At 71.9% G+C, this 57,671-nt stretch carries 41 protein-coding genes and 1 rRNA gene (1 of these 42 running past the window's edge); 25 read left to right on the top strand and 17 right to left on the bottom strand.

Features of this window, described 5'->3' with window-relative positions; translation table 11 throughout:
• The 8 genes from AC07F0_RS29800 to AC07F0_RS29765 form a co-directional block, all read left to right on the top strand.
• Positions 1-760, top strand: partial view of an ABC transporter substrate-binding protein gene (locus AC07F0_RS29800; protein ID WP_478983132.1) — the 3' portion only. Its footprint begins 647 nt before the window's first position; the window shows 760 of its 1,407 coding nt (coding positions 648-1,407); the start codon falls outside the window, past its left edge; its stop codon occupies positions 758-760.
• Between the two features lie 4 nt (positions 761-764).
• Positions 765-2,111 (top strand): carbohydrate ABC transporter permease, encoded by a 1,347-nt coding sequence (locus AC07F0_RS29795; RefSeq protein ID WP_478983131.1) that lies wholly within the window; start codon positions 765-767, stop codon positions 2,109-2,111.
• Positions 2,108-2,968 (top strand): carbohydrate ABC transporter permease, encoded by an 861-nt coding sequence (locus AC07F0_RS29790; RefSeq protein ID WP_436730226.1) that lies wholly within the window; start codon positions 2,108-2,110, stop codon positions 2,966-2,968. Before AC07F0_RS29795 ends, AC07F0_RS29790 begins: the two co-directional genes overlap by 4 nt.
• Before the next feature lie 142 nt (positions 2,969-3,110).
• On the top strand, positions 3,111-5,372 hold the full coding sequence (locus tag AC07F0_RS29785) for a bifunctional glycosyltransferase/CDP-glycerol:glycerophosphate glycerophosphotransferase (RefSeq protein ID WP_478983130.1): 2,262 nt from the start codon (positions 3,111-3,113) through the stop codon (positions 5,370-5,372).
• 162 nt (positions 5,373-5,534) lie between these two features.
• Complete coding sequence (locus AC07F0_RS29780) at positions 5,535-7,733, top strand: bifunctional glycosyltransferase/CDP-glycerol:glycerophosphate glycerophosphotransferase (RefSeq protein WP_478983129.1); 2,199 nt, start codon at positions 5,535-5,537, stop codon at positions 7,731-7,733.
• A gap of 8 nt (positions 7,734-7,741) precedes the next feature.
• Positions 7,742-9,982, top strand: coding sequence for a bifunctional glycosyltransferase/CDP-glycerol:glycerophosphate glycerophosphotransferase (locus tag AC07F0_RS29775; RefSeq protein ID WP_478983128.1), 2,241 nt, complete (start codon positions 7,742-7,744; stop codon positions 9,980-9,982).
• A complete protein-coding gene (locus AC07F0_RS29770; RefSeq protein WP_478983127.1) occupies positions 9,979-11,784 on the top strand; it encodes an arabinofuranosyltransferase AftB family protein in 1,806 nt (601 codons plus the stop codon). Before AC07F0_RS29775 ends, AC07F0_RS29770 begins: the two co-directional genes overlap by 4 nt.
• 125 nt (positions 11,785-11,909) lie before the next feature.
• Entirely contained in the window at positions 11,910-13,469 is a 1,560-nt protein-coding gene (locus AC07F0_RS29765; protein WP_478983126.1) for a hypothetical protein, read from the top strand.
• 11 nt (positions 13,470-13,480) lie between these two features.
• Here the strand turns inward: AC07F0_RS29765 and AC07F0_RS29760 are convergent, their stop codons facing one another.
• Positions 13,481-13,894 carry an organic hydroperoxide resistance protein gene (locus AC07F0_RS29760; RefSeq protein ID WP_436730220.1) on the bottom strand — a complete coding sequence of 138 codons (414 nt, stop codon included), beginning with the start codon at positions 13,892-13,894 and terminating at the stop codon, positions 13,481-13,483.
• A gap of 124 nt (positions 13,895-14,018) precedes the next feature.
• On the opposite strand from AC07F0_RS29760, the gene AC07F0_RS29755 reads away from it, so the two are divergent.
• Entirely contained in the window at positions 14,019-14,507 is a 489-nt protein-coding gene (locus AC07F0_RS29755) for a MarR family winged helix-turn-helix transcriptional regulator (RefSeq protein WP_478983125.1), read from the top strand.
• Here the strand turns inward: AC07F0_RS29755 and AC07F0_RS29750 are convergent.
• Positions 14,437-16,002, bottom strand: a complete 1,566-nt coding sequence (locus AC07F0_RS29750; RefSeq protein ID WP_478983124.1) for a glycosyltransferase family 39 protein — start codon at positions 16,000-16,002, stop codon at positions 14,437-14,439. The genes AC07F0_RS29755 and AC07F0_RS29750 overlap by 71 nt on opposite strands.
• Before the next feature lie 169 nt (positions 16,003-16,171).
• On the opposite strand from AC07F0_RS29750, the gene AC07F0_RS29745 reads away from it, so the two are divergent.
• Both AC07F0_RS29745 and galE read left to right on the top strand, forming a co-directional pair.
• On the top strand, positions 16,172-17,788 hold the full coding sequence (locus AC07F0_RS29745) for a glycosyltransferase family 2 protein (RefSeq protein ID WP_478983123.1): 1,617 nt from the start codon (positions 16,172-16,174) through the stop codon (positions 17,786-17,788).
• Positions 17,789-17,859: 71 nt separating this feature from the next.
• Positions 17,860-18,840 carry a UDP-glucose 4-epimerase GalE gene (gene galE, locus AC07F0_RS29740; RefSeq protein ID WP_478983122.1) on the top strand — a complete coding sequence of 327 codons (981 nt, stop codon included), beginning with the start codon at positions 17,860-17,862 and terminating at the stop codon, positions 18,838-18,840.
• Positions 18,841-18,859: 19 nt separating this feature from the next.
• Here the strand turns inward: galE and AC07F0_RS29735 are convergent, their stop codons facing one another.
• Positions 18,860-19,486, bottom strand: a complete 627-nt coding sequence (locus AC07F0_RS29735; RefSeq protein WP_436730216.1) for a TetR/AcrR family transcriptional regulator — start codon at positions 19,484-19,486, stop codon at positions 18,860-18,862.
• 189 nt (positions 19,487-19,675) lie between these two features.
• Here AC07F0_RS29735 and AC07F0_RS29730 point away from each other — a divergent pair, with 189 nt between their 5' ends.
• From AC07F0_RS29730 to AC07F0_RS29705, 6 genes are all read left to right on the top strand, one after another.
• On the top strand, positions 19,676-20,590 hold the full coding sequence (locus AC07F0_RS29730; protein WP_478983121.1) for an ABC transporter permease: 915 nt from the start codon (positions 19,676-19,678) through the stop codon (positions 20,588-20,590).
• Complete coding sequence (locus AC07F0_RS29725; RefSeq protein WP_436731416.1) at positions 20,583-21,413, top strand: ABC transporter ATP-binding protein; 831 nt, start codon at positions 20,583-20,585, stop codon at positions 21,411-21,413. Before AC07F0_RS29730 ends, AC07F0_RS29725 begins: the two co-directional genes overlap by 8 nt.
• A gap of 165 nt (positions 21,414-21,578) precedes the next feature.
• On the top strand, positions 21,579-23,783 hold the full coding sequence (locus AC07F0_RS29720; protein ID WP_478983120.1) for a CDP-glycerol glycerophosphotransferase family protein: 2,205 nt from the start codon (positions 21,579-21,581) through the stop codon (positions 23,781-23,783).
• Positions 23,780-25,426: a glycosyltransferase family 2 protein gene (locus tag AC07F0_RS29715; RefSeq protein WP_478983119.1), complete on the top strand. Its 1,647-nt coding sequence runs from the start codon at positions 23,780-23,782 to the stop codon at positions 25,424-25,426. Before AC07F0_RS29720 ends, AC07F0_RS29715 begins: the two co-directional genes overlap by 4 nt.
• A gap of 137 nt (positions 25,427-25,563) precedes the next feature.
• Complete coding sequence (locus tag AC07F0_RS29710; protein ID WP_436731413.1) at positions 25,564-25,971, top strand: YciI family protein; 408 nt, start codon at positions 25,564-25,566, stop codon at positions 25,969-25,971.
• A gap of 17 nt (positions 25,972-25,988) precedes the next feature.
• Complete coding sequence (locus AC07F0_RS29705) at positions 25,989-27,134, top strand: RNA polymerase sigma factor (RefSeq protein ID WP_478983195.1); 1,146 nt, start codon at positions 25,989-25,991, stop codon at positions 27,132-27,134.
• 43 nt (positions 27,135-27,177) lie between these two features.
• Here AC07F0_RS29705 and AC07F0_RS29700 read toward each other — a convergent pair whose 3' ends face one another.
• The 5 genes from AC07F0_RS29700 to AC07F0_RS29680 form a co-directional block, all read right to left on the bottom strand.
• Positions 27,178-28,698, bottom strand: a complete 1,521-nt coding sequence (locus tag AC07F0_RS29700) for a hypothetical protein (RefSeq protein WP_478983118.1) — start codon at positions 28,696-28,698, stop codon at positions 27,178-27,180.
• The gene (locus AC07F0_RS29695; RefSeq protein WP_478983117.1) at positions 28,682-29,140 is read right to left on the bottom strand and encodes a GtrA family protein; all 459 of its coding nucleotides are present in this window, start codon (positions 29,138-29,140) and stop codon (positions 28,682-28,684) included. The genes AC07F0_RS29700 and AC07F0_RS29695 overlap by 17 nt, the downstream gene beginning before the upstream one ends.
• A gap of 132 nt (positions 29,141-29,272) precedes the next feature.
• On the bottom strand, positions 29,273-34,231 hold the full coding sequence (locus AC07F0_RS29690) for an NAD-glutamate dehydrogenase (protein WP_478983116.1): 4,959 nt from the start codon (positions 34,229-34,231) through the stop codon (positions 29,273-29,275).
• A 557-nt stretch (positions 34,232-34,788) separates the two neighbouring features.
• Positions 34,789-35,454, bottom strand: coding sequence for an HAD family hydrolase (locus tag AC07F0_RS29685; RefSeq protein ID WP_436731330.1), 666 nt, complete (start codon positions 35,452-35,454; stop codon positions 34,789-34,791).
• 88 nt (positions 35,455-35,542) lie between these two features.
• Positions 35,543-36,058 carry a DUF6912 family protein gene (locus tag AC07F0_RS29680; RefSeq protein WP_436731331.1) on the bottom strand — a complete coding sequence of 172 codons (516 nt, stop codon included), beginning with the start codon at positions 36,056-36,058 and terminating at the stop codon, positions 35,543-35,545.
• A 348-nt stretch (positions 36,059-36,406) separates the two neighbouring features.
• Here AC07F0_RS29680 and AC07F0_RS29675 point away from each other — a divergent pair, with 348 nt between their 5' ends.
• Positions 36,407-37,282 (top strand): Rv3235 family protein, encoded by an 876-nt coding sequence (locus tag AC07F0_RS29675; RefSeq protein WP_478983115.1) that lies wholly within the window; start codon positions 36,407-36,409, stop codon positions 37,280-37,282.
• Positions 37,283-37,355: 73 nt separating this feature from the next.
• Here AC07F0_RS29675 and secA read toward each other — a convergent pair whose 3' ends face one another.
• A complete protein-coding gene (gene secA, locus AC07F0_RS29670) occupies positions 37,356-40,202 on the bottom strand; it encodes a preprotein translocase subunit SecA (protein WP_436727766.1) in 2,847 nt (948 codons plus the stop codon).
• 280 nt (positions 40,203-40,482) lie between these two features.
• Between secA and AC07F0_RS29665 the strand changes: the two genes are divergently transcribed.
• Positions 40,483-41,052: a GNAT family N-acetyltransferase gene (locus AC07F0_RS29665; protein WP_478983114.1), complete on the top strand. Its 570-nt coding sequence runs from the start codon at positions 40,483-40,485 to the stop codon at positions 41,050-41,052.
• A gap of 178 nt (positions 41,053-41,230) precedes the next feature.
• A complete protein-coding gene (locus tag AC07F0_RS29660) occupies positions 41,231-42,403 on the top strand; it encodes a winged helix-turn-helix domain-containing protein (protein WP_478983112.1) in 1,173 nt (390 codons plus the stop codon).
• A 19-nt stretch (positions 42,404-42,422) separates the two neighbouring features.
• Here the strand turns inward: AC07F0_RS29660 and AC07F0_RS29655 are convergent, their stop codons facing one another.
• From AC07F0_RS29655 to mtnA, 7 genes are all read right to left on the bottom strand, one after another.
• Positions 42,423-43,169 (bottom strand): response regulator transcription factor, encoded by a 747-nt coding sequence (locus AC07F0_RS29655; protein WP_356926911.1) that lies wholly within the window; start codon positions 43,167-43,169, stop codon positions 42,423-42,425.
• A gap of 229 nt (positions 43,170-43,398) precedes the next feature.
• Positions 43,399-44,097 carry a ribosome hibernation-promoting factor, HPF/YfiA family gene (gene hpf / locus AC07F0_RS29650; RefSeq protein WP_356926910.1) on the bottom strand — a complete coding sequence of 233 codons (699 nt, stop codon included), beginning with the start codon at positions 44,095-44,097 and terminating at the stop codon, positions 43,399-43,401.
• A gap of 311 nt (positions 44,098-44,408) precedes the next feature.
• Entirely contained in the window at positions 44,409-45,305 is an 897-nt protein-coding gene (locus AC07F0_RS29645; protein ID WP_478983111.1) for a ComF family protein, read from the bottom strand.
• 248 nt (positions 45,306-45,553) lie between these two features.
• The gene (locus tag AC07F0_RS29640; RefSeq protein WP_478983110.1) at positions 45,554-47,386 is read right to left on the bottom strand and encodes an LpqB family beta-propeller domain-containing protein; all 1,833 of its coding nucleotides are present in this window, start codon (positions 47,384-47,386) and stop codon (positions 45,554-45,556) included.
• Entirely contained in the window at positions 47,376-49,655 is a 2,280-nt protein-coding gene (mtrB, locus tag AC07F0_RS29635) for an MtrAB system histidine kinase MtrB (protein ID WP_478983109.1), read from the bottom strand. The genes AC07F0_RS29640 and mtrB overlap by 11 nt, the downstream gene beginning before the upstream one ends.
• 1 nt (position 49,656) lies before the next feature.
• The gene (gene mtrA / locus AC07F0_RS29630) at positions 49,657-50,346 is read right to left on the bottom strand and encodes a two-component system response regulator MtrA (protein ID WP_003990656.1); all 690 of its coding nucleotides are present in this window, start codon (positions 50,344-50,346) and stop codon (positions 49,657-49,659) included.
• Positions 50,347-50,545: 199 nt separating this feature from the next.
• Positions 50,546-51,694: an S-methyl-5-thioribose-1-phosphate isomerase gene (mtnA, locus tag AC07F0_RS29625; RefSeq protein WP_478983108.1), complete on the bottom strand. Its 1,149-nt coding sequence runs from the start codon at positions 51,692-51,694 to the stop codon at positions 50,546-50,548.
• A gap of 140 nt (positions 51,695-51,834) precedes the next feature.
• Between mtnA and AC07F0_RS29620 the strand changes: the two genes are divergently transcribed.
• From AC07F0_RS29620 to AC07F0_RS29600, 5 genes are read left to right on the top strand one after another with little or no spacing between them, the layout of a single operon-like run.
• Entirely contained in the window at positions 51,835-53,238 is a 1,404-nt protein-coding gene (locus AC07F0_RS29620) for a DUF7847 domain-containing protein (protein WP_478983107.1), read from the top strand.
• A gap of 4 nt (positions 53,239-53,242) precedes the next feature.
• The gene (locus AC07F0_RS29615; RefSeq protein WP_478983106.1) at positions 53,243-54,013 is read left to right on the top strand and encodes a DUF4129 domain-containing protein; all 771 of its coding nucleotides are present in this window, start codon (positions 53,243-53,245) and stop codon (positions 54,011-54,013) included.
• Positions 54,010-55,206: a DUF4350 domain-containing protein gene (locus AC07F0_RS29610; RefSeq protein ID WP_478983105.1), complete on the top strand. Its 1,197-nt coding sequence runs from the start codon at positions 54,010-54,012 to the stop codon at positions 55,204-55,206. Before AC07F0_RS29615 ends, AC07F0_RS29610 begins: the two co-directional genes overlap by 4 nt.
• Positions 55,206-56,195 (top strand): AAA family ATPase, encoded by a 990-nt coding sequence (locus AC07F0_RS29605; protein ID WP_274816734.1) that lies wholly within the window; start codon positions 55,206-55,208, stop codon positions 56,193-56,195. The genes AC07F0_RS29610 and AC07F0_RS29605 overlap by 1 nt, the downstream gene beginning before the upstream one ends.
• Entirely contained in the window at positions 56,195-57,505 is a 1,311-nt protein-coding gene (locus AC07F0_RS29600) for a DUF58 domain-containing protein (protein ID WP_478983104.1), read from the top strand. Before AC07F0_RS29605 ends, AC07F0_RS29600 begins: the two co-directional genes overlap by 1 nt.
• Before the next feature lie 79 nt (positions 57,506-57,584).
• Here the strand turns inward: AC07F0_RS29600 and rrf are convergent.
• A 5S ribosomal RNA gene (gene rrf / locus AC07F0_RS29595) occupies positions 57,585-57,671 on the bottom strand; the annotation flags it as partial.

Raw genomic sequence — 57,671 nt, 5'->3', positions numbered from 1 at the left:
GCAGACGGTCTACGACTCCGGCGTCACCCCGTTCTCCGTCGGCGGCGCCGAGGGCTGGACGCTGACCGACTGGTTCGAGAACGTCTACCTCTCCCAGGCCGGCCCGGAGAAGTACGACCAGCTGGCCAAGCACGAGATCAAGTGGACGGACCCGTCCGTGAAGGACGCGCTGACCACGCTCGCGCAGGTCTGGGGCAAGCCCGACTACATCGCGAAGGGGGCGTTGCAGACCGACTTCCCGGCCTCCGTCACGCAGGTCTTCACCGGCGGGGACCAGCCCAAGGCCGCCATGGTCGCGGCGGGCGACTTCGCGCAGGTCAACATCCCGAAGAGCATGAAGATCGGTACGGACGCGAAGGTGTTCCCGTTCCCCGCGGTGGGTGACACGGGGCCGGTGGTCTCGGGCGGTGACGCGGCCGTGATCCTTGAGGACTCGAAGGGGGCGCAGGCTCTGGCCACCTGGCTCGCCTCGCCGGACGCGGCTCAGATCCAGGCCAAGCTGGGCGGCTACCTCTCGCCGAACAAGAACGTGCCGAACTCCGCGTACCCGAACGCGGTGCAGCAGAGGATCGCCAAGGCGCTCATCGACGCCGGTGACGACTTCCGCTTCGACATGTCCGACCAGGCCCCGCAGGCCTTCGGCGGCACGCCCGGCAAGGGCGAGTGGAAGATCCTCCAGGACTTCCTGAAGAACCCGAAGGACGTCGCGGGGGCACAGCAGAAGCTGGAGGCCGAAGCGGCCGCGGCCTACGGAGGCTGACGGCATGACGTCGGCCACGGCGGCAGGGGGCGTCAAGCCCCCTGCCGTGGGCAAGTCGCGCAAGAGTGTGACCGGCACCCGCAGGATGGTCGCGGCGCTGTTCCTGCTGCCCGCGCTCGTCCTGCTCGGCGCGCTCGTGGTGTACCCGATCGGGTACTCGGTGGTCCGCAGCTTCTACGACCAGTCCGGCGAGGGCTTCGCCGGGATCGACAACTACGAGGCCCTCTTCACCGACGAGGGCATCCGCACCGCGCTGAAGAACAACGTCATCTGGGTGGTGTTCGCGCCGACGGTCGCGACGGCGCTCGGCCTGATCTTCGCGGTGCTGACCGAACGGGTGCGCTGGGGCACGGCCTTCAAGCTGGTCGTCTTCATGCCGATGGCGATCTCCATGCTGGCGGCGGGCATCATCTTCCGCCTGGTGTACGACCAGGACCCGGACAAGGGCGTGGCGAACGCGGTGTGGGTGGGCGTGCACGACACGTTCACGCAGGCGTCGGCGTTCCCGAAGGCCCACCCGGGCCGTCAGTCGCCGCTGGAGCCTGCGGGCGGCGGTGCGTTCATCACCAAGTCGCCCGTCCGCGCGGGAGAGACCGTCTCGCTGCCCCTGGTGGGTGTCGCGCCGGACCTGATGCCGGACGGCGCGAAGCCGGCGGTGGCGCCGAAGCCCGAGCCGGACAAGGTCACCGGTACGACCTGGCAGGACTTCACGCGGGGCAAGGGCGTCGGCAAGCTGAACACCGTCGACCCGTCCGAACTGGGCTATGCCGGCATGAGGATCGAAGCCGTCAAGGACGGCAAGGTCGTGGCCTCCACCACGGCCGGCGACGACGGCACCTTCACCCTGCCCGCCTCGGCCGACGGGGCCCAACTCCGGCTCCCGGACAGCAACTTCAAGGAACCGTACAACGGCCTGGACTGGCTCGGCCCGTCCCTGGTCACCCCGTCCATCATCGGCGCGTACATCTGGATGTGGGCGGGCTTCGCGATGGTGCTGATCGCGGCCGGGCTCGCGGGCGTGCCGCGCGAACTGCTGGAGGCCGCCAGGGTCGACGGCGCGAGTGAGTGGCAGGTGTTCCGACGGGTCACGGTGCCCCTGCTGGCGCCGGTCCTCGCGGTCGTCACCGTCACCCTGATGATCAATGTGCTGAAGATCTTCGACCTGGTCTTCATCATCGCCCCCGGCTCCGCCCAGGACGACGCGAACGTCCTCGCCCTGGAGCTGTACCGCAAGGGCTTCTCCGAGGACCAGCCGGGCATCGCCAGCGCCATCTCGGTGTTCCTGCTGCTGCTCGTGATCCCGGTGATGTGGTTCAACGTGCGTCGGCTCAGGCGGGAGGTGCGGCGATGAAGGCGAAGCAGTCGCTGGGGTCCCGGCTGGCCGAGGGGGTCAGCGGTGGGCTGGTGCGGGTGTTCCTCATCGTCGTCGGCCTGTTCTGGCTGGTGCCGACGATCGGTCTGCTGCTGGCGAGTCTGCGTTCACCGGAGGACATCGCGGCGAGCGGCTGGTGGAAGGTGTTCACCGAGCCGTCGCAGATGACCTTCGACAGCTACTCGAAACTGCTGGAGAACGAGGACATCACCAGCAGCCTGGTCAACACGGTGTGGATCACCGTCCCGGCGACGCTGCTCGTCGTGATCATCGGCTCGCTGGCGGGCTACGCCTTCGCCTGGATGGAGTTCCCGGGCCGGGACTGGTGGTTCCTGGGCGTGGTCGGCCTGTTGGTCGTGCCGGTGCAGGTCGCGCTGATCCCGATCGCCGAACTCTTCGGCAACATCGGCATCTTCGGCTCGGTGACCGGAGTGGTGCTCTTCCACGTCGGCTTCGGTCTGCCGTTCGCGGTGTTCCTGCTGCGGAACTTCTTCGCGGAGATCCCGAGGGAGCTGCTGGAGGCGGCACGCCTGGACGGGGCGGGTGAACTGCGCTTGTTCTTCCGTGTCGTGATGCCGCTCGGTGCCCCGGCGATCGCCTCGCTCGGCATCTTCCAGTTCCTGTGGGTGTGGAACGACATGCTGGTCGCGCTGATCTTCTCGGACTCCGGGAGCCAGCCGATCACGGTCGCACTCCAGACGCAGGTACGGCAGTTCGGCAACAACATCGACGTGCTGGCACCCGGCGCGTTCATCTCGATGGTGGTCCCGCTGGCCGTCTTCTTCGCGTTCCAGCGGCAGTTCGTGTCCGGCGTGATGGCAGGTGCCGTCAAGTAGCGTTCAGCGCAAGGCAGTTGGAGGGGCGGACCGGGCGCGGTCCGCCCCTTGTGCGTTCCCCCGGATGCCGTAGCCGCCGTAACCAACTCGTCCCACCGGCCGTTCCCGGGCCGAACGCCCGCGCCGACCGATGGATGGCCTCTTGCCCAGGTTCAGTGTCATTGTCCCCGCGTACCAGGTTCAGGCGTACCTGCACGAGTGCCTCGAATCGGTGCTCTCCCAGTCCTGCCCCGATCTCGAACTGATCGTCGTCGACGACTGCTCGCCGGACGCGTGCGGCGCGATCATCGACGAGTTCGCCGCCCGCGACGCGCGCGTCCACCCCGTCCATCTGCCTCAGAACGTCGGCCTGGGCCGCGCGAGAAACGCCGGCGTGGCCCACGCGAGCGGCGACTACCTGCTGTTCCTCGACAGCGACGACACCCTCACACCCGGCGCGCTGCGGTCGGTCGCGGACCGGCTGAAGGAGACCGGCGAGCCGGACGTCCTGGTCTTCGACTACGCGCGCACCTACTGGACGGGTGAGGCGGTCCGCAACCAGGCGGCCCTCCAGCTCACCGAGCAGGGCCCGGCCCCGTTCCGCCTGGAGGACCGGCCGGGCCTGCTGCGGCTGCTGATGGTCGCCTGGAACAAGGCCTACCGGCGGGAGTTCGTCGAGGAGCAGGGGTTCGCCTTCCCCCCCGGGTACTACGAGGACACGCCGTGGACGTATCCGGTGCTGATGACCGCGGAGTCGATCGCGACCCTCGACCGCGTCTGTGTGCTCTACCGGCAGCGGCGGCAGGGCAGCATCCTGCGCACCACCAGCGAGCGGCACTTCGACGTCTTCGAGCAGTACGACCGGGTGTTCGGGTATCTGGAGGAGCGGCCCGAACTGGCCCGGTGGCGGCCGGTGTTGTTCCGCCGCATGGTCCATCACCTGGCGATCGTGTACTCCCGGCGGGACCGGCTGCCCCCCGGCACGCACGCGGACTTCATGCGCCGGGCCCGCGCCCACTACCGCCGCTACCGCACCGCCGGCATCCCCGTTCCCCTGCGCTGCCGGATCCACCACACCCTGATCCGCTTCGGCCTGCACCGCACCTACCGCACGCTCCAGCTGGCGTCGGCCCTGCACCGCCGCGTCGCGCGGACCACCGGGAAGCTGCTGCGCGGAGCGCGGTCCGCCGCGCTCGGGCTCCACTACCGCGTCCAGCGCTGTCTCCCGCTGCGCGCCGACCGGGCCGTCTTCACCGCCTACGACGGCCGCGGCCACAGCTGCAACCCGGGCGCGCTGGAGTCCGCCTTCCGCGATCTCGCGCCGCACATCCGCACGACGTGGATCGCCCGCCCCGAGCACCACCACACCATCCCGCCCGGCCCGCGCCGCGTCGTCCCCGGCTCGGCCGCCTACTGGACGGCACTGGCCCGCTCCGCCTACCTCGTCAGCAACACCGACTTCGACCACCGCCTGGTCAAGCGCCGGGGCCAGACCCTCATCCAGACCGGGCAGGGCACCCCGCTGGGGCACATCGGCCTCGACCTGCAGGAGCGCCCGGCGGCGGCCCGGGGCAGGGACTTCGCCCGGCTGCTCAAGGGCGTCGACCAGTGGGACTACCTGCTGTCCGCCAACCGCCACACCACCCTCACCCACGAGCGCGTCCACCCCGGCCGCTACACCACGCTGGAGTACGGCTGTCCCCGCAACGACGTGTTCCGCACGGCGACCGAGGCGGACGTGGCCCGGCTGCGCGCCTCCCTCGGCATCCCGGAGGGCACGGTGGCGATCCTCTACGCGCCGGCCCACCGCGACTACCGCCGCTCCCAGCGCCACCCCCTCGACCTCCAGCGGATCGTGCGCCGCCTGGGCCCGCGCTTCATGGTGCTGGCCCGCGCCCATCACGCCTACGACGCCCCGCTGACCGGCACCTGCGGCCGGGTCGTCGACGTCAGCGACCACCCGAGCGTGCAGTCGCTGTGCCTGGCCTCGGACGCCCTGGTCACGGACTACTCGTCGCTGATGTTCGACTACGCCAACCTGGACCGGCCGATCGTGATCCACGCCGACGACTGGGAGGCGTACGACGCGGCCCGCGGCACCTACTTCGACCTGCGCTCCTTCCCGCCGGGCGCGGTCGCGCGCGGCGAGGACGAGCTCATCGACATCTTCGCCACCGGCCACTGGCGCGGCTCCCGGTCGGCCCAGCTGCGCTCGGCGTTCCGGAAGCGGTTCTGCACGTACGACGACGGCCGTGCGGCCGAGCGGGTGGTGCGCCGGGTCGTCCTCGGGGAATCGGACCTGCCTCCGGTCGTGCCGCTCGACGAGCGCCGGCCGGTGCCGTCCGCTGCGGCCTCGCTGGTGCGCGAGCCGCTCGCCACAGTGCCGCAGCCGGCCGGTCCGCCCGTCGTCACCGACCTCCTCTGAGCCCGGTTCTCACGCGCGGGAGTCCCCATGCCCTCCAGCCCGTCACGGCCGACGCCGAGCCGGCCGCCGACCTGGCGCCCGTCCGGCCGGCCTGGACGCCCTCGCGCCACCTGACGCGGTCCCCGCTTCCGAAGACCCCCGACCCTCGACAGAGAGAGCAGAATGCCCCGCTTCAGCATCGTCGTCCCGTCCCATGGGGTCGCGGGCCGGCTGTCCCAGGCGCTGGACTCGATCCTCGACCAGCCGTTCGGCGACTTCGAGCTGATCCCGGTGTGCGACGCCCCCGACTCACCCGCGGCGGACGTCGTCGCCGGGTACGCCGAGCGGGACTCCCGGGTGACGCCGGTCCACTCGCCGCCGTCGGCGGGTCTGGCCGGGGCGCGCAACACCGGGCTGCGGTCGGCCGTCGGCGGCCATGTGCTGTTCCTCGACGGCGACGACGTCCTGGTCCCGGGGGCACTGGCGGCGCTGGACGCCCGGCTGAGCGCCGTGGGTGACGTCGACGTCCTGTACTTCGAGCACGAGCGCACCCCCTGGTGGGAGGGCGAGCCCGCCAACCCGGCCGCGCCCCTGCTGGCCGGAACACCGGACGGGGCCTTCTCCCCCGCCCGGGCGCCACGGCTGACGGGCGTGACGCTGCCGGCGTGGAGCGCGGCCTACCGCCGGGCCTTCCTCACCGAGCAGAACCTCACCTTCCCCGGGGACCACTTCACCGACACCGGGTTCGGCGGTCTGGTAGCCCTGCGGGCGGAGCGGATGGCGGCCCTGCGCGCGGTCGTCGTCCGGCATCTGCTGCGCCGGCAGGGCAACCGCCTCCACCTGCCCGGAGAGCACCACACCGAGCTGCTCGACCAGACCGAACTGGTGCTGACGCGGGCCGCGGAGCAGGGGTTGCCCGCGGACCGGCTGGGGCCGCTGTTCGAGCAGCTCTTCGCCGCCGTGCTGAAGACAGCCGCCCACCCCCGGTGGCTGCCGGCCGGGCGGCGGGCCTTCTTCCGCCGGGCGAGCGCCCTGTACCGACAGCACCGCCCCGCGGGCTACCGGCCGCCCGGCGGCAGCCTCGGCGTCCAGCACCGGCTGCTGGCGGCCGGATCGTACGCCGCGTTCCGCACCCTGCGCGCCGCCAACCGGAGGGCCGCGGGAGCCGCCGCGCTGCTCCCGCGCCCGAGGGGACTGCGCACCCGCCTGCGGTACGCGGCGGCCCTGCGGCTCCCCCTCGACGAGAACCTCGTCGTGTACTGCGCGTACTGGGGCCGCGGCTACGCCTGCAACCCGGCCGCGATCCACGCCAAGGCCCGTGAACTCGCCCCGCACCTGCGTGCGGTGTTCCTGGTGCAGCCGGAGGCGGTGGGCGCCATGCCGCCGGACGTGGAGTACGCGGTGATCGGCAGCCGGACGTACTGGCAGGTGCTGGCCCGCGCCAAGTACCTCGTCAACAACGCCAACTTCGCGGACGCCGTCGTCAAACGCCCCGGCAGCGTGCACCTGCAGACCCAGCACGGCACACCGCTGAAGAAGATGGGCGCCGACCAGGCGACATACCCCGTGGTGGCCGCGGCGACCGGCAGCTTCACCAGGCTGCTGGCCCGGGTCGACCGCTGGGACTACAACCTCACCTCCAACCGGCACTCCACCGAGATGTGGGAGAAGGCGTTCCCGGGCGCGCACGAGACCCTTGAGTACGGCTATCCGCGCAACGACGTCTACTGCACGGCGTCCGCCGAGGACGTCGCCCGCGTCCGCAAGGAGCTGGGCGTCCCGGACGGCAAGAAGGCCCTGCTCTACGCGCCCACGCACCGCGACTACGCCACCGGCTTCGCGTCGGGCCTGGACCTGGCGGAGTTCTGCGAGGCGATCGGCGACGACTACGTGGTGCTGCTGCGCGCCCACTACTTCTACGACCAGGGGGCGAGCCGGGGCGGCGGCCGGATCATCGACGTCACCGGGCACCGCTCCTCGGAGGACGTGTGCCTGGCCGCCGACGCGCTGATCACCGACTACTCGTCGATCATGTTCGACTACGCCAACCTGGACCGGCCGATCGTCGTGTACGCCGACGACTGGGAGGTCTACCGGGAGCTGCGCGGCGTCTACTTCGACCTGATGCGGCTCCCGCCCGGCCGGGTCGCCCGTACGCCCGGGGAACTGGCGGCCCTCTTCCGCGACGGCGGCTGGGCGGACGAGTCCGCCACGGCCCTGCGCGCCGCGTTCCGTGAGCGCTTCTGCCAGTTCGACGACGGGCGGGCCGCCGAGCGCGTCGTACGCCGGGTGCTGCTGGGGGAGCCGCCCGAGTCGATCCCGCCCGTGATCCCGCTCGCGGAGCGTGTCCCGGCCCCCGCCGCCACCCTCGTAAGGAGCTGACCGAAGACGTGCCCCGCTTCAGCATCATCGTCCCCGTCTACAAGGTGCAGGGTTTCCTGCGCGAGTGCCTCGACTCGGTGCTCGGCCAGTCGTACGGCGACTTCGAGGTGATCGCCGTGGACGACCACTCGCCGGACGGCAGCGGTGCGATCCTCGACGAGTACGCGGCCCGCGACGCCCGGGTGCGGGTGCTGCACCTGCCCGAGAACGTCGGCCTCGGCGGAGCCCGCAACGCCGGTCTGGAGCAGGCGGCCGGCGACTACGTCCTGTTCCTCGACAGCGACGACCACTACACGCCGGGCCTGCTGGCGGCCGTCGCCGCGCGCCTCGAAGCGACCGCCGACCCGGACATCCTGGTCTTCGACCACGTGCGCACCTACTGGTGGGGCCGGGGCGGGCGCAGCGAGGCGGCGGACCTGCTGGCCGCGGCGGGCACGGACACCTTCGGCATCCGGGAGAGCCCGCAGTACCTGAATCTCTTCCTGGTCGCCTGGAACAAGGCGTACCGCCGGTCCTTCTTCCAGGAGCACGGCCTGCGGTACGCGTCGGGTCTGTACGAGGACGCGCCGGTCACCTACCGGTCGATGGTGCTGGCGGACCGTATCGCCTGCCTGGACCGGATCGGCGTGGAGTACCGGCAGCGCCGGCAGGGCGCGATCACCAAGACGCCGGGGCGCCGGCACTTCGATATCTTCCCGCAGTACGAGGGCCTGTTCGCGTTCCTTGAGCAGCGCCCCGACCTCGACTGGGCGCGGCCACCGCTGCTGGAGCGGGCCCTGGACCACATGCTGTTCGTGCTGGCCCGGGAGGACCGGGTACGGCCCGCGGACCGGGGCGACTTCTACCGCGAGATCCGCTCCTTCCACCGCCGTCACCTCCCCGAGGGCGGGTTCCCCAAGCCGGAGGGCTGGCGCGGGGTCGAGATGCGGCTTCTGGCGTCGGCGCCCTACGCCTCGTACGCGGCGGTGCGGGGACTGCGGGACATGCGCGCGGCCGTCCTGGACGGGCAGCGGCGGGTGGCGCGGAAGGCGTCGGAGACCGCCGTGCGCACCTGGTACCGGGCGCAGTCGAAGCGGCCCCTCGATCCGCATCTCGCCGTCTACTCGGCGACCCACCATCGGGGCGTGTCCGGCGACCCGGCCGCGATCCACGCCAAGGCCCGCGAACTCGCCCCGCACATCCGGGGCGTGTGGGTGGTCCGGGAGGACGCGGTGGACGCGCTGCCGCCCGGCATCGACCACGTCACCCCGGGCTCGCGGCGTTACCACGAGGTCATGGCGCGGGCCACGTACTGGGTGAACAACGTCAACTGGCCCGGCACCCTGGCCAAGCGGCCCGGCAGCGTCCACATCCACACCCATCAGGGCACCCCGCTCAAGTACATGGGCGCCGACCTGCTGACCAAGCCGGGCGCCCGGCACGGCTTCGACGTGCCGCAGATGCTGCGCCGCGCCGACCGCTGGGACTACAGCCTGGTCGCGGGCCGGCACGCGGAGCGGGCCTGGGAGCGGGCGTACCCGTGCCACTTCACCTCGCTGAGGACCGGCAGCCCGCGCAACGACGTGCTGGTCGGCGCCGGCCCGGAGCGGGGCCCGGCCGTCCGCGAGCGGCTCGGCATCCCCGCCGGCCACACGGTCGTGCTGTACGCGCCGACCCGCCGCGACTACCGGCGGGGCGGTCACGTCGACCGGTTCGACCTGGCCCGGTTCGCCGCGGACCTCGGCCCCGGCCACACGCTCGTCGTCCGCCTGCACCCCTCGCTGGCCGGGGGTGTGGCGCGCGGTCTGGGCCTCGCCGACCTGCACCGGCGGGGCGTGGTGGTGGACGCGACCGACGAGCCGCACGTCGAGGACGTGCTGCTCGCCGCCGACGCGCTGGTCACCGACTACTCCGCCCTGATGTTCGACTACGTCCTCCTGGACCGGCCGGTCGTGGTGCACGCCGACGACTGGGGCGCGTTCACGGCGAGCCGGGGCGCCTACTTCGACATCACGGCGGACGCACCGGGGCACGTGTCGCGCTCGTACCGGGAACTGACCTGGCTGTTCGCGTCCGGCACCTGGCAGGACGCGGAGTCGGCGCGGCTGCGGGCGGGCTTCCGGGACCGGTACTGCGAGTTCGAGGACGGGCGGGCCGCCGAGCGTGTCGTACGCCTGCTGATGCTGGGCGAGCGGGGCGGTGCGCTGCTGCCCGCGGCCCGCCGCACCCCGGGGCTGCCTGCCCGGTCGGGGGCGCTGATCGAGCGATGACAACTCCCGCCACCCCCGAGGCCGTTCCCTCCCTGCCCGGCCAGCGGGCCTCCTCGGCACGGCCGCCGGCCGTCGTCGGGCGGCTGCGGCCGGTGCACTGGTGGCACGCGGCCCTGGTCGCCGTACCGACCGCGGTCCTGTTCGTGCTGGGCTACCGGCGGCGCTGGATCTGCGACGACGGGCTGATCTACCTGCGTCCGGTCCGGCAGATCCTCGCGGGCAACGGGCCCGTGTTCAACGTCGGGGAACGGGCGGAGAGTTCGACCGGCACCCTGTGGCAGTGGCTGCTCGCGCTCGGCACCTGGGCCACCGGCGAGGACCCGGCGTTCCTCGCGGTCGGGCTCGGGCTGCTGCTGAGCACGGTCGGATTCGCGCTCGCCCTGATCGCCACGTGCCGGCTGCACCGGGGCGCGGGTCTGCTGCTCCCGGCCGGTGTGTTCGTGCTGCCGGCCGTGCCGCCGTTCTGGTCGTACATGACCTCCGGCCTGGAGAGCGGCCTTGGCACCTTCTGGACCGGCCTGTCGTGGTGGCTGCTGACGGGCGTCCGGCGCGGTCAGCGGGCCCGGGTGACGTACGCCGCCGCCTTCGTGTTCGGGCTGGGGCCGCTGGTCCGGCCCGATCTGGCGGTGGTCACGGTCTGCTTCCTGGCCGCGCAGTGGTGGGTACTGCGCCCGTCCCGGCGGGGCACCGCGGCGACGGCGGCCTCGGCGGTGGCGCTGCCGCTGGCGTACGAGGTGTTCCGCGCGGGGTACTACGGGATCCTGGTGCCGCTGCCCGCCGTCGCCAAGGAGGCGAGCGCCAGCGACTGGGGCCGGGGCGCCGGCTATGTGCAGGAGACGCTCGGGCCCTACTGGCTGTGGCCCGTCGTGCCCGTGCTCGCCGCCTTGGCCGTCCTCCTCGTGCGGCGCACCCGGCCGGCACGGCGGGACCGCGCCCCGGGGCGGGCCTCGCTCGCGGTGCTGCTTGCACCGCTCGCGGCGGGTGCGCTGCTCGCCGGGTACGTCGTCCGTGTCGGCGGCGACTACATGCACGCCCGCATGATCCTGCCCGCGCTCCTGCTGCTGCTCCTGCCGGTGCTGGTCGTACCCGCGACCCGGTTCACGGGGGTCGCGGCCGCGCTGCTGCTGGTGTGGCTGGGCGCGGCGGTCAGCCCGCTGCGGACGCCGTTCGACGTGCGCAGCACGCCCGGCTCCTTCAACGTGCGCAGCTCCGACGTGGAGGGCCTCGGCGACCACAATCCGGTGCGCACCGCCACCTGGGTGGACAACTGGCCGGCCCTGCCGGAAGGGCGCGCCATGCTGGCGCGGGCCGCTCGGGCGCCCCGGCCGACCCTGCTGTACTTCGACGCCGCGCGCCGGCTGCACGCCACGCCGATGCGCGAGGACTCCCCGTACCAGGTGGTGATCGTGGGACGTCATCTCGGTGTCACGGGAGCCGCGGCACCGCTCGACGCCTATGTCAACGACGCCTGGGGGCTGGCCAGTCCCATCGGCGCGCATCTCGCGCTGGAGCGGTGGAGCTGGCCCGGGCACGAGAAGTTCCTGCGCAATCACTGGGTCTTCGCGGAGTGGGCGGTGGAGCATCCGCCGCAGCGCGACCTGCTGCGGGCCGGGGCCCCGCGGGAGGCGGTCGAGGCGGCCCGGGCCGCGCTGGGCTGCGGTGAGCTGGCCGAGCTGAGGGAGTCGGTGCGCGCGCCGCTGACCCCTGAGCGGTTCTGGCGGAACCTCACGGGGGCCTTCGAACGGACCCGGTTCCGGTTCGCGCGCTGGCCGGTCGCGGCGGAGCGGGCGCTGTGCGACTGACGGCGGCAGGCGTATCGGCAGGTGGGTGTAGCCGTCTCACCCGATGAAGTGACCCGGGGTCAGGGCTCCGGTGGGGGCGGGAACATTCGGCGCATGCCCCAGTCCCTCCCCTTTCCCACAGTCCTGTGAGCGCCCAGGTCCTCGTCCGGCGGACCGTGCGCGGCGCGACGGCCCTGCGCGGCGGCCGCGTGGGGCGGCTGACGCCGTACCAGTTCTTCGGCGCCCTGTTCTGGCTGGTGATGACGCTGGCGTACTGGCGGGTCCCGCTGTGCTGCGACGCCGGTCAGCACGCGGCGGTCGTCGAGCGTCTCAAGGCCGACCTGCTGCATCCGGCCCACGCCATGGCCGATCTGCCGGGCGAGGGCAGCCCGTACTACGGGCCGTACGCCGTCGCTCAGGGCGTCCTGGCGCGGCTGACGGGGCTGACCGGCTGGGCTGTCGTGAAGCTTGCCGGGCCGGTGCACCTGCTGGTGCTGCTGACGGGGATCGGCCGTTTCGTCCGGGCCCTAACGCCCCGCCCGTGGGCGCCGGTCCTGGCGCTGCTGTTCATGACGCTGCTGTGGGGCACCGCGCGGATCCTGTGGAGCGGCTACCTCGGGCTGATGTCGATGACGACGAACCTGGGCTATCCGTCCGCGGTCGCGATCGGGCTGACGTTCTGGGCGTGGGCCTGGACCTGCTTGCGCGCGCGGGAGGACGCCCCGTCCGTGCGGTTCGTCGGCCCGAGCGGGCTCGGCGGCTGGTGGGGATACGCCGGGATCGGCGTCCTGTACGGGCTGATCCTGCTCACCCATCCCGTCACGGCGGCCTCGGCTCTCGTCGGGGCGGCGGCGATCGTGGCGTCCCGGCAGCGGGGGTGGCGCCGGCCGGTCGTGGCGCGCTGGGCGCTCGCCGGTGGGGCCTGCGCGGCGCTCGCCGTGTCGTGGCCGTACTACGACGTCCTGACGCTGGTGGGCGACACCGGCATGGACGCGATGCACCGGCGGCTGTACGAGGGGATGCTCGCCAACTCCTGGCTGGCGCTGCTCGGCCTGCCCGCGCTCTGGCTGCGGGCCCGCCGGTCGGTGCGGGACCCACTGGTGCTCATGTTCCTGCTGGAGGGTCTGGTGGTGGCCTACGGCTGGGTGGGCGGGCACTACACGTACGCCCGGGCCCTGTGGGCCGTTCTGCTGCCGCTGCAGTTCGCGCTGGCGGTGGAGCTGGCGGCGCCCCGGCCGTGGCGGCGGGCCCGGCGGGTGCTGGGCGGGGCGGCGGCGGCCGGGGTGTGCGTCGGGTTCGTCACCGTGCACGCCGGGGCGGTCGTGCCGCGCTCGGTCGACCCGGTGGGATTCACGCAGCCGACGCGCTGGCCGTCGTACGACTGGGCGGCGCGGCACATCGGGCCGGGCGAGGTGGTGATCACCGACGGGCATCTGGCCAGCCGCTCCATCGCCGGGTACGGGCCGAACCTCGCCGCGCCCGTCTGGCCCGACCCCGCCCTCGACGAACGGGAGCGGGAGCGCCGGGCGGCCGACGTCCGTGCCTATCTGGCCCCCGGCTCGACCCGCGCCGAGCGGGCCGCCGTCGTCCGCCGCTATCACGTGCGCTGGCTGCTGCTGACGCGCTGGCACCCGGTGCCCGAGGAGGCCGTGGTGGTGGCGTGGAGCAGACGGACGGGGGAGGTGCTGGCGCGGGTCGGGGGGTGACGTGCCGGTGCCTACTCGATGACGAGCTCGACCTCGATGTTGCCGCGCGTGGCGTTGGAGTACGGGCAGACCTGGTGGGCCTGCTCGACCAGCTTGCGGCCGGTCGCCTCGTCCACGCTGTCGGGGAGCTCCACGCGCAGGATGACGGCGAGCCCGAAGCCCTCGCCCTGCTTGCCTATGGAGACCTCGGCGGTCACGGCGGCGTCGCTGACGTCGACCTTGGCCTGGCGGCCGACGAGGCCGAGGGCGCTGCCGAAGCAGGCGGCGTACCCGGCGGCGAAGAGCTGCTCGGGGTTGGTGCCCTGGCCGTTGCCGCCCATCGCCTGGGGTACGCCCAGAGCGAGGTCCAGCACACCGTCGGAGCTGACGGCGCGGCCCTCGCGGCCGTGGGTGGCGGTGGCGACAGCGGTGTAGAGCGCGTCCATGGAAATCCTTCCCTCTCACACGTCAACGTTCGGCGGCCCGCTTCCGGGCCGCCTGACACCCAGAATTAGAGCACACAATTAAGTTGTGCGCAATTGAATGGTGGGCACGAGCTATCCTGGAAGCATGAACACGCCGGACGACGACTGGCTCCGCCTGGACCAGCAGATCTGCTTCTCCCTGCACGCGGCATCCCGCGCCTTCAACGGCGTCTACCGCGGGATCCTCAAGGACCTCGGGCTCACGTACCCGCAGTACCTGGTGATGCTGGTGCTGTGGGAGCACGGGGAGCTGCCCGTGAAGAAGCTCGGGGAGCATCTGCGCCTGGATTCCGGCACGCTGTCGCCGCTGCTCAAACGGCTGGAGGCGGCGGGGCTCGTACGCCGGGAGCGCAGTGCGCGCGACGAGCGGTCGGTGGAGGTGCGGCTGACCGAGGAGGGCACGGCGATGCGGCGGCGGGCGCTTCAGGTACCGCGCCGGATCGCCGCCTCGACGGGCTTCGGCCCGGACGAGATCCGCGCCCTGCGCGCCCGCGTCGACGAACTCACCACGGCACTGGACGCGGCCGCGCTCGCGGAGCCGCAGGGCGGTTCGCCGGGAGATGAGCGGTCGTAGCGGAGCCGGGTGGGTGGTCCGTGGGCGGTGGGCCGGCCGGGGCTTTCCGGACATGGAGGCGCAGCACCACCCCGCCCCGGGCGTGTTCCTCCCGGACCGTGAACTCCTCCGCCAGGACGGCGCGTTTCGTGCGCTCGACCGGGTCGCGCGGAGACCAGCGCGGGTCCAGCGCGTATGCCTCGGCGACGGTCCAGACGCGGTCCACCGAGGCGAGCCGGTGCCGGAGCTCCGCAGGGGTCGCCTCACGGCCCCACAGGGTCCCGGAGCGCGGGGCCGACTCCCGCAGCGCGATGTCCCGGACCTGCCGGAACCCCTTCGGGTAGGCCAGCGCGGCGAGCCTCCCGACCGACGGCACGAACAGCACCGGGTCGCCGGGGCGCATCTGGCGCAGGGCAAGCGCGGAGACCACGGCGAGGTTGTCGGGGCGGTGCGCGGCGGACCGGTGCTGGCGGAGCACGGGGAGCTGGTGGACGAAGGCGGCGGTGAGGGCGAGGACGCCGGTGACGCCCAGCAGAACCCGCACCTGACGGCCGCCGACCCGTACCCGGCGCCCGTCGAACCGCAGCCTCCCCAGCGCTCCGGCCACCCGCGCGGCCCCGGCGGCCACCAGCAGGGACGCTCCCGCCAGGGAGTAGAGCACGTACCGGTCGTGGAAGAGCGGCCGCGCCTGCGAGACGGTCATGAGGATCACCGGTGGCGCCAGCAGCAGGGGGAGCGCCACCGCCGCCAGTCGCCGGGTCCGGAGCCCGACGGCCATGAGCGGCAGCGACACCCAGAAGACCACCCCGGCCGGGCCGGGAGAGAGATTCCGCAGCAGCCTCTCGGCCCTGTCCCAGCCGGGCGTGACCAGCCACGCCACCTGCCCGGACTGGCCCTGCGACACCCACACCAGCGGCAGCAGCACCAGGACCACCACCCCGGCCGCACGCCCCCACCCCGTCCACACCGCCCTCGGCACCCGCAGCAGCGCCAGCGTCAGCGCGTGCGCGCACAGCACGAGCACCGCCAGCTCGTGCAGCACACAGGTCAGGGCGAGGACGGTCCCGTACGGCCACCAGGCCCGGGCGGCGGTCGCCGCCACCGCCCTGAGCAGCAGCAGCGTCGCCCCCGCCACGCCCGCCGCGACGAGTGCGTACGACCGCCCCTCCTGGGCGTAGTGGCCGGTCATCGGCGTGATCGCGTAGAGGAGACCGGCCCCCAGGCCGACCCGCGGCCCGGCCAGCCGGACGCCGAGGGCCGCGACCAGGCCGGCGGTCGCCGTCGCCGCGCACACCGACGGCAGCCGCAGGACGACCTCGCCCGGGTGGACGGCGAGGACGGCGTGCATGAACAGGTAGTACAGGCCGTGCACCGCGTCCACGTCGTGCAGCAGCCGCCAGATCTGCGGCACCGTGCGCTGCGCGACCTGGAAGGTGACGCTCTCGTCGCCCCACATGCCACCGCGGTCCAGGCCCCACAACCCGATCGCGAGCATCACCGCCATGGGAACCGCCACGGGAACGGCCAGGGGAACCGCCACAGGCATCACACCCGCGCCGAACCGGCCGCTCCCCCTGGACTGTCCGCTCATCACGGGCCGATTCTGGGCCGTTACGCTGGCTTTGGTGACACTTGATGGTGTGTTACCACTTTCATGTCATTCACCCGGCTTACGATCCGCTCTGATGAATGCCGTACAGAACCCCGAGAGGCCGCTCCCCCAGGTCTCCGTCGTGGTCATCGGCTACGACGACGCCGCCCATGTGACGGACGCCGTGCGCTCGGCGCTCGCCCAGGGCCCGGCCGTGCGCGAGGTCGTGGCCGTCGACGACTGCTCGGCGGACGGCAGCGCGGATCTGCTCGGCCGGCTCGCCGCGTCGGAGCCCCGGCTGAAGGTCATCCGCCGCCGGGCCAACAGCGGCGGCTGTGGCACCCCGCGCAACACCGGGCTCGACGCGGTGACGTCGCCGTACGTGATGTTCCTGGACAGCGACGACGTCCTGCCGCCCGGCGCGGTCGACGCGCTGCTCGACGCGGCGACGGGCGCGCACGCGGAGGTCGCGAGCGGGCTGTGCGTACGCCGGGAACTGCCGTCGGGGCGCGAAGTACCCTGGCAGGCGCGCCTGTACACGCTGCACGCCGTGGTACCGCACCCGGCGCAGCGCCCGCTTCTGGTCCATGACACGCTCTGCGTCAACAAGCTCTACCGCACCGGCTTCCTGCGCGAGCACGGCATCCGCTTCCCCGAGGGCCGCTTCCCCTACGAGGACGTCGTCTTCACCGCGCGCGTGCTGGCCGCGGCCCCGCGCATCGTCCTGGTCCCGGACCGGGTGTACGTCTGGCACGTGCGCCGGTCCGCCGAGCGGCTGTCGATCTCGCTGGACCGGGCCGGCGTCGAGAACTGGCGGGCCCGTACGGAGGCGTGCCGGCAGGCGTACGAGGTCCTGCTGGGCGCCGGGCAGAAGGAACTCGCGCGGGTGGCGCGCGCCAAGTTCCTCGACCACGACCTGCGGATGTACCTGCGGGAGCTGGGGTTGCGCGACGCCGCCTACCGGCGCGCGTGGTGGGAGCTCACGCGGGCGCATCTCGCGGAGTACGACGCGGACGACTGGGCCCGCAACCCGGCCGCTCCCGGCCGGCTGGCGGGGCGGGTCGTCCTGGCCTCACCCGAGCCGCGCGACCTGCCCCGGCTGCGGGAGCTGGCGGCCCGCCCGGCCCGGCTGTACCCGCCGTACGCCCGGGCCGCGGACGGCACGCCCGTCTGGTCGGAGGACCTCCCGCAGGTCTCCCTGGAGCCCCTGCTCACCCGGCCCGTGCACGTGCTGCCCCTCGCCGTCGACGCGGAACTGCGGCCCCGCGCGCGTGGCGCCCGGCTCCGGCTGCGCCTGCACGAGCTGTACGGCCGGGTGGCACAGGCGGGCCCGGAAGCGGTGGAGGTGGAGTGGCGGCACCGGGACGACGGGGACGAGGCGGTCCGCTGCACGACCGCGCTGGTGCCGTCGTCCGGCACCTGGTCGGCGGAGGCGGCCGTGGCCCTCCCCGCACTGGCCGCGCCCGGCGTGAGCACCTGGGACCTGCGCCTGCGGGTCCGCTTCCGCGACGGTGTGAGCCGCGACGTCACGGCGCACGCCCTCACGGGCGCCGGTCTGCTGCGCCGCAGCGCCGTCCCGAGCGCCCGGCACGGCGTGGTACTCGTACAGCCGTACGCCACCCACTCGGGCGCGCTGGCGCTGCGCGTGGCGCCCGGCGTACGCGGTGTGCTGTCCGTCGTACGCGGACGGCTGCGCCGCCTGCTTCACTGAGGGCACGACGACGTATCGGCACGATCGGCACGAGCACCACTACGGGCCACCTGACGAGGGGACAGCCGCACATGACCTGGTTGATCACCGGCGGCGCCGGATACATCGGAGCGCACGTCGTACGGGCGATGACCGCGGCGGGCGAACAGGCGGTGGTGTACGACGACCTGTCCACCGGTATCGCCGAGCGCGTGCCCGACGGGGTGCCGCTGGTGGTGGGCTCGACGCTGGACGGCGAGCGGCTCGCGCGTGCCCTCGCGGACCACTCGGTCACCGGCGTCGTCCACCTCGCGGCCAAGAAGCAGGTCGGCGAGTCGGTCGAGCAGCCGCTGCACTACTACCGGGAGAACGTCGAGGGCCTGCGGGTCCTGCTGGACGCGGTGACGGCTGCGCGGGTGCCGTCCTTCGTCTTCTCCTCCTCTGCGGCGGTGTACGGCATGCCGGACGTGGACCTGGTCACCGAGGAGACCCCGCGCGTGCCCATGTCGCCCTACGGCGAGACCAAGCTGGCCGGTGAGTGGCTGGTGCGCGCGACGGGCCGGGCGACCGGGCTGTCGACCGCGTCCCTGCGCTACTTCAACGTGGCCGGCGCCGCGCGCCCGGAGCTCGCGGACGTCGGCGTGTTCAACCTCGTCCCGATGGTCTTCGAGAAGCTCACCCAGGACGCGCCGCCGCGCATCTTCGGCGACGACTACCCGACCCCTGACGGCACCTGTGTACGCGACTACATCCACGTCGTCGACCTGGCCGAGGCCCATGTCGCGGCGGCCCGGGTGCTGCGCTCCTCCCCCGGCCGTGACCTCACGCTCAACATCGGCCGGGGCGAGGGCGTCTCCGTCCGCGAGATGATCGACCGCATCAACGCGGTGACCGGCTACGACCGGCCGCCCACGGTCACGCCCCGCCGCCCGGGCGACCCGGCCCGAGTCGTCGCCTCGGCCGACCGCGCGGCCGCAGAGCTGGGCTGGAAGGCCCGGCACGACGTCCAGGACATGATCACGTCGGCGTGGGAGGGCTGGGTGCGTCTGCATCCGGAGGCGGCGCGGGGCTGACCCGGGCTGTCCGGCAGAACTACAACGCCTTCAACGCCCCCGCCGTGGCCCGGGCCAGCGACCCCAGATACCCCTTGGGCAGCTTCGGGCTGCGGATCACCACCGAGCGCCAGTAGAGCGGGCCGGAGATCAGGTCGAGGGCCAGGTCGTGGTCGACGCCCCGGCGGAGTTCGCCGCGGGCTTCCGCCGCCGTGACGATGCCGGTAGCGACCCCGTCCTGGCCCTCGCGCAGGGCCTTCTGCAGGGCCTCGGCGATCTCCGGGTTGCGGGCCGCCTCGGCCTGGAGGTCGGGGATGACCTGCGAGGCGACGGGGTGGCGCAGGGCGCGGGACGTCACCTCGTACAGCAGCCGCAGGTCGCCCTCCAGCGAGCCGGTGTCCGGCACGGGCAGGCCCTGCACGGCGAGCGCCGAGACGATGTCGAGGACCAGGTGCAGCTTGGAGCGCCAGCGGCGGTACACCGCCGTCTTCCCGACCCCGGCCCGGCGCGCGATCCCCTCGATGGACATCCGCGCGTAGCCGACGGCCGCGAGCTCCTCGAAGACGGCCGCCCGGATGGCTTCCGTCACGTCCTCCCGCAGTACGGCGGCCCCCGCGGGGGCCCGGCGGCGCGGGGGCTGCTGGGGCTCGTCGGGCTTCGTCGTCATGCCGACAGCATAGGGCGTCACGACGAAACGGTTGCGTTCCGACGTCCCGACGACATACGCTCACGTTGCGACGATACGGTCCCGTCCCGACGTAAGAAGCCGTGAAGAGTCCGGTAAGAACCGCCTCATGCCCGCGCTCTTCACGACCCCCCAGGTCCCCCACACCCCTCCCGAACGAAAGCAGCGGATGTGAGCCAGGTCCTCCACACACCGCCCCAGGCACCGGCCCCGGCCGACGACGACCTGGCGGGCCTCGCCGCCCGCCACGGCCTCTCCGTCAGCGGCGCCCGCCCCGCCCTGCCCGAGTACGTCCGTCAGCTGTGGGCCCGCCGCCACTTCATCACCGCGTTCGCCACCGCCAAGCTCACCGCCCAGTACAGCCAGGCGAAGCTCGGCCAGGTCTGGCAGGTGATGACCCCGCTGCTGAACGCGGCGGTCTACTACTTCATCTTCGGCGTGCTGCTCGGCACCAAGCACGGCGTCCCGGACTACATCCCGTTCCTGGTCACGGGCGTGTTCATCTGGACGTTCACGCAGAGCTCGATCATGGCGGGCACCCGCGCCATCTCCGGCAACCTCGGCCTGGTGCGCGCCCTGCACTTCCCGCGCGCCGCGCTGCCCCTGTCGTTCTGCCTCCAGCAGCTCCAGCAGCTGCTGTTCTCGATGGGCGCCCTGGTCGTCATCCTGCTCTGCTTCGGCGTGCCGGTCAGCGTGTCCTGGCTGCTGGCGCTGCCGGCGCTGTTCCTGCAGTTCACGTTCAACGCGGGTGTCTCCATGGTCATGGCCCGGATGGGCGCCAGGACACCGGACATCGCCCAGCTGATGCCGTTCGTGCTGCGGACCTGGATGTACGTCTCGGGCGTCATGTGGAGCATCGACAAGCTGGCGCAGAAGGACAGCCTCCCGCACGTGGTGACGGTGGCGCTTTCGGCCAACCCGGCCGCCGTCTACATCGACCTGATGCGCTTCGCCCTGATCGACAGCTTCCACGCGAGCCAGCTCCCGGCCCATGTGTGGGCGCTCGCCGCCGGCTGGGCGCTGGTCGCCGGTGTCGGCGGTTTCATCTACTTCTGGAAGGCTGAGGAGACGTACGGCCGTGGCTGACATCGCCAACGACAGGATCCCCACCGTCGTCGCCGACGGCGTCGACATCGTCTACCGCGTCAACGGCACCGGCGCCGGACGCGGCTCCGCGACCGCCGCCCTGAACCGCATCGTGCGCCGCAAGCAGACGGAGAAGGCGGCGGGCGTGCGCCGTGTGCACGCCGTGAAGAACGTGTCCTTCGTCGCCTACCGGGGCGAGGCGATCGGCCTGATCGGCACCAACGGCTCCGGCAAGTCGACGCTGCTGAAGGCCGTCGCCGGGCTCCTCCCCGTGGAGAACGGCCATATCTACACCGACGGCCAGCCCTCCCTGCTGGGCGTCAACGCGGCCCTGATGAACGACCTGACCGGCGAGCGCAACGTGCACCTCGGCGGCCTGGCCATGGGCATGTCCCGCGAGCAGGTCAGGGACCGCTACCAGGACATCGTCGACTTCTCCGGCATCAACGAGAAGGGCGACTTCATCACGCTGCCGATGCGCACGTACTCCTCCGGCATGGCGGCGCGGCTGCGGTTCTCCATCGCCGCCGCCAAGGACCACGACGTCCTGCTGATCGACGAGGCCCTGGCCACCGGCGACCGCTCCTTCCAGAAGCGCTCCGAGGACCGCATCCGCGAACTGCGCAAGCACGCCGGGACGGTGTTCCTGGTCAGCCACAACAACAAGTCGATCCGCGACACCTGCGACCGCGTGCTGTGGCTGGAACGCGGGGAACTCCTCATGGACGGGCCGACGGAGGACGTCCTGAAGGAGTACGAGGCGTTCACCGGCGACAAGTCACCCAAGGCCAAGCCGAAGCCCAAGGTGCCTGTCTCCTCGTGATGTGCTGGTTCCATCGTGAGGTGCTGGTTCCATCGTGAGGTGCCGGTTCCCTCGTGAGGTGCCGGTTCCCTCGTGAGGCCCACCCCGGTCGGTCCTTTTGCCGCATTGGTGACACCATGACCGCATAAGGCCCGCCTGGTGCGCCGAGAGGGAGGAGCCCCTGTGATGCCCGAGCTCAGCGTCATCGTCCACGGGCCGAACGTGCAGGACCATCTGACGGAGCTTCTCGACTCCCTCGCCGCGCATCCCCTGCCGGACGCCGAGCTCATCGTGGCCGCGGTCGGCGACTGGGCCCTGGAGACGGCCGAGCGGCACACCCCGGACGGCGGCCCGGTCGACGTAGTGCCGCTGCCGGACGGCACGGGTGACGCCGCGGCCCGGGCGGCGGGCGCGGCGCGGGCCTCCGGGCGCTGGCTGCACTTCGTCCACGCCAAGGACGGCCTGCCCGCCGGCGCCCCGCGCACGATCGCCGAGCGGGTGGCCGAGCTCCCGGCCGAGGTGGACGTCCTCCTCGTCGACCACGTCCGCAGCACCTGGCACACCTCCGGCATGCCCTCCCGGGACGGCTCCCTGCTGGCCCGGGCGGGCCGGGCCGACGTCCCCCTCGACGACTGCGCGCCCCTGCTGCGCCTGACCCCGCTGCTCGGCACCCGCGTGCTGCGCGCGGACTTCTGGCGGGCGCACGAACAGCGGCTCACCACCGACGACGAGCCGTACGCCGCCCTGGCCGCCCTGCTGCTCGCCGACCGCGTCGCCTGCCTGCCGCACGTCGCCTACGAGGACCGCAGGCTGCGCCCCGCGAGCCTGCCCCCGGTCACCCCCGAGCAGCACTACGGCCTCGTCGAGCGCTACGAGTCGCTCCTCGACCTCACCCGGGACCGCCGCGCCGCCCACACCGTGCTCTACGACGTCATGGTCCGCGACTGCCTGCGCACCTTCGCGCGCGGCGGCATGCCGGAGGAGGTCGCGCGGGAGTTCTTCCGCCGGGCGTCCCTGGCCGCCCTGCGCCGCCGTCCCGAGGGCTACCGGCGCCCGGCCGGACTCGAAGGCGTCCGCCGCTCCCTGCTCGAAGAGGGCGCCTACGGCAGGTACCGGGCCTTCCAGGCCGTCAACCGCACCCGCCGCACCGCCAAGTCAGCCGTACGGGCCCGCAAGCGGCAGGCCGGCGCCAAGCTCCGCGACCACCAGTACCGCAGGGCACTCGGCCGCCCGGTCGACCCCCACCTGGCGGTGTTCTCGGCGTACTGGAACCGCGGCGTCGCCTGCAACCCGGCCGCGATCGCCGCGAAGCTCGCCGAACTGGCCCCGCAGATCCACCCGGTGTGGGTGGTGACCGAGGAGAACGCGGCCCTGCTGCCGCCCGGCACCGACCACGTCGTGCCCGGCAGCCGCCGCTACTGGGAGGTGCTGGCGACCGCCAAGTACCTCGTCAACAACGTCAACTTCCCCAACGCGGTGGTCAAACGCCCCGACGCGATCCACCTCCAGACCCACCACGGCACGCCCCTGAAGCGCATGGGCATCGACCAGATGGCGTACCCGGCGGCCGCGCAGGGCCTGGACTTCCAGGCGCTGCTGGAGCGCATCGACAAGTGGGACTACAGCGTCTCCGCCAACAGCCACACCACGCGCATGTGGGAGCGCGCGTACCCGTCGCACTACGTCTCCCTCGACCACGGCTATCCGCGCAACGACGTCTACTACACGGCCGGCGCCGAGGACATCCGCAGGGTCCGTGACAGGCTCGGCATCGCGCCGGGCCGCCGGGCCGTCCTCTACGCGCCCACCCACCGCGACTACGAGGCCGGCTGGACCCCGCGCCTGGACCTCGCCGCCCTCGCCGACCGCCTCGGCGAGGACACGGTCCTGCTCGTCCGCGGCCACTACTTCTACGGCGGCGCGGCCTCCCCGCTCACCAACCTGCGCCGCACGGGCCGGATCATCGACGTCTCCTCCTACGACCCGGTGGAGGAGCTGTGCCTGGCGGCGGACGCCCTGGTCACGGACTACTCCTCGATCATGTTCGACTACGCCAACCTCGACCGGCCGATCGTGATCCACGCCGACGACTGGGAGACGTACCGCACCACCCGCGGCGTCTACTTCGACCTGATGGCCGAGGCCCCGGGCCCCGTCGCCCGCAGCCAGGAGGAGCTGACGGAGATCCTCGCCACCGAGGCCTGGCGCGACGAGGGCGCGGCGAAGACCCGGGCCGTCTTCCGGCGCCGGTTCTGCGAGTACGACGACGGACGCGCCGCCGAACGCGTCGTGCGCCGGGTCTTCCTCGGCCAGGACGAACGGTCCCTGCCGCCGGTGCTGCCCATCGAGGAACGCACCCCGGCCCCGACCCCGCAGGAGGCGACCGCATGAGCACCCCCGACGTCACCGTGACGGTCATCGTCTACAACGACGCCGAGCGCCTCCCCCGCGCGGTCGACTCGGTCCGCCGGCAGACCCACGCCAACGTGGAGATCGTCATCAGCGACGACCACTCGACGGACGAGACCCCCGAGGTCGCACGGCGTCTGGCCGCCGAGGACCCCCGCATCCGCCACCTGCGCCTGGAGGAGAACAGCGGCGGATGCAGCGTCCCGCGCAACCGCGCCCTGGAGATCGCCCGGGCGCCGTACCTGATGTTCCTCGACAGCGACGACGAACTTCCCGAGGACGCCGTCGAACTGCTGCTCGCCGCGCACCGCGAGCGCGAGATCGACTTCGCGATGGGCGCGGTGCAGCGGATCCGGGTCGACACCGGCCGCCGTTCGACGTGGATGCCGCACCTGGTCGCCGAGCGCCGCACCCTGGAGGGCATCGAGGCCGACCCGCGGCTGCTCTTCGAGCACCTCGCCACCAGCAAGATGTACGCCCGCGCCTTCCTCGACCGGCACGGCCTGCGCTTCCCCGAGGGCATCCACTACGAGGACCAGCTGTTCTCGGCGCAGGCGTACTGCCTGGCCAAGGCGTTCACGATCATCCCGGAGCCGGTCTACCGCTGGTACGTCGCCCCGTTCGCCGCCTTGGACACGGCCTCGATATCCAACCAGCGGCACAAGGTCGCCAACGTCCGCGACCGCGTCCACGTCCAGCACCTCATCGACACGTTCCTGGCCGAGAGCGGGCACGAGTCGCTGCGGGAGGACAAGGACCACAAGTTCCTCAAGCACGACTTCCGGATGTACGCCGGTGACCTGCCCTACCGGGACGAGGAGTGGCTGTCCTCCTTCGCGGACATCGTCACGCCGTACCTGGACACGCTCACGCCGGGCGCGTTCGCCCGCCTGCCCCGCGCCGAGCGCGTGGTCATCCAGCTGATCCGCGACCGCCGCCTGCCGGAGGCCGGTCTGGCGGCACGGGGCCTCGGCCACGGCGTGGCACCGAGGCACGTCACGACGGACGAAAAGGGCCGCACCTACTGGGGCTCCCGCATTCCGCCCTCCGCGTGGTCCCGCCGTGAGCTGGACATCTCCGACCTGGAGCTGGAGACGCGCCCCTTCCCGAGCGCCCAGTTCCGCCACGAGATCACGGAGATCACCCGGGGTCCGGGCGCCTCGGTCGACCTCACCATCCGCACGTACGACCCGGCCCTGCGCCTCCCGGTCGGGCCCCAGCGCGCGACCGTCCTCATCGCACCGGGCCGGCGCCGTCTGCGCGTCCCGTTCCGCCTCTGTCCCGTCCGCCCCGGCATCTTCGAGGGCCACGCCCACCTGGACCTGGCGGCGGCGCCCCTTCCCTTCCACGGCTTCGCCGGAGTCCGCCACCCCTTGCTCCGCCTGGAACACCAGGGCTTGACCCACACGGGCCTGCTCCTGGCCCCCCTGACGTTCCCGGCCCTGACGACCCAGGTCCCCCACCACCGCCTGACCCTGGAACCGGAGGGGCACGGCCCGGGCCGCCTGCAGGTCCGCTGGGAACCGCTGGGCCTGACGGCGACCCTGATCCGCCCGCTGACCCGCCGGGTGGCGAGGCCCCGGGTGAAGAGGGCGGCACGCCTGGTGGCGAGCGCGCTGAGGTAAGCCGGGCCACCAGGTGAAACAGGCCGGGCAAAGAAAGTCGGCGCGGATGTCGACGGAGATGTCGAGAACCCGCGTCCGGCTCCGTCCCCGGGGTGAACGCGACCACAATGGGTCGCACGAGCCCCGAGGAGAACACGATGGCCAAGTACCTGCTGCTGAAGCACTACCGCGGCGCCCCGGCTCCGGCCAACGACGTGCCGATGGACCAGTGGAGCCCCGAGGAGATCTCGGCCCACCTGCAGTACATGAACGACTTCGCGGCCCGGCTGGAGAAGACCGGCGAGTTCGTCGACGGTCAGGCGCTCGCCCCCGAGGGAACCTGGGTCCGCTACGACGGTGAGGGGCGCCCGCCGGTCACCGACGGCCCGTTCGCCGAGACCAAGGACCTCATCGCCGGCTGGATGGTGATCGACGTCGACAGCTACGAGCGGGCCGTGGAGCTGGCCGGGGAGCTGTCCGCCGCCCCCGGTGCGGGCGGGAAGCCCATCCACGAGTGGCTGGAGCTGCGCCCGTTCTACGGCGTGCAGCCCACCATCACGGAGTGACCTCCCAGGTGACCCGGATGAACGAGGCCCTGCTCAGGAGCCTCACGCCGAGCGTGCTCACCGTCCTCGTCCGCCGCGGAGCCGACTTCGCGGCGGCCGAGGACGCCGTGCAGGACGCCTTGGTCGAGGCGCTCCGGGTCTGGCCGGCCGACCCCCCGCGGGACGCCAAGGGCTGGCTGGTGACCGTGGCCTGGCGCAAGTTCCTCGACGCGACGCGCGCCGACGCCGCCCGCCGCCGGCGTGAGGACCGTGTCGAGGAGGAGCCGGTGCCCGGGCCGGCACCCGCGGTGGACGACACGCTCCAGCTCTACTTCCTGTGCGCCCACCCGTCGCTGACCCCCGCATCGGCGGTCGCGCTCACGCTGCGCGCCGTCGGCGGGCTGACCACCCGCCAGATCGCCGAGGCCTATCTGGTGCCCGAGGCGACCATGGCGCAGCGCATCAGCCGGGCCAAGCGCACCGTCTCCGGCGTGCGCTTCGACCGGCCCGGCGACGTCGCCACCGTGTTGCGCGTCCTCTACCTCGTCTTCAACGAGGGCTACTCCGGCGACGTCGACCTCGCCGCCGAGGCCATCCGGCTCACCCGGCAGCTCGCCGCGTCCATCGACCACCCCGAGGTGGCCGGGCTGCTCGCCCTCATGCTGCTCCACCACGCCCGGCGTGCCGCCCGGACCGCGCCCGACGGCAGCCTGGTGCCGCTCGCCGAGCAGGACCGCGGCCGGTGGGACACCGCGTCGATCGCCGAGGGCGTCGGAATCCTCCAGGCGGCCCTCGCCCGCGACCGGCTGGGCGAGTTCCAGGCCCAGGCCGCCATCGCCGCCCTCCACGCCGACGCGCCCACCGCCGAGGAGACCGACTGGGTGCAGATCGTCGAGTGGTACGACGAACTCGCGCGCCTCACCGACAGCCCGGTCGTCCGGCTCAACCGCGCGGTCGCGGTCGGGGAGGCCGACGGACCGCGCGCCGGCCTCGCGGCCCTCGCGGCGCTGGACTCCTCCCTGCCCCGCCACACCGCGGTGGCGGCGTACCTCCACGAGCGCGACGGCGACCTGACGACAGCGGCACGGCTGTACGCCGAGGCGGCTCGGAAGGCACCCAACCTGGCCGAGCGCAACCACCTGACACGCCAGGCCGCCCGGCTCAATGCCCGCCGAAGCCGCTGACGGGCCGCGCTCGGGACCAGTCGCACAGCGCCGCCGAGCCCTGTCATCGCACCACCGCGTACAACACCTGCCCCTCAGGCCCCTGAATCACCTCCCGCAACCTCACACCGCGTTTCCCGGCGGCCCCCTTGTCCACAACCCACCGCACCCCGTACTCCCGGAGAATCTCCTGGCGCTCCCGCCCTGACGTCTCCGGGCCGAAATACCTCCGCACAGCCGCCGCCCGCCGCCGTTCCCCCGGCAGGAAGAAGTCGGGATATCCAGGCGCCACGGTGTACGCCCCGTACGCGGGGATCTGCCGGGCCGGCCGCCCCTCCCGGGCCATCACCACGTCCCCGTACTTCACCCATGGCGTCATCCAGAAGTACCCCGCCCAGGGCCGCCGGTACTTCTCCGCGACGGCTTCCGGCAGATTCCGCGGCTTCACCACGTACCCGACCGTGCCGATCTGCGTCCAAGCGCCCACGACCAACGCCGCCCCCAGCGCACACGCCCATCCGGCCCGAGCCCCCCGCCGCCCGGCCTCCCCCACCTCCACCGCCACAGCCACCTGCGCCGGAATCAACGCCGCCGGCAGCGCACGCCCCCACGACCAGTGCCCGCTCACCCCACCCGCCGCCACTACGACGCCCCCCAGGACGAAGAACAGCACCAGCGGATCCCACCGGTCGCGCCGCCACCGCATCCCCAGCGCCACCACGCCGAGCAGCACCAGCCAGTACCGCCCGACCAGGTCCTCGTACAACCGCCGGTGCACCGACTCCAGATCCGCACCGGCTCCGAACAGCGCGAAGAAGTCGTAGTACGGCCACAGCAGCAGCACGATCAGCCCCAGCACCAGCCCACCGCCCAGCCGGACCCATACCGCCCGTCCCGGCCGCGCGGCCACCACCGTCGCGACCGCCCCCAGCGTGGCCACCACCCCCGAGAACTGATGGCACAGCAGGATCAGCGCCCACAGCGCCCCCAGACCGAGCCACACACCCCATCCCGCGTCACCGTGACCATGGTCGTCGCCGTCGCCGTCGTCATGACCATTGCCGTGGCCGCGCACCGCCCGCCCGAGCCACGCCCACAAGTGGAACGCGAGCCCCAGCGCGAACACACTCGGATACGACACCGTCAGGGCGAGCGAGTTGAGCCCGTAGAAGCCGCTCCAGTTGAACAGGACCGTCCCCCACAGGAACAGCAGGCTCAGGACGGCCAGCGCCGGCGCGGCACGATGGCCGCTCAGCGTCCGCACGTACCGCCACACCCCCGACAGCAGCAGCGCGAGCCCGGCCAGCGCCCCCAGCCGCAGGACCACGAAGACCGACAGACCGCTCACCCGGGCGACGCAGCCGAGCACCAGCATCCAGGGCGAGTAGTACGGGCTCGGCGTGTCCGCGTCGACGAGCGGATTGCCCGGGTCGACGAGATCGTGCCGCAGCCGCTGGACGGTCGCGGCGTGCATGCCGAGATCCCCGGCCCACGGCAGCCGGACGATCACGAGGACCAGCAACAGGACGACCACCGTGGCCGCCGCCTGCGCGACGAGGGCCGCCGGTCTAGGTGCGGTGCGCATCGTGCTGGAACACCCAGGTGCGGCAGACGAGGAAGCGGAAGGCGGAGGCCAGCACGATGGAGGCCGCCTTGACCGCGTTGGACTCGAGGGGACCGGTCAGGCCGAGTCCGTGGTACCCGGCGTAGAACAGCCCGCTCTCCATGGCCACGCCGATCCCGCTGAAGCCGAAGAACAGCGCGATCTGGCGCCGGGTGCGGGACGCCCTGTCCCGGTAGGTGAAATACCGGAACCCGAGGTAATTCGTGCCCATGGCGATCAGGCTGGCCAGCACGGTCGCCGGCATGGCGGCCCGGTGCAGCCCGTGCAGGAACGCGTTGAACACCAGGAAGTTCACCGCGACGCCGCTCCCGCCGACCAGCGCGAAGGTCACTACTTCGACGACGACGGGCTTCACCGGCGGGGCGGGAGCGGCCGCTCGCTCCCCGGAGAGATTCACTGTCACGCCCCAAGCCTTAGCCGGAAACCGTAAGTCCTCCACTCGAATCGCCCTAAGGCACGCCAAGAAAGCGCCCCCGGCCGACATCGGCCCGGGGCGCCCACTCCGCCGTACTCCTTCCTGGTCCTGGGACCAGTCCTACGAATGCGTCCGCAGCAGGGTCCGCATCGTCCGCATCGCGACCGACAGGTTCGCGAGGTCGAACGCCTCGGAGCTCTGGATCTCCTCCAGTGTGGTGCGGGCCCGGCCGAGGATCGCCGCGTTCTTCTGCTCCCACGCCTTGTAGCGCTGCTCGGGCGTCGAGGTGCCGTTGCCCACCGCCAGGACGTCGGCGGTCAGCGCCGCGTGCGCCGCGTACAGGTCCTCGCGGATCGCCGCACGGGCCATGGACTGCCAGCGGTCGGCGCGGGGCAGCTCGATGATGCGGTCCATGAGCTGGGTGATCCGCAGCCGGTCGGCGAGGTCGTAGTAGACCTCGGCGACGTCCAGCGGCTCCCGGCCCATGCGGTCGGCCACCGAGACGATGTCGAGGGTCGGGAAGGCGGAGGAGAACCCGGCCACGCGGGTGGCGAGTTCGTCCGGGACGCCGGCGTCCGTCAGCTCGTCGTAGATCTTCTGGTACCACTCCAGGTCCGCGCCCCGCAGCAGCTTCGGAAGCTGCGCCCAGACCTGCTCGACGCGGTCGGCGAAGAAGTCGACGGTCTCGGCGAGCTGGAGCGGCTGCGGCCGGTTGTTGAGCAGCCAGCGCGTGCCGCGCTCCACGAGGCGGCGCGAGTGCAGCCGGATGCGGGTCTGGACGTCGGCCTCGGCCTTGTTGTCGAGCGCCTCGACCCCGTCCCACACCTCCGCGGAGCGGAAGATCGCACGCGCCGCGGTCTGGGCCCGGACGATCTCCTCCAGGGACGCGCCGGTCTCCTCGCGCAGGCGGTGCAGGTATGTCGTACCGCCCGTGTTGACCGTGTCGTTGACCAGGACGGTCGTGGTGATCTCGCGGCGCAGCGGGTGGCCGTCGATGCGCTGGGCGAACTGCTCGCGCAGCTCGGTCGGGAAGTAGCAGTGCAGCAGGCCCCGCAGGTACGGGTCGTCGGGCAGCGAGGTGTGCAGCAGCTCCTCGGCGACCGTGATCTTCGTGTACGCCAGCAGGACGGCCGTCTCCGGGCTGGTCAGGCCCTGCCCCTGGGCGAGCCGCTCGCGGATCTGCCGGTCGGTGGGCAGGAACTCCAGCGCACGGTCGAGGTGGCCCTCCCTGACCAGGTGCTTCATGAAGCGCTGCTGGGCGTGGAGCATGTCCTTGGACTGGGCGAGGGCGTTGGCGATCGCCGTGTTCTGCGCGTAGTTGTTGCGCAGCACCAGCTGACCGACCTCGTCGGTCATCTCGGCGAGCAGCTTGTTGCGCTGCTTGACGGTCATGTCGCCGTCCGCGACCAGGCCGTTGAGCAGGATCTTGATGTTCACCTCGTGGTCGGAGGTGTCCACACCCGCGCTGTTGTCGATGGCGTCGGTGTTGATGCGGCCGCCGTGCAGCGCGAACTCGATCCGGCCGAGCTGGGTCAGGCCCAGGTTGCCGCCCTCGCCGACGACGTTGACGCGCAGGTCCTTGCCGTCGACGCGGATGGCGTCGTTGGCCTTGTCGCCGACGTCCGCGTTCGACTCTGCGGAGGACTTGACGTACGTACCGATGCCGCCGTTCCACAGCAGGTCCACCGGCGCCTTGAGGATCGCCTTCATCAGGTCGGCCGGGGTCAGCTTGGTGACCTTGGCCTCGATGCCGAGGGCCTCGCGGATGTGCGCGTTGACCGGGATCGCCTTGGCCGTACGCGGGAAGATGCCGCCGCCGGCCGACAGCAGCTCCTTGTTGTAGTCCTCCCAGCTGGAACGCGGCAGCTCGAACAGGCGGCGGCGCTCGGCGTAGGAGGTGGCGGCGTCCGGGTTCGGGTCGATGAAGATGTGCCGGTGGTCGAAGGCGGCCACCAGGCGGATGTGCTCGGAGAGCAGCATGCCGTTGCCGAACACGTCACCGGACATGTCGCCGATGCCGACGACCGTGAAGTCCTCGGTCTGGGTGTCCACACCCAGCTCCCGGAAGTGCCGCTTGACGGACTCCCAGGCGCCGCGGGCGGTGATGCCCATGCCCTTGTGGTCGTAGCCGGCCGAGCCGCCGGAGGCGAAGGCGTCACCGAGCCAGAAGTTGTACTTCTCGGCGACCTCGTTGGCGATGTCGGAGAAGGTCGCGGTGCCTTTGTCTGCGGCGACGACGAGGTACGTGTCGTCCTCGTCGTGCCTCACGACGTCCGCCGGGGGCACGACCTCGCCGGCCACCATGTTGTCGGTGATGTCGAGCAGCGCCGAGATGAACGTCTTGTAGCTGGCGACGCCCTCGGCCATCCACGCGTCGCGGTCGACGCTCGGGTCGGGCAGCTGCTTGGCGACGAAGCCGCCCTTGGCGCCGACCGGCACGATGACGGTGTTCTTCACCATCTGCGCCTTGACCAGCCCGAGGATCTCCGTACGGAAGTCCTCACGGCGGTCGGACCAGCGCAGGCCCCCGCGCGCGACCTTGCCGAAGCGCAGGTGCACGCCCTCGACACGCGGCGAGTACACCCAGATCTCGAACGCCGGGCGGGGCGCCGGAAGGTCCGGGATGGCCTGCGGGTCGAACTTCATGGAGACGTAGTCGTGCGGCTTGCCGCCCGCCGCCTCCTGGAAGAAGTTGGTCCGCAGCGTCGCCTTGATGACGGTGAGGAAGGACCGCAGGATCCGGTCCTCGTCGAGCGAGGCCACCTGGTCGAGGGCCGCGTCGACCTCCTCCAGCAGCGCGTCCACGATCTCGTGCCCCGCGCGCTGCCGGTCCGGCGACATCCGCGCCTCGAACAGGGAGACGAGCAGGCGGGTGGTGTGGACGTTGTTGCGGAGGGTGTCCTCCATGTAGTCCTGGCTGAACGTGGACGCCGCCTGCCGCAGGTACTTCGCGTACGCCCGCAGCACCATGGCCTGGCGCCAGGTCAGCCCGGCGCTCAGCACCAGGGCGTTGAAGCCGTCGTTCTCGGCCTTTCCGGTCCAGGTGGCGGCGAAGGCGTCCTGGAACCGCTCGCGGGCGTCGTCGGCGAGGTACTCACCACCGCCGCGGGAGCGGGGCATGCGCAGGCCGAAGTCGTAGATCCAGGCCACGCTCCGGTCCGAGCAGCGCAGCTCGTACGGCCGCTCGTCGACCACCTCGACGCCGAGCCGGTTGAGGACCGGCAGCACCGCCGACAGGGAGATGGCGTCGCCCGTGCGGTAGATCTTGAAGCGGCGCTCCTCGGGGGCCGCGCCCACCGGCTCGTAGAGGCTGAGCGCGAAGTCCTGGCCCTCCTCGGCGTTCAGCTGTTCGAGGTGGACCAGGTCGGCGACCGCGGCGCGCGGGTTGTGGTCGGCCTTGTACCCCTCGGGGAAAGCGTGCGCGTACCGGCGCATCAGCTCGGCCGCCTGCTCCTCGCCGAGCTCGGCGTTGAGCGCCTCGGCGAAGGCGTCCTCCCAGGAGCGGGCGGCCTCCACCAGCCGGGCCTCGATGCGCTCCTTGTCGGCGTCGGACAGCTCGGGCAGTTCGGTGCCCTGCGGGACCCTGACCACGAAGTGCAGCCGGGACAGGATCGACTCGGTGTTCCAGGCCGTGAAGTCGACGCTGATGCCGCTCAGTTCCTCCTTGAGGATCTCGATGATCCGCAGGCGGACGGCCGTGGTGTAGCGGTCGCGCGGGAGGTAGACGAGGGCGGAGTAGTAGCGCCCGTACTCGTCCTGGCGCAGGTAGAGCCTCAGCCGCCTGCGCTCCTGGAGGTAGAGGACGGAGGTGACGATGGACCGCAGCTCGTCGACCGGGGTCTGGAACAGCTCGTCGCGCGGGTAGGTCTCCAGGATCTGGAGCAGGTCGCGCCCGTCGTGGCTGTTGGGCGAGAACCCGGCCTGTTCGAGGACCTCCTCGACCTTGCGCCGGATGACCGGGACCCGGCGCACGGACTCGGTGTAGGCGGCGGAGGAGAACAGCCCGAGGAACCGCCGCTCGCCGACGACATTGCCCTCGGCGTCGAACTTCTTGACCCCGATGTAGTCCAGGTACGACGGCCGGTGCACGGTCGACCGGCTGTTCGCCTTGGTCAGGACGAGCAGCTTGTGCTCGCGGGCCTTGGCCCGGGCGTCGGCGGGCAGCCGCTCGAAGGACGGGCTGACCGGGTGGCTCTCCTGGTCGGAGTGGTGCGGGTCGGCGCGCAGGATGCCGAGGCCGGTGCCGGGCACGGCGGCCAGCGAGTCGTCCCCGCGCAGCTGGTACTCGCGGTAGCCGAGGAAGGTGAAGTGGTCGTCGGCCAGCCAGCGCAGCAGCTCGCGGGCCTCCTCGACCTGGGGCCCGGGCAGGTCACCGGGGATGGGCTCGTCCGGCAGCCCCTCCGCCAGCCGGAGCGCCGCCTCCCGCATCTTGCCCCAGTCCTCGACGGCCTCGCGGGCGTCGGACAGCACCCGCAGCAGGTCGGCGGTGATCTGCTTCAGATCGGCCCGGTCGGTCTCGCGATCGATCTCGACGTGGATCCAGGACTCGATGTGCGCGTCGTGCGGAAGGTCACCCATGCCGGTCGCGGGCTTGGGCAGCACCTCGATGAGCTTGCCGGTGACGTCGCGCCGCACGACGAACTGCGGGTGGATGACGACGTGAATCCCGCGCCCCTGCCGCGTCAGCTCATTGGTGACGGAGTCGACGAGGAAGGGCATGTCGTCGGTGACGACCTCGACCACGGAGTGGCTGCACGTCCACCCGTTCTCTTCCACCGTGGGGGTGTGCACCCGCACGTTGGCCGTGCCCTGAGGGCGGTTTTCGGCCAGCCGGTAGTGCGAGACGGCGGCTCCGAAGACGTCGACCGGGTCGCGGTCGGTCAGGTCCTCCGGGGCCGTGTGCAGGTAGTAACGCTGGAGGAACGAGAGCAGGGACTCGCGATCCGGGGCCTCCCGGGCGTCTGGGGTCTCCTCGCCCGTCGACCCGGTCGGTAGGTGCCCCCCGACCGGGCTGTTCTCAGCAACCCGGGCGGCCCTCTCGAGCAACTCGGCCTTGGCTTCGTCCAGCTTGGTCTGCATTGTCCTCTGGCTCCTGTCGCGCGCCGTTGCGTGACGTAGAAGGAAGTACGGCCTCTGCGCTTACGACGTCACGTCGTGACACGGGGTATCCGGTCTGTTCCGACGCTATGCCGCAAGGTGAGATGAGCGGGGGTGTCTGAGCCAATCTTGAGCTGTCACACGGGTGTGAGGCTGCTCTCTGCGACGCCTCGGTCCGGGTGGTGCTCGGCGTCCCGGGAGTCCTCGAAGCCCCGTCCCGCCCGCGAAGACCAGCGACCGCCGCCCGGTCACGGATGTGGTCCGTGCTCTCCGGGCGCAGGGCAGGGACGACGACGTCCCCGCGAACTATCGCGCTGATCACGCCACCAAGGCTATCGCTCCTTACAGGGGGCCCGTCATGAGCCGTATGTGTACAAAACCAGGCCTGGAAGTTTGACGTTCTGCACAGTGCCCCTACAGGGCGACGGGCCCAGCTGCGGGCAATCGTGCCGCCGAGGGCCGCACGGGTGGGCGCAGCGGCACCCCGTCACGCCGGGCTGCGTCCCCACCCGACCCCGGTACAACCGCCGAGTACCCAGCTACGCCGCCAGCCGCTCAGCCTCCGCCACGGCCTCCTCCAGGGTGTCCACGACCGGCACTCCCACCGCCTCCAGACTCGCCCGACTGTGCGATCCGCCGGTGTACAGCACGGCCCGCGCCCCCACGTACTGCGCGGCCACCGCATCATCCGCGGCGTCCCCGATCACCACGGTGCGTTCAGGAGCCACGCTCACGAGCGACGCGAGATGCCGCACCATGTGCTCGGCCTTGCTGCCCCCCGACGGCCCGGTCCGCCCGTCCACCCGTATGAAGTGCGGCTCGATCCCGAATCCCCGCACCAACGGAACCAGCTCCTCATGCACGTACATACTGAGGATCGACTGACTCCGCCCCGCCGACCGCCACCCGGACAGCAGCTCCACCGCCCCCGCGGTCAGCCCGCAGCGCACCCGGTGCTCCGCGTAGTACCGATGGAAGATGTCGTCCATGACCTCCCACTCGGCCTCGGTCGGCAGCCGCCCCATCAGCCGCTCATAGAACTTCGGCACCGGCACGCAGTAGAGCTCCCGGTACTTCTCCAGCGTCAGCGGCTCAAGCCCCAGCTCGGCGAACGCCGCGTTCGTCGCCCCGATGATCGCGTCGATGTCGTGGAACAGCGTCCCGTTCCAGTCCCAGACAATGTGCGCGCCCGTCTGCTTCCCCATGCCCCAAAACGTACCCGCCCCCACTGACAATCAAGAGAACGGCGACTCAGCGCGCCCCTCTGCACGCCGAGAGCACCCACCCGGGCGCTCAGTCCCCGCGCCCCACCAGGTTGGGAATCTCCTGCGTGGCGAACCACAGCAGCTCGTGGTCCTCCGCCCCGTCCACGACGAACTGCGCGTCGTCGTCCCCACCGTCCGCCGCCGGCAGTGCCTCGGCCGCCGCCGTCACATCCGCCTCCGCGTCCGCGGCGTCGACATGCACGGACGCCGCCTTGGCCAGTGCGACGGGGCCGGCGACCCGCACTTCCCCCAGCGCCGCCGGGTCGAGCCCTCGGTCGGGGTCAGCGCTCGCGGCCCGGTCGGCCACGTCCACGGCCACCACGACCCGCCGCCGCGGCGCCTCCGGCTCGGCCGCCAGCAGCCGCAGCGAGGCCAGCGCGGCCCGGCTCAGCGCCGCGTACTCCAGTTCCTCGATGTCGTCGGAGAGGTACCACTCGCGCAGCCCGGGCGTCACGGCGTACGCGACGAACGGCCCGGATCCCAGCTCACCCGTCTTGTACGCCTCGGCGAGACCGGGGAGGGTCAGGGGCACGTAGACACGCATGGCTGGCCGCTTCTTTCGTGGTCGTTTCTTCGTGGTCGTTTTTCGTGGCCGGTTCGTGGTCGTCGTCACGGCCGGAGGGCTCCGGAGGGCCTTCAGGATACGTGCGGCGCGTCCCCTTTCGAGTTCCACCCTGTGACGCCGGACGCGGCAACTCCAGGCCCGGCATTCACCCGGCGCACCCCCGCAGTGACTGGTTCCGCGCCCTCCCCATCACCCTGATAGGTGAACATTCCGGCGCTCGCCACCCGAGGTCCGCTTCCTTGCCCCTGCCCCCGTCGGGCCCGTACAAGATCACCAACTCGAAGTTACTCCCCGGTATCCACCGGGCCCACGAAACGGGGACCCTCCATGCACAAGGTCATGACCAGGGCACAGCAGCGCCCGGCCGCACGCCCGCCGTCCCGCCGCGACCCACGCCGCCCCGGTGGCAGCGCCGGTGCACGCACATCCGGCAACCCCACCCCGCGCACCCCCGGGAGCCCCCCTCCCCGGACCTCCGACGGCACCACGCCGCCCCGCACCCCCGGCGGAGGCCCCGTCCGCACCCCGGCAGCCGACGGCCGGCCTCCGGGCTCCGCCCGCACCACGAGCCCCCGCACCCGCCCCACGGACACCCGCCCGCCGACACCCTCCGCCACCCCCACAGCACCCCACAGAGCGACACGGGCCACCGCCCCGGCGACCCGGCCCACCCCAACGCCGGCCCCGGCCTCCCGTGACACCTCACCGGCCCCGGTCTCCCGGACGAACACATCGGTCCCGGCTTCCCGGCAGACCACGCCACCCGCCCACGTCTCCCGGAACGCCACACCCGTTCCGGCCTCCCAGGACAACGCACCCCGCGTCCCGGGCCGGCACCGCCACCGCCCGGTGCCGGTCCCGCACCTCCTCCCCACCGACCTCTTCGCCGACCTCCTGCTCGCGGTCCTCAGCGGCCACCGCCCCGTCCACTCGATGCTCCGCCACACCAGGGGCCGCGCCTACGACGAACTGGCCTGGCTCGCCGAACGCGGCCCCCTGCGCACCCGCGGCACCCGCCCCGTCGTCCGCGACATCGGCTATTTCGAACCCCGCCCCGGCGCCATCGAGGCCTTCGCCCGCATCGGCGCCGGAGACCAACTGCGCGCCATGGCCTTCCGTCTGGAACTCGGCCAGGACCTCCGCTGGCGCTGCACGGCGGTGGAACTCGGCGGCCCCCGCCCGCCCCGCGCAGAGGCCGACTGACCCCGCCGAACCGAAAGGGCCGGACACCCTCGGGTGTCCGGCCCTTCCTGCCACTACGGCGCCTCAGCGACCGTCACTTCTTACGACGGCCCCGGCTCCGCGCCTGCTTGCGGCGCTCCGCGCGCGTGAGGCCGTCGGCCTCGGAACGCACCGGCTCCTCGTCGGTGGCGAAGTCACCCTCGATGGTGCCGCCCTCGCCGTCGACCGTCGGGGCGGAGAAGTGGAGGTTGCGCCGCTGCGGGGCGTCGAGCCCCTTGGCCCGGATCTCCGGACGCGCCCCGGCCTGGGCCGGCACCGTGTCGTGCTTCTCCAGGTCGGCCACCGGCTTGGTGTCCTCGACCGGGACCTCCTCGACCTGCTGCTCGACCTGAACCTCCAGGTTGAACAGGTAGCCGACGGACTCCTCCTTGATGCCCTCCATCATGGCGGTGAACATGTCGAAGCCCTCACGCTGGTACTCGACCAGCGGGTCCTTCTGCGCCATCGCGCGCAGGCCGATGCCCTCCTGGAGGTAGTCCATCTCGTAGAGGTGCTCGCGCCACTTGCGGTCGAGGACCGACAGCACGACCCGGCGCTCCAGCTCACGCATGATCTCGGAGCCGAGCTGCGCCTCGCGCGCCTCGTACTGCGCGTGGATGTCGTCCTTGATGGAGTCGCCGATGAACTCGGCGGTCAGCCCGGCCCGGTCGCCGGCCGCCTCCTCCAGCTCCTCGATCGTGACGTTGCACGGGTAGAGCTGCTTGAAGGCGCCCCACAGCCGGTCGAGGTCCCAGTCCTCGGGGAAGCCCTCGGCGGTCTCGGCCTGGACGTAGGCGTCGATCGTGTCGTCCATGAAGTGCTGGATCTGCTCGTGCAGGTCCTCGCCCTCCAGGACGCGGCGCCGCTCGCCGTAGATGACCTCACGCTGGCGGTTGAGGACCTCGTCGTACTTCAGGACGTTCTTACGGGTTTCAAAGTTCTGCTGCTCGACCTGCGACTGGGCGGAGGCGATCGCACGCGTGACCATCTTGTTCTCGATCGGCACGTCGTCCGGGACGTTCGCCATCGACATCACGCGCTCGACCATCTGGGCCTTGAACAGCCGCATCAGGTCGTCACCGAGGGAGAGGTAGAAGCGGGACTCGCCCGGGTCGCCCTGACGGCCGGATCGGCCGCGCAGCTGGTTGTCGATCCGCCGCGACTCGTGCCGCTCGGTGCCCAGCACGTAGAGGCCGCCGAGCTTCTCGACCTCTTCCTTCTCGGCCTGGACGGCCTTCTCGGCGCGCTGGAGGGCCTCGGGCAGGGCCTGCGCCCACTCCTCGATGTGCTCCTCGGGGTCGAGGCCGCGCTGGCGCAGCTCCGCCTCGGCGAGGTCCTCGGGGTTGCCGCCGAGCTTGATGTCCGTACCACGGCCGGCCATGTTCGTGGCCACCGTGACGGAGCCCTTGCGGCCGGCCTGGGCGACGATCTGCGCCTCACGGTCGTGCTGCTTGGCGTTCAGCACCTCGTGCTGGATGCCGCGCTTGCTGAGCTGCTGCGAGAGGTACTCGGACTTCTCGACCGAGGTGGTGCCGACGAGGATCGGCTGGCCCTTGCGGTGCTTCTCCTCGATGTCGTCGACGACCGCCTCGAACTTGGCGACCTCGGTCCGGTAGATCAGGTCCGACTGGTCCTTGCGGACCATCGGCCGGTTGGTCGGGATCGGCACCACGCCGAGCTTGTAGATCTGGTGGAACTCGGCGGCCTCGGTCATCGCGGTACCGGTCATGCCGCAGAGGCCGGGCTGCTCCTTGCCCTTGTGGTCGTGGCGCTTGTAGAGGCGGAAGAAGTTCTGGAGCGTGATCGTGGCGAGCGTCTGGTTCTCGTCCTTGATCGGCACTCCTTCCTTCGCCTCGATCGCCTGGTGCATGCCCTCGTTGTAACGGCGGCCCGCGAGGATACGTCCGGTGTGCTCGTCGACGATCATGACCTCGTCGTCGATGATGACGTAGTCCTTGTCCTTCTTGAAGAGCTCCTTGGCCTTGATGGCGTTGTTCAGGTAGCCCACCAGCGGGGTGTTCACCGACTCGTACAGGTTGTCGATGCCCAGCCAGTCCTCGACCTTGGCGACACCGGACTCGTGGATCGCTACCGTGCGCTTCTTCTCGTCGACGTCGTAGTCGCCGGTCTCCTCGATGCCCTTGAGCGGCTGGCCCGCCTCGCCGCGCTTGAGGCGCTTGACCAGCTTGGCGAAGTCGCCGTACCACTTGGTGGCCTGGTCGGCCGGGCCGGAGATGATCAGCGGCGTACGGGCCTCGTCGATGAGGATGGAGTCGACCTCGTCGACGATGGCGAAGTTGTGTCCGCGCTGGACGAGCTCGTCCTTGGACCACGCCATGTTGTCGCGCAGGTAGTCGAAGCCGAACTCGTTGTTCGTACCGTACGTGATGTCGCAGGCGTACTGCTCGCGGCGCTGAGCCGGCGTCATGTTGGCGAGGATGCAGCCGACGCTCAGACCCAGGAAGCGGTGGACGCGGCCCATCATCTCGGAGTCGCGCTCGGCCAGGTAGTCGTTCACCGTGATGATGTGGACGCCCTCGCCGGACAGCGCGTTCAGATACGCCGGCAGCGTGCCGACGAGGGTCTTGCCCTCACCGGTCTTCATCTCGGCCACGTAGCCCATGTGCAGGGCGGCGCCGCCCATCATCTGCACGTCGTAGTGCCGCTGGCCCAGGACGCGCTTGGCGGCCTCGCGGACGGTGGCGAACGCCTCGGGCAGCAGGTCGTCCAGCGTCTCGCCGTCCGCGTAGCGCTGCTTGTACTCATCGGTGAGGGCCCGCAGCTCGGCGTCGGAGAGGTCGACGAAGTCCTCTTCGATGGAGTTGACCTGGTCCGCGATGCGGTGCAGCTTGCGCAGGATCTTGCCTTCGCCTGCACGCATGATCTTGGAGAGGACGGACACGGGGGTTGGTCTCCTTGCCGGTCGGGCCTGGGACGGTCGGTTACCACTTGACTTACTGAGCAACGGCCATCGTATGCGAGGACCCCGCCGCGCCGGGAGGGCCTGCCGAGACGGCGGCCGTCCGCTGCTTCATTTCTCTTTCACTCTGCTTCAAAGGGGACAACGTCCGGGCCCCTCGGATGGTGCCGCACCCCTCACCCGAATTGAGCGAAGCGTGATGACTTCCTCACTCACGGCAAACAGATGGTGCTTTGCGCGGGCCTCGCACCACAATCGGCCGATGGACCCCGTCACCCTCACCACGGACCGCCTCCTGCTGCGCACGGTCGGCCCCCAGGACACCGACGCGGTGTACGCGGCCTGCCAGGACCCCGACATCCAGCGCTGGACCACGATCCCTTCGCCGTACCTCCGCGAACACGCCGAGGGCTTCACGGAGCAGTTGGTGCCCGACGGCTGGGCGGACGGGTCCATGTACACCTTCGGCGTCTTCCTCCACTCCGGAGAACTCACCGGCATGGTCGGCATCACGCTGCGCGCCCTCGGCGTGGCCGAGATCGGCTTCTGGGCCGCCAAGGAGCACCGCTCCAACGGATACGTCACGGAGGCCGCCCTCACGGCCTGCCGCTGGGCCTTCGTCCACGCGGCGATCGACCGCGTCGAATGGCGCGCCGAGGTGGGCAACCGCGCCTCGCGCGCGGTGGCGGAACGCGCCGGCTTCACGATCGAAGGCATGTTGCGCGCCGCGACCAACAACAAGGGCGTACGCCGTGACACGTGGGTCGGCTCCCTGCTCCCCTCGGACCTGGGCCTCCCGTCGACGGCCCCGTACTTGCCGGCACGCGCGTAGCTGCCTGAGCTGCGTCAGCTGCGGGCAGTCGTGCCGCTGGGGCCGCACGGGTGGGCGCGGCGGCACCCCGCTCCGCCGGGCTGCGCACCCACCCGGCCCCCGCCCCGACGCACAGCACCCCGCCCCAATCCCGCAGCTCACACCCCACTGTCAGTCCCACCCCCTATCGTGCAAATCCATGACCACCCCGCGCCCCGCAACACAGCTCTCCGCAGACGAGGCCCGCCGACTGACCCTCCGCGCCCAGGGCTTCCTCGGTGCCCCACCCCGCCGCTCCGGCGTCCGTGGAATCCTCCGCCACCTGGGTGCGATACAGCTCGACACCATCTCGGTCCTGGCCCGCTCCCACGAACTCGTCCCGTACGCCCGCCTGGGCGCGGTAGGCCGAAAGACAGTGGAGAACGCCTACTGGACGGACACCCACGCCTTCGAGTACTGGTCCCACGCGGCCTGCATCCTCCCCATCGAGGAGTGGCCGCACTTCGCCTTCCGTCGCCGCGCCTACCGCAACCGCCCGATGTGGAACCACGAGCTCCCGGACGGCGCCTACGACGAGGTCATCAAGCAGCTCCGCGACGAAGGCCCCCTCACGGCCACGGAGTTGGGCGGCGCGAAGAAGACGAACGACTGGTGGGACTGGTCCGGCTCGAAGGTCGCCGTCGAACGCGCCCTGATGTACGGCGAGGTGGTCTGCGTGGAGCGCCGCGGCTGGAAGCGCGTGTACGACCTCGCCGAGCGCGCGATCCCGGAGGACCTGCTGCACGACGAGCTGGACGACACCGAGTGCCTGCGCCGCCTGGTCCGCCTGGCGGGCCAGTCCCTCGGCGTCGGCACCCGCGCCGACATCGCCGACTACCACCGCCTCAAGGGCGAGCAGGTCGACGCGGTGATCGCCGACTCGGGCCTCGTCCCGGTCACGGTCGAGGGCTGGGGCAAGCCGGCCTGGGCCGACCCCGCGGCCCTGGAGACACCCCCGCGCGGCCGCCACCGCACCACGCTGCTCTCGCCCTTCGACTCCCTGATCTGGGAGCGGGCGCGCACGGAGCGGATCTTCGGCTTCACCCACCGTCTGGAGGCCTACGTCCCCAAACAGAAGCGGGTGTACGGCTACTTCGCGATGCCGGTCCTGGCCGGCGGCCGGCTCGTCGGTCGCGTGGACCCGGCCCGCGAGGGCCGCACGCTGGTGGCCAAGCAGGTCACCCTCGACGGCGCGAAGGCGGTCCCGGCCGTGGCCCAGGCCCTGGCCGAGGCGGCGACCTGGGTGGACTGCACGGACGTACGCGTGGAGTTGGTCGACGCACCGGACCTGCGCGAGCCCCTCGTCAAGGAACTCGCCCGCATCGTCACCTGAGCCCTACCGGTTCAAGGGATCACCGGATCTCGAGGATCTTCTCCCGCATCGCATACACCACCGCTTCCATCCTGGAGTGCAGCTGCAGCTTCTCCAGGATGTTGCGCACGTGGTTCTTCACGGTGTTCTCGGAGATGAACAACTCCTTGGCGATATCGCGGTTGTTCATCCCCGTCGCGACGAGTTTGAGGACTTCCAGTTCGCGGTCCGTCAGCCGCGGCGCGGGCACCAGCCGGCGCTCGTCCGTGCGCTGGATCATCGACTTGAACTCGGTGAGCAGCTTCGACGCCATGGACGGGCTGATCTGCGACTGGCCGTCGGCCACCGCGCGAATGGCGGTGGCCACCTCGTCCGTCGAGATCTCCTTGAGGAGATATCCGGTCGCGCCCGCCTTGATGGCGTCGTAGAGATCGGCTTCCTCGTCGCTGATCGTCAGCATGATGATCTTGGCGCTGGGGGCGACCTCCTTGATGGAGGTACAGGCCTCGATCCCGCCGCGCTTGGGCATCCGCACATCCATCAGGATGATGTCGGGCAGCAGGTCGGCGGCCTTCTCGACGGCCTCGGCGCCGTCGCCCGCCTCCCCGATGACCTGGATGTCCTCCTCGGCCGCCAGCACGATCTCCAGGCCACGGCGGAACAGGGCGTGGTCGTCGACCACAAGGACTCTGATCGGTTCCTTGCGTGGAGAGTCCGTGTCCGGGCCCATGCCGACGACGCCGTCGTCGGCATCCTCGTCACGCATCGGTCCGAAGCTGTCCGCCATCGTTCCTCCCCCTGAAGGCTGCGGCCTGTGGTCCTGAGCCATCGCCAACCCAGAGCAACGACCCACCGGTTGGGCCGTGACCAACCATGATTTCATGCCCGGACGACACCGGGGTGACGGAGCGGGGCGCCAAGAGGTCGCAAGGGGGTGTCCCTGGGGGCGCACAGGGGTGCCCCTGGGGGCGCACTCGCGCTCCAGGGGCACCCCTGCTCCGCTGTACCCGGCATGGTCAGCCGCCGAGCGCACCGCCTGCCTCAGGGGCGTGCGCCTGTGTGACCATCGTGTCCGTCCTGAGGTGGATCACGCCGTAGTCGTAGGCGTGCCGTCGGTAGACGACACTCGGTTCCTTGGTCTCGGAGTCGACGAACAGATAGAAGTCGTGCCCGACCAGTTCCATCTCGTAGAGAGCCTGGTCGAGGGTCATGGGCGCTGCGACGTGGGTCTTCTCGCGGACGACGATGGGGCCGTCACCCTGCACTTCCAGCGAGCCGATCTTCTTCGTGGGGACGGCCTCTTCAGGCTCCTCCTGCGGAGTCGGCACCAGGCCGTTTCCGTTGAGCGTCGCCACGCCCGGGACGTGATCGGCGACCTCCGCGGCCGAAATCCGGCGTGCGCCACGGCGCGAGAACCGCTTGTCGTGCTGCCTGCGCAGCCGGGCTTCCAGTTTTTCCGCCGCCAGGTCGAGCGCCGCGTACGGATCGCTCGCCGCCGCCTCCGCCCGGATCACCGGACCGCGGGAGCGAAGCGTGATCTCCACTCGGTCACAGCGGTCGGCCTGCCTGGGGTTCGGCTCCTTGGACACCTCGACGTCGAGGCTGATCACCTTGCCATCGAGCTTCTGGATCTTCTCCAGCTTCAGCTTCTCGGCCACGTGCTTCCGGAACCGCTCGGGCACCTCGGTCTTGCGGCCCTTGACGACGATGTCCACGCAGAACTCCGTTCCCGGATCGCTCCGCTTCGCTGCGGAGCGTCTCCCTTTTGCACCAGGTCCCGGTGTGCCCGGGGACCTCGGACTCGGTGACTTCCACCTCCTCCCCCACGGGCGAGATCCGTACTCCACCGTCGCGAGTGATGAAGAAAAACCCGCGGCACGGCATTCGGATTTGAGAGGTGTGGCCTGCGGCTTTCCCTCTCAACCGAACATATCTCGCCTGGACGGATGTCGTCACCCTCTACTGCGGCGTACCTCCGTTCAGGTGAATAAGCCCTCTCGCTACCTGCAACGACGCAAGATCTCAGTCAGTTCCGGTTTATTTCAAAAGAGTCCGGTGATGCCGCGACCACTGCCGCGCACACCACGTCAACGGCTCCGTCGGCACCGCCCCCGCACGTCATTCCCTGCCGGCCGGGCTGCCGACCCGTCCTCTCTCGCGTTGTTCCGACGTTCTGTTCCTCTCTGCTTTCCCACGTCTCACCCCCGTACACGGCCACAGCCCCCGCAGCGTTCGAAACCGGCCCCGCCGCCCGCACGGCCCGCGCGGCCTCCGCCAAGGACGCCCCCGTGGTCATCACGTCGTCGACGAGGACGACCGGCCCATCGCAGAGCAGTCGGGCACCCCCGGGCACCACCGCCAGCGCGCCCGCGAGATTGTTCAGCCGCTCGCGGGAGTTGAGCTCCGCCTGGTCGGCCACGGCCCGCCGCTGCCGCAGCACGCCGAGCACCCGGGCCGGCACCCCGCTCCGACGCAGTTCCCCCGCCGCCGCCAGCGCGATCCGCCGCGCTGGATCATGCCCACGGGCCCGCACGGCCCGCCGCCCCGACGGAACGGGCACGAGCAGCACAGGCGCCGCGACAACTCGGGGCCACGCCCCCTCGGCGCCGGGCCAGGAGCCGCCCCACGCCGTCTGCAGCCCCGCCCGCACGGCCCCCGCCAAAGCCACCCCGAGGGGACCGGCGAGCGCCAGGGCGCCCCGTTCCTTGTGGGCCAGCAGCGTCGCCCGCACCTCGTCCGCGTACCGGGCCGCCGCATGCACCACCGGCAGCCCGGCCGGCTCCGGCTCCGGCCGCACCCGGCGTGCCGCGACTCCGCTCAGCACCGCACGGCACTCCGGGCACAGCACCGTACGAGGCCTCCCACAGCCTCCGCACTCGGCCGGCAGCACCAGGTCGGTGAGGTCCTGCCACCACCCCCGCATGGCCACCACTGTGCCGCCCCGGACCACGCCCTGCCACCCCTGTGGACAATGGCCTGTGGACAACTGCCCGCCCGACGAGCCGCTCACCCCTCACACGAGTGACGGCCCCGTTGAACGGCTCGTCGGGCCTCGTATGGCGACTCCGGGAGGCGGCCTGAGGGACGGTCCTCGAGGCGGCTCCGGGGGCCGTCAGGGCCCCTCATGGTGCACCCCGACGAGGCGCACCGGCCACGGGCCGGCGCCCCACCTCACCCCGGATAAACCGGCGCCGTCCCCTCCGTCACCTTCTCCCACTGCGCGCCCGACGGGAGCCGGACGATGCCGTCCACCGAGTAGGCCACCAGCGGCAGCCGCTCGTCCTCGGCGGCGGTGACCTCCTTCACGCCGGTCAGGGCCGCGGGCGCCGGTACGTCCGGCGTGGAGCCGTCGACCTGGACGTACCGCATCTGCTCCACGCCGCCGTGTTCACGCCCGACCACCACGAGCCGGCTGTCCCCGGCCCACGACATGGCGGTGACCTCTTCCAACTCCGGTGTCGCCGAGCGCAGTTCGGCCACCGTGACGGCAGGCTGCTCGCCCGGCTTCCCCTCCCGCTCGATCAGCCCGATGAGCAGGGTCTTCTTGCCGCCCTTCTCCACGACAAGCGCGATCCGCACCCCGTCGGCGGCCACCCGCACGGCCTGGACCCGACCGTCCACGTGTGGCATGCGCACCTCCAGCGGATCACCCTTGCCCTCCTGCAGCAGGAGCAGCCGGGGATTGTCCGGGTCGCGGTCGGCCACCCACAGGCCGTCGTGCGCGTCCCAGCTGGGGCTCGTCAGCCGGTCGGCCTCGGACCGGCCATGGCTGCGCAGTACCGGCTCGCCCAGCGAACCGCCCGAGACCAGCGATCCCACGTACAGCGCCTTGCCGTCGAGGCTGACGCCGGCCGCGGTGTGCTCGTCGCGTGAGACGGCCACCGACCGCAGTGCCGTGTCGCCCTCGCCCAGCGCCCCCGGCGCGGGGTCCGAATCGGGGTCGCTGCTGCCCGCCGGGATCCGTACCAGCCGGTGCTTGCCGTCGACGAAGTACAGGAAGTCGGGGCGCCGCGTCGAGCTCCGGAAGGCGGCGGAATCGGACGCGCCCAGCGTGAGCGAGCACAGCTCCTCCCCGTCGGCCCGCAGCTCGATCTCCTCCACCGCGGGGCTGAGGCTCTGCAAGGTGAACAGCAGCTGGGCCGCCATCTCCTCGCACCGGTTGGTGCCGATGCCCGCGGCCTTGTCATTGAGCGGGACCGTCAGCTTGTTCCGGTCGTCGGGCGCCAGCGCACCGGTCTTCTTCGCCAGCGCCGTACCGGTGGGGAAGCTCGATCTGACGACGGGCCCGAGCCACCGCGTGGGCCCGCTCAGGACGGAGCGCACCACCTGCGTCATGGGGTCCACCCGCCGGCGGACGTACACGGGGTCGGCGACCGCGGTGGGCTGCGTGTCCGCTCCGGCCACCGTGGTGTTCGAAGCGAAGTAGTACTTGTCGACGGACATGTAGTTGCGCTGGAAGTCCGACTCGCCCATGACGACGCCCTGCGGCAGCGCGTCGATCCGCCACTGCCGGCTCTTTTCGTCCTGCGTCAGATGCACGGTGCGGCCGTACGCCCCGGTGGCCGGCGCGTAGGCCTGCTGCGCGTCCACGGTGGCCACCTTGGTGCCGGTGAGCGTGTACGAGATCTCGCCGGTGTCCTCCCCACCGCCCCCCGCCTCGGGCTTGGCACCCGGCCCCTCCGTCAGCACGGTGGTGGAAATCTCCGGCCGCCACGTCTTGGCCGCCTCACCGGTCAGGTACTGCCGCGCGGTCTTGTAGTGCGGATCGTCGCTGGTGAGCGCCTCAAGGAAGCCCTGCACGATCTCCGAGGGCGGCGCGTCCTCCCCGGGCGGCACGGCGAACACCCGTACCTGGGTGTCCTGGCGCGGCGTGGACTCCACATCCCGCAGGTCCCCGCTGTCCGGCATCGAGGCGCACCCCGCCATCAGCAGGACGCCACCGGCGGCGTACGCCATCACGCGCGCGGGCGTCCGCCGACCGCGCCCCCCACGGTCAGCGCCCACGAGATGCCTCCCCATGCCTGTCCGCATGCCTGTCCGCATGCCTGTCCGCGCTCTCCGCCTCGGTTTCCCTGCCCGGACCCGCGGATCCGTCGTCCCTGTCCGCGTCCCGCGGCCCGCTCACGTCCCGGCCTCGAGAGGCCCCGGCAGACCCACTCGACTTGCCGTCGGCGGCCGCACTCGCCGGACCACTCATCACACCGTCGCCGGCCGCACTCGCCGGACCACTCATCACACCGTCGCCGGCCGCACTCGCCGAACCGCTCACCACACCTTTGCCCGCCGCACTCGCGGCCCCCGAGGCGGGCCGGGGCACCACGCGCGCGCCGTTGCCGGGCAGCGCCGTCGGATCGGCCGTGGGGGCCGCTGAGGCCGCCCGCGGCGGTATCGGATCCCGCGCCTGCCCCGACGGCACCGGCCCGCTCGCCGACTGTGCCGGCACGGTCGCCCGCTTCTCGCCGTCCCCGCCGCCGCACGGCAGCCCGGCGTCGTCGAGCCCCCGGTTCCGCCGTGAGTCCTTGGGCTCCAGCGGTATCGGCGAGCCCCTCAGCGGCTCGTCCGCGGTCCTGGGCAGCGTCAGCCGGAACTGCGAGCCGCCGCCCGGCTCACCCCACGCCTGAAGCCAGCCGCCGTGCAACCGGGCGTCCTCCAGGGCGATGGACAGCCCCAGACCCGTACCACCCGTCGTACGCGCGCGCGCCGGGTCGGCCCGCCAGAAGCGGCTGAACACACGGGTCGCCTCGCCCGGCTTGAGCCCGACCCCGTAGTCCCGCACCGCGACCGCGACCGCACCGCCGGCCGCGGCGAGCTTGACGACCACGTCCCTGCCCTCACCGTGCTCGACGGCGTTCACGACGAGGTTGCGCAGCACGCGCTCCACGCGCCGGGCGTCGGCCTCGGCGACGACGGGCTGCTGGTCGCCCAGGATCCGGATCTGCGTGCCCTTGCGCTCCGCGAGCGGCTCGGCCCCGCTGACCACCCGCCGTACGACCTCCCTGAGGTCGATCGGCTCCGCCTCCAGCGCCGCGGCACCCGCGTCGAACCGGCTGATCTCCAGCAGGTCCGCGAGCAGCGACTCGAACCGGTCCAGCTGGTCGGCGAGCAGCTCCGCCGACCGCGCGGTCACCGGGTCGAAGTCCTCACGCGCCTCGTGGATGACGTCCGCGGCCATCCGTACGGTCGTCAGCGGCGTACGCAGCTCGTGCGACACGTCCGACACGAACCGGCGCTGCATCCGCGACAGGTCCTCCAGCTGGCTGATCTTCAGCTGGAGGTTCTGGGCCATCTTGTTGAAGGCCTCGCCGAGCCGCGCGATGTCGTCCTCGCCGGTGACCTTCATACGTTCCTGAAGCCGCCCGGCGGACAGCCGCTCGGCGATCCCCGCCGCCATCCGCACCGGCGTGACGACCTGCCGCACCACGAGCCAGGCGATGGCCCCCAGCAGGACGACGACGAACAGCCCGGCCGTCGCGAGGGTCCCCTTGACCAGGCTCAGCGACTTCTCCTCCTGGGTGAGCGGGAAGAGGTAGTAGAGCTGGTACGGGTCCCCATTGGGGTCGTTGACCTGCTTGCCGACGACCAGGCCCGGCTGGGAGTCCTTGGCCGCGTTGTTGTAGGTGATGCGGGTGTAGCTCTGCGCGGCCGTCGTGCTGCTGCCGATCCGCTCGCGCAGCTCGGGGGGCACGCTCCTGCTCCAGTCCACCTCGCCGGAGGCACGCTGCCCGCGGCCGCCCGCGCCGTCCTCGTCGGAGGCCGGGAGGGTCACCACGTCGAAGGCGCCCTGGCCGCCGCTGGACAGCGAGGAGACGAGGTCGCTCATCCACTCGGTGACGTTCTGCGCGGGACGCCCGTCCACCGTGGCGACATCGTCGCCGGTGCCGCTCGCCGCCTCGTCGGCCCGCTGCTTGGCCACCGCGAACCCGCCCGTGGCCTGGCTCTGGGACGCCTTCACCTTGGCGTCCAGCAGGCCGTTGCGCACCTGCCCGATGACGACGAAGCCCAGCAGCAGGACCACGCCCAACGACATCAGCAACGTCGTGACGACGACCTTGAGCTGGATGTTGCGCCGCCACAGCCGCATGACCGGCAGCAGCGGCCGGCGCACCCACCGCATGAACAGCCGGATGACCGGACTGCCCTGGACCCCGCCCTGGAGCAGCAGTCCGCTCTCCAGGAACCGTCCCCAGCGGGAACCCGCCTTCTTCCGCCCGACAGACCGCCCCGGGCGGGCCCCGGACCGGCCGGGCGCCGAAGCGGCACTGTCGCCGGACATGTCAGCTCGGTCCTGCCTTGTACCCGACACCACGGACCGTCACCACGATCTCCGGCTTCTCCGGGTCCTTCTCGACCTTGGAGCGCAGCCGCTGCACATGCACGTTGACCAGCCGCGTGTCCGCCGCGTGCCGGTAGCCCCACACCTGCTCCAGGAGCACCTCACGCGTGAACACCTGCCACGGCTTGCGCGCGAGCGCGACCAGCAGGTCGAACTCCAGCGGCGTCAGCGCGATCGACTGCCCGTCCCGCTTCACGGAGTGCCCGGCCACGTCGATGACCAGGTCACCGATGGCGAGCTGCTCCGGAGCGGGCTCCTCCGACCTCCTGAGCCGCGCCCGGATCCGGGCCACCAGCTCCTTCGGCTTGAACGGCTTCACGATGTAGTCGTCGGCACCCGACTCCAGGCCCACGACGACATCGACCGTGTCGCTCTTCGCCGTGAGCATCACGATCGGCACACCGGACTCCGCCCTGATCAGGCGGCACACCTCGATGCCGTCCCGGCCGGGCAGCATCAGATCGAGCAGCACCAGATCGGGCTTGGACTCGCGGAAGGCGGCGAGCGCCTTGTCGCCGTCGGCCACGAAAGACGGCTCGAAACCCTCACCACGCAGCACGATGCCGAGCATCTCGGCAAGTGCGGTGTCGTCGTCGACGACAAGGACTCGTCCCTTCATAAACGACATCATCCCATTCTCATAACAGTGGCGAAGGCAGTGGTGAGGTAGGTCACCGGCCAGTGACCATAGTCGCAGCAAGCGCTACTGTCTGCCCTCGCCCGCCCCCCTTGTTGATCTCGACGGCGGGCAGCGGCAGACCCTCGCCCCGCGAAACGGCGAGGTTGCCGGAGCCCACGCCACAGCGCACACGCTCCGGCAGCCGCCCGGCTCAGCCCGCCGCCACCCGTCGCGACCGGGCACACACCTCGGCGAGCGCCTCGGCCGTGACCGGCGAAACCGCCCCCTCCTCCGTGACGATCGCCGTCACCAGCTCGGGCGGCGTCACGTCGAACGCCGGGTTGTACGCCTGCGTCCCCAGCGGCGCCACCGGAATGCCACCGCCCGCCTCGGCCCCGGTCACCGGCACCTGCGGCGCCACGAACTCGGTCACCTCATGACCGGCCCGCTGCTCGACCTCGATGGACGCCCCGTCCGCGGTGTCCAGATCCACCGTCGTCACCGGCGCCACCACGATGAACGGCACATGGTGATACCGCGCCAGCACCGCCAGCGGATAGCTCCCGACCTTGTTCGCCACCGAACCGTCCGCCGTGATGCGGTCCGCCCCGATCAGCACCGCGTCCACCTCCCCCGCGGCGAACAGCGACCCGGCCGCGTTGTCGGTGAGCAGCGTGTACGCCATCCCGCTGCGCGCCGCCTCGTACGCCGTCAGCCGGGCGCCCTGCAACAACGGACGCGTCTCGTCCACCCACAGACGCCGGAGCCGGCCCGCCCGGTGCGCCGCGAGCGCCACCGCGAACGCCGTCCCCTCGCCGCCCGACACCAGCGAACCGGTGTTGCAGTGCGTCAGGATCCGGTGCCCGCCGCCGGGCAGCAGCTCGTCCAGCAGGGCCAGCCCGTGCTCGGCCATCCGCGCACTGGCCTCGGCGTCCTCCCGGTGCAGCTGCCGCGCCGCCGCCAGCGCCGCCGCGGCCGCCTGCCTGATGTCACCGCCCTTGGCGAGCGCGGCATCGTGGGCCGCTTGCGCCCGGCGCACACCCACGGCCAGGTTCACCGCGGTCGGCCGGGCACTCGCCAGCGCGGCGGCGGCCTCGTCCACGTCGAAGCCCCGCACGGCCGCGAGCGCGACGCCGTACGCCCCCGCGATGCCCAGCAGGGGCGCCCCGCGCACGGCGAGCGAGCGGATCGCCTCCACGAGGGCGGGCGCGTCCGTACAGACCAGTTCGACCTCCTCGGCCGGCAGCCTCGTCTGGTCGAGAAGGACCAGAACGGGTCCTTCCGGTGGCTCATCCCAACGGATCGCCGGGATCTCGGTCGGCCGCTTGTCATCGCCGCTGTACGCGTACTGATCAGCCATGCCGTCAGTCTGCCCCCTAACGCGCGGACAATTGAAGGTACGCAGCCCCTACCGCTGCCGGTCACTCCAAGACCACCCCATGGCACGATGGCTGCCAACCTGCCGCCGCGACCGCGGACGGGCACCGTGAAGGAGCGACGATGAACGACACTCCGGGCTGGGCCTCGCCCGGATCCGCCCCGTCCGACGGGCAGAAGCCAGACGCGTCCGGCCCTGCCGAGCCCGCCGACCGCCCCGGCCCCGCACAGCCCGCGGACCAGCCGGGCCAGCCGGCCCAGGCCCCGCAGGGCCCCGGCCCGCAGTGGTCCAAGGACCAGCCGCCACCCGCCCAGTGGTCCGCCCCCAGCGGCTCCGGAGGCCCGGCCGTCCCCGGCCAGGCTCCCCCGCCCCCGCCGCCCGGCCCCGGCTGGGGCACCCAGCCCCCCGGCGGCTACGGCCCCGGCGGTCCCGGCGGGTACGGCCCCGGCGGTCCAGGAGCCCCCGGCGGATACCCGGGACCCGGCGGCCCCGGAGGCTACGGCGGCTGGGGCAACGCCTGGGGTGGCCCCCCGCCCGCTGCCAAGCCCGGCGTGATCCCGCTCCGCCCGCTCGGCGTGGGCGAGATCCTCGACGGCGCTGTCTCCACCATGCGCACCTACTGGCGCACGGTCCTCGGCATCTCCCTGACCGTCGCGGTCATCACCGAGATCATCGTCGTGCTGTTCCAGGGCCTCGTCCTGGACGACTCCAGCACCGACGCCCTCAACGATCCCAGCGCCACCCTCGGCGAACTGAGCCGCGCCATGGGCGACGCCATGCTCAACTCCACCGTCGTCTTCGTCATCTCCCTGGTCGGCACGGTCATCGCGACCGCACTGCTCACCACCGTCACCAGCCGCGCCGTGCTCGGCAAGTCGGTGACCATCGGCGAGGCCTGGCGGGACGCCCGCCCCCAGGTCGCCAAACTCTTCGGCCTCATCTGCCTGTTGCTGCTCATCACCGTGGGCATCGTCACCGTCGGCACCCTGCCCGGCATCCTCATCGCCGCCTCCGGCAGCACCGGGGCGGGCGTCGCCCTGACCGTCCTGGGCGTCATCGGCGCCGGCATCGTCGCCCTCTGGCTGATGATCCGCTTCTCCCTGGCCTCGCCCGCCCTGATGCTGGAGAAGCAGGGCATCAAGAAGGCCATGAGCCGCTCCACGAAGCTGGTCCGGGGCACCTGGTGGCGGATCTTCGGCATCCAGCTGCTCGCCACGATCATCGCGAACGTCGTCGCCTCGATCATCGTCATCCCGTTCACCTTCCTCGCCGCGGCCCTCAGCGGCGACGGTGTCACCGGCTGGCTGAACAGCGGCGGCTCCGGCCTCGGCTGGACCTTCCTCATCGTCAGCGGCATCGGCGCGGTGATCGGCTCCATGATCACGTTCCCGATCACGGCCGGCGTCACCGTGCTCCTCTACATCGACCAGCGCATCCGCCGCGAGGCCCTCGACCTCGAACTGGCCCGCGCCGCCGGTGTCCAGGGCTACGGCTCCACCGCCCCCGGCGCCGTCCCGGGGAGCTGATGCCGTGAGCTGGGCGGGGGACGTTCTCACATCGGCGCTGCCAGGCGCCGCCATACGCACACTGCTGCGCGCCGACGGCACGTCCGTACTGTCGTCGGTACGCTCCGCCGACGAACCGCCCCTCACCATCCCGCGCGACCCCGCGCGCGAGGCGGCCCGGCGCGAGCTGTCGAAGCGGATGTACCACGAGGACGACCCCAGCCTGTTCCAGCGCGCCCTCGACGCCTTCTGGGACTGGCTCGACAAACTGTTCAACGCCGCCTCGACCGCCACGCCGGGCGGAACGCTCGGCCTGGCCGTCATCATCCTGGCCGTCGTCGCCGTGCTGGCCGCCCTGTGGTGGCGCCTGGGCACCCCGCGCCGCCAACCCGCCTCGTCCGCCACCCTGTTCGACGACCGCCCCCGCAGCGCCGCCGACCACCGCGCAGCCGCCGAGGCACACGCCGCCCAGGGCCACTGGAACCAGGCCGTCCAGGAACGCATGCGCGCCCTCGTCCGCGCCCTGGAGGAACGCGCCCTCCTGGACGTCCGCCCCGGCCGCACCGCCGACGAGGCCGCCGCCGAAGCCGGCCGGACCCTGCCCGCCCACACCGACCGACTCCGCGCAGCCGCCCGCGACTTCGACGACGTGACATACGGCGGCCGGTCGGCGACCGAGGAGTCGTACCACCACCTCGCAGAACTCGACCGCGAGCTGGAACGCACCAAGCCCCAGCTCGCCGCGAGCAGCGCCCACAGCACGGCCCCCCACCCCCGCCAGGGAGCCGCCGAATGACCACCGAGGCCACCCTCCCGTCCAACTCGGCCTCGCCCACCGCCCGCCAGGTCTGGACCCGCGCGCGCGGCATCGCGCTCGCCCTCGTACTGCTCCTGGTGGGGGCCATCGCCATCGCCGTGCTCCGCTCCGACGCCCGGCACGGTGAACTCGACCCGCGCTCCGCCGACCCCAACGGCAGCCGCGCCGTCGCCGAACTCCTCGCCGACCGGGGCGTGGACACACGCGTGGTCACCACCCTCGACGAAGCAGCCGCCGCAGCAGGCCCGGACACGACCCTCCTGGTCGCCGTCCCCGACCTGCTGACCCGCAGTCAGCAGTCCCGCCTGCACAACGCGTTCGCCGGCTCCCGCGGCCGCACCGTCCTGGTCGCCTCCGGCAGCGCGTCCGTCGAGCGACTCGCCCCCGGCGTCACCGCCGACCCCGCCACCAGCCTCGACTCCACTCTCTCCCCCGACTGCCGGCTGCCCGCCGCCCGGCGCGCGGGCACCGCCGACACGGGCGGCGTCCGCTACACCACCACCCACCTCGACGCCGACGCGTGCTACCCCAGCGAGCGCCTGGCCACCCTGCTGCGCATTCCGGACGCGACCGGGGCCGGCGACACCGTCGTCCTCGGCGCGCCCGACATCCTCCTCAACGACCGCCTCGACAAGCAGGGCAACGCCTCGCTCGCCCTCCAGCTCCTCGGCTCCCGCCCCCATCTGGTCTGGTACCTCCCCTCGCTCTCCGACACGTCGGCCACCGGCACCGACGACGAACGCAGCTTCTTCGACCTGCTCCCCTCGGGCTGGCTCTGGGGCACCCTGCAACTCTTCATCGCCGCAGCCCTGGCCGCCCTCTGGCGGGCACGCCGGCTCGGCCCCCTCGTGCCCGAAAAACTCCCCGTGGCGATCCGCGCCTCCGAAACCGCCGAAGGCCGAGCCCGCCTCTACCGCAAGGCCGACGCCCGCGACCGCGCGGCCAACGCTCTTCGCTCCACCACCCGCACCCGCCTCGCCCCCCTCACAGGCGTCCCCGTCACCCAGGCGCACACGCCCGAGGCCCTGCTCCCCGCCCTGTCCGCCCACCTTCACGGCGACGGACAGGACCTGCGCACCCTGCTCTTCGGACCACCGCCCAGCGACGACGCAGCACTCATCGCACTCGCCGACCAACTCGACGCCCTCGAAAGAGAGGTACGCCGTCCATGATGGACCCGACCACTGACAACGCCGGGCAGACCGGTGACCCGGGCGCCGCCCGAGCCGCCCTGGAGGCCCTGCGCGCCGAGATCGCCAAGGCCGTGGTCGGCCAGGACCCCGCCGTGACCGGCCTCGTCGTCGCCCTGCTCTGCCGCGGCCACGTCCTCCTCGAAGGCGTCCCCGGCGTCGCCAAGACCCTCCTGGTCCGCGCCCTTGCTTCCGCCCTCGAACTCGACACCAAACGCGTCCAGTTCACCCCCGACCTGATGCCGAGCGACGTGACCGGCTCCCTGGTCTACGACACCCGCAGCGCCGAGTTCTCCTTCCAGCCCGGCCCGGTCTTCACCAACCTCCTCCTCGCCGACGAGATCAACCGCACGCCCCCCAAGACCCAGTCGTCCCTCCTGGAAGCCATGGAGGAACGCCAGGTCACGGTCGACGGCACCCCTCGTGCCCTCCCCGACCCGTTCCTGGTCGCCGCGACCCAGAACCCGGTGGAGTACGAGGGCACCTACCCCCTCCCCGAAGCCCAGCTGGACCGCTTCCTCCTCAAACTCACCATCCCCCTCCCCTCCCGCCAGGACGAGATCGACGTCCTCACGCGCCACGCCGAGGGCTTCAACCCACGCGACCTGCACGCCGCCGGCGTACGCCCCGTCGCGGGCCCGGCCGATCTGGAAGCAGCACGCGCCGCGGTCGCCAAGACGACGATCTCCCCGGAGATCACCGCCTACGTGGTCGACATCTGCCGCGCCACCCGCGAGTCGCCGTCCCTCACCCTCGGTGTCTCCCCCCGAGGCGCCACGGCCCTCCTGGCCACTGCCCGGGCCTGGGCCTGGCTGACCGGCCGCGACTACGTCATCCCCGACGACGTGAAGGCCCTCGCCCTGCCCACTCTCCGCCACCGCGTACAACTCCGTCCGGAGGCCGAAATGGAAGGCGTGACGGCCGACTCCGTCATCAACGCGATCCTGGCCCACGTCCCCGTCCCCCGCTGATGGCACTCACCGGACGCGCCGCCCTCCTCGCAGCCCTGGGCTCCCTCCCCGTAGGCATCTGGGAACCCAGCTGGACGGGCATCCTGGCGGTCAACGCACCCCTGGCCGTGGCCTGCGCCTGCGACTTCGCCCTGGCCGCCCCCGTACGACGCCTGGGCCTCACCCGGTCCGGCGACACCTCCGTACGCCTCGGCGACACCGCGGATGTGGCGCTGACCATCACCAACCCGTCCCGCCGCCCCCTGCGTGCCCGACTCCGCGACGCCTGGCCACCGAGCGCCTGGCAGCCCGGCATGGAAACAACGGCCTCCCGCCACCGCCTCACGGTCCCCGCGGGCGAACGCCGACGCGTGACGACCCGCCTGCGTCCCACCCGCCGAGGCGACCGCCAGGCCGACCGGGTCACCATCCGCTCCTACGGCCCTCTCGGCCTCTTCTCCCGCCAGGGCACCCACAAAGCCCCCTGGACGGTTCGCGTCCTGCCCCCCTTCGCCAGCCGCAAGCACCTGCCCTCCAAACTGGCCCGCCTCCGCGAACTGGACGGCCGCACCAGCCTGCTCACCCGCGGCGAGGGCACCGAATTCGACAGCCTGCGCGAGTACGTTCCCGGCGACGACACCCGCTCCATCGACTGGCGCGCCACAGCCCGCCAGTCCGCGGTCGCCGTGCGCACCTGGCGCCCGGAACGCGACCGCCACATCCTCCTGGTCCTCGACACCGGCCGCACCTCGGCAGGCCGCGTGGGCGACGCACCCCGCCTCGACGCCTCCATGGACGCGGCCCTGCTCCTCGCGGCCCTCGCCTCCCGCGCCGGCGACCGCGTCGACCTCCTTGCCTACGACCGCAAGGTCCGCGCCCTCGTCCAGGGCCGCACGGCAGGCGATGTCCTTCCGTCCCTGGTCAACGCGATGGCCACGCTCGAACCCGAGCTCGTCGAAACGAACGCCCGAGGCCTCACGGCCACAGCCCTGCGCACGTCCCCCCGCCGCTCTCTGATCGTGCTCCTCACGACCCTGGACGCGGCCCCCATCGAAGAGGGCCTCCTCCCGGTACTCTCCCAGCTCACCCAGCGCCACACGGTCCTGCTGGCATCAGTAGCCGACCCGCACATCACCGAAATGGCGAAGGCCCGCGGAAACGTCGACGCCGTCTACGAGGCAGCCGCAGCCGCCCAGGCCCAGTCCGAACGTCACCGCATGGCAGAACAGCTCCGCCGCCACGGCGTCACGGTCGTGGACGCGACGCCGGACGACCTGGCGCCGGCGCTGGCGGACGCGTATTTGGCATTGAAGGCGGCTGGACGCCTATGACGGTGAGGGCCCCTCGGAAGAGGGTCCCTCAACGCAGAAAACCCCCGCATCCGAAGATGCGGGGGTTTTCCCAATAATTGTTCGGCGGCGTCCTACTCTCCCACAGGGTCCCCCCTGCAGTACCATCGGCGCTGTAAGGCTTAGCTTCCGGGTTCGGAATGTAACC

This window comes from Streptomyces sp. NPDC045955 (assembly GCF_056430805.1).
This window is presented reverse-complemented; position numbering and strand designations above follow the sequence as displayed.

Bases quoted from the DNA above. Each gene is read 5' to 3' on its own strand.
- AC07F0_RS29680 (WP_436731331.1), bottom strand. From the start codon at position 36,058: ATGCGTGTCTACGTGCCCCTGACCCTCCCCGGTCTCGCCGAGGCGTAC.
- mtnA (WP_478983108.1), bottom strand. From the start codon at position 51,694: ATGGCTGATCAGTACGCGTACAGCGGCGATGACAAGCGGCCGACCGAG.
- AC07F0_RS29675 (WP_478983115.1), top strand. From the start codon at position 36,407: ATGCACAAGGTCATGACCAGGGCACAGCAGCGCCCGGCCGCACGCCCG.
- AC07F0_RS29705 (WP_478983195.1), top strand. From the start codon at position 25,989: ATGAACGAGGCCCTGCTCAGGAGCCTCACGCCGAGCGTGCTCACCGTC.
- AC07F0_RS29690 (WP_478983116.1), bottom strand. From the start codon at position 34,231: ATGCAGACCAAGCTGGACGAAGCCAAGGCCGAGTTGCTCGAGAGGGCC.
- AC07F0_RS29780 (WP_478983129.1), top strand. From the start codon at position 5,535: ATGCCCCGCTTCAGCATCGTCGTCCCGTCCCATGGGGTCGCGGGCCGG.
- mtrB (WP_478983109.1), bottom strand. From the start codon at position 49,655: ATGTCCGGCGACAGTGCCGCTTCGGCGCCCGGCCGGTCCGGGGCCCGC.
- AC07F0_RS29720 (WP_478983120.1), top strand. From the start codon at position 21,579: ATGCCCGAGCTCAGCGTCATCGTCCACGGGCCGAACGTGCAGGACCAT.
- AC07F0_RS29605 (WP_274816734.1), top strand. From the start codon at position 55,206: ATGGACCCGACCACTGACAACGCCGGGCAGACCGGTGACCCGGGCGCC.
- AC07F0_RS29710 (WP_436731413.1), top strand. From the start codon at position 25,564: ATGGCCAAGTACCTGCTGCTGAAGCACTACCGCGGCGCCCCGGCTCCG.
- AC07F0_RS29660 (WP_478983112.1), top strand. From the start codon at position 41,231: ATGACCACCCCGCGCCCCGCAACACAGCTCTCCGCAGACGAGGCCCGC.
- AC07F0_RS29795 (WP_478983131.1), top strand. From the start codon at position 765: ATGACGTCGGCCACGGCGGCAGGGGGCGTCAAGCCCCCTGCCGTGGGC.
- AC07F0_RS29735 (WP_436730216.1), bottom strand. From the start codon at position 19,486: ATGACGACGAAGCCCGACGAGCCCCAGCAGCCCCCGCGCCGCCGGGCC.
- AC07F0_RS29745 (WP_478983123.1), top strand. From the start codon at position 16,172: ATGAATGCCGTACAGAACCCCGAGAGGCCGCTCCCCCAGGTCTCCGTC.
- AC07F0_RS29655 (WP_356926911.1), bottom strand. From the start codon at position 43,169: ATGGCGGACAGCTTCGGACCGATGCGTGACGAGGATGCCGACGACGGC.
- mtrA (WP_003990656.1), bottom strand. From the start codon at position 50,346: ATGATGTCGTTTATGAAGGGACGAGTCCTTGTCGTCGACGACGACACC.
- AC07F0_RS29770 (WP_478983127.1), top strand. From the start codon at position 9,979: ATGACAACTCCCGCCACCCCCGAGGCCGTTCCCTCCCTGCCCGGCCAG.
- AC07F0_RS29610 (WP_478983105.1), top strand. From the start codon at position 54,010: ATGACCACCGAGGCCACCCTCCCGTCCAACTCGGCCTCGCCCACCGCC.
- AC07F0_RS29665 (WP_478983114.1), top strand. From the start codon at position 40,483: ATGGACCCCGTCACCCTCACCACGGACCGCCTCCTGCTGCGCACGGTC.
- AC07F0_RS29760 (WP_436730220.1), bottom strand. From the start codon at position 13,894: ATGGACGCGCTCTACACCGCTGTCGCCACCGCCACCCACGGCCGCGAG.
- AC07F0_RS29600 (WP_478983104.1), top strand. From the start codon at position 56,195: ATGGCACTCACCGGACGCGCCGCCCTCCTCGCAGCCCTGGGCTCCCTC.
- AC07F0_RS29645 (WP_478983111.1), bottom strand. From the start codon at position 45,305: ATGCGGGGGTGGTGGCAGGACCTCACCGACCTGGTGCTGCCGGCCGAG.
- AC07F0_RS29755 (WP_478983125.1), top strand. From the start codon at position 14,019: ATGAACACGCCGGACGACGACTGGCTCCGCCTGGACCAGCAGATCTGC.
- AC07F0_RS29685 (WP_436731330.1), bottom strand. From the start codon at position 35,454: ATGGGGAAGCAGACGGGCGCGCACATTGTCTGGGACTGGAACGGGACG.
- AC07F0_RS29790 (WP_436730226.1), top strand. From the start codon at position 2,108: ATGAAGGCGAAGCAGTCGCTGGGGTCCCGGCTGGCCGAGGGGGTCAGC.
- AC07F0_RS29620 (WP_478983107.1), top strand. From the start codon at position 51,835: ATGAACGACACTCCGGGCTGGGCCTCGCCCGGATCCGCCCCGTCCGAC.
- AC07F0_RS29700 (WP_478983118.1), bottom strand. From the start codon at position 28,698: ATGCGCACCGCACCTAGACCGGCGGCCCTCGTCGCGCAGGCGGCGGCC.
- AC07F0_RS29715 (WP_478983119.1), top strand. From the start codon at position 23,780: ATGAGCACCCCCGACGTCACCGTGACGGTCATCGTCTACAACGACGCC.
- galE (WP_478983122.1), top strand. From the start codon at position 17,860: ATGACCTGGTTGATCACCGGCGGCGCCGGATACATCGGAGCGCACGTC.